The 56,709-nt window shown below is 57.3% G+C and carries 57 protein-coding genes and 1 pseudogene (1 of these 58 only partly in view); 15 read left to right on the top strand and 43 right to left on the bottom strand.

Annotation, left to right across the window (positions count from 1 at the left end; translation table 11 throughout):
- The 21 genes from V7680_RS05095 to V7680_RS04995 all read right to left on the bottom strand — a co-directional run.
- Positions 1-806, bottom strand: partial view of a deoxyguanosinetriphosphate triphosphohydrolase gene (locus V7680_RS05095; RefSeq protein WP_335652203.1) — the 5' portion only. It extends 355 nt beyond the left edge of the window; only the first 806 of its 1,161 coding nucleotides appear in the window; it begins with the start codon at positions 804-806; its stop codon lies off the left edge, out of view.
- Positions 803-2,668 (bottom strand): SPOR domain-containing protein, encoded by a 1,866-nt coding sequence (locus tag V7680_RS05090; protein ID WP_335652213.1) that lies wholly within the window; start codon positions 2,666-2,668, stop codon positions 803-805. Before V7680_RS05090 ends, V7680_RS05095 begins: the two co-directional genes overlap by 4 nt.
- A gap of 158 nt (positions 2,669-2,826) precedes the next feature.
- Complete coding sequence (gene ftsZ, locus V7680_RS05085) at positions 2,827-4,356, bottom strand: cell division protein FtsZ (protein ID WP_335652202.1); 1,530 nt, start codon at positions 4,354-4,356, stop codon at positions 2,827-2,829.
- Positions 4,357-4,460: 104 nt separating this feature from the next.
- A complete protein-coding gene (ftsA, locus tag V7680_RS05080; RefSeq protein WP_335652201.1) occupies positions 4,461-5,720 on the bottom strand; it encodes a cell division protein FtsA in 1,260 nt (419 codons plus the stop codon).
- Positions 5,721-5,777: 57 nt separating this feature from the next.
- The gene (locus V7680_RS05075; protein ID WP_335652200.1) at positions 5,778-6,674 is read right to left on the bottom strand and encodes a cell division protein FtsQ/DivIB; all 897 of its coding nucleotides are present in this window, start codon (positions 6,672-6,674) and stop codon (positions 5,778-5,780) included.
- Positions 6,671-7,603 carry a D-alanine--D-alanine ligase gene (locus V7680_RS05070; RefSeq protein WP_335652199.1) on the bottom strand — a complete coding sequence of 311 codons (933 nt, stop codon included), beginning with the start codon at positions 7,601-7,603 and terminating at the stop codon, positions 6,671-6,673. The genes V7680_RS05075 and V7680_RS05070 overlap by 4 nt, the downstream gene beginning before the upstream one ends.
- On the bottom strand, positions 7,600-8,496 hold the full coding sequence (gene murB / locus V7680_RS05065) for a UDP-N-acetylmuramate dehydrogenase (protein ID WP_335652198.1): 897 nt from the start codon (positions 8,494-8,496) through the stop codon (positions 7,600-7,602). The genes V7680_RS05070 and murB overlap by 4 nt, the downstream gene beginning before the upstream one ends.
- The gene (gene murC / locus V7680_RS05060) at positions 8,493-9,899 is read right to left on the bottom strand and encodes a UDP-N-acetylmuramate--L-alanine ligase (protein WP_335652197.1); all 1,407 of its coding nucleotides are present in this window, start codon (positions 9,897-9,899) and stop codon (positions 8,493-8,495) included. The genes murB and murC overlap by 4 nt, the downstream gene beginning before the upstream one ends.
- Positions 9,896-11,080 (bottom strand): undecaprenyldiphospho-muramoylpentapeptide beta-N-acetylglucosaminyltransferase, encoded by a 1,185-nt coding sequence (murG, locus tag V7680_RS05055; protein WP_335652196.1) that lies wholly within the window; start codon positions 11,078-11,080, stop codon positions 9,896-9,898. Before murG ends, murC begins: the two co-directional genes overlap by 4 nt.
- Positions 11,077-12,288: an FtsW/RodA/SpoVE family cell cycle protein gene (locus tag V7680_RS05050; RefSeq protein WP_335652212.1), complete on the bottom strand. Its 1,212-nt coding sequence runs from the start codon at positions 12,286-12,288 to the stop codon at positions 11,077-11,079. The genes murG and V7680_RS05050 overlap by 4 nt, the downstream gene beginning before the upstream one ends.
- 44 nt (positions 12,289-12,332) lie before the next feature.
- Positions 12,333-13,667, bottom strand: a complete 1,335-nt coding sequence (gene murD, locus V7680_RS05045) for a UDP-N-acetylmuramoyl-L-alanine--D-glutamate ligase (RefSeq protein WP_335652195.1) — start codon at positions 13,665-13,667, stop codon at positions 12,333-12,335.
- On the bottom strand, positions 13,664-14,734 hold the full coding sequence (gene mraY, locus V7680_RS05040; protein ID WP_176278180.1) for a phospho-N-acetylmuramoyl-pentapeptide-transferase: 1,071 nt from the start codon (positions 14,732-14,734) through the stop codon (positions 13,664-13,666). The genes murD and mraY overlap by 4 nt, the downstream gene beginning before the upstream one ends.
- Positions 14,734-16,131, bottom strand: coding sequence for a UDP-N-acetylmuramoyl-tripeptide--D-alanyl-D-alanine ligase (locus V7680_RS05035; RefSeq protein WP_335652194.1), 1,398 nt, complete (start codon positions 16,129-16,131; stop codon positions 14,734-14,736). Before V7680_RS05035 ends, mraY begins: the two co-directional genes overlap by 1 nt.
- A complete protein-coding gene (locus V7680_RS05030; protein WP_335652193.1) occupies positions 16,128-17,570 on the bottom strand; it encodes a UDP-N-acetylmuramoyl-L-alanyl-D-glutamate--2,6-diaminopimelate ligase in 1,443 nt (480 codons plus the stop codon). The genes V7680_RS05035 and V7680_RS05030 overlap by 4 nt, the downstream gene beginning before the upstream one ends.
- Entirely contained in the window at positions 17,557-19,275 is a 1,719-nt protein-coding gene (locus V7680_RS05025; protein WP_335652192.1) for a peptidoglycan D,D-transpeptidase FtsI family protein, read from the bottom strand. Before V7680_RS05025 ends, V7680_RS05030 begins: the two co-directional genes overlap by 14 nt.
- The gene (locus tag V7680_RS05020; RefSeq protein ID WP_335652191.1) at positions 19,272-19,874 is read right to left on the bottom strand and encodes a colicin transporter; all 603 of its coding nucleotides are present in this window, start codon (positions 19,872-19,874) and stop codon (positions 19,272-19,274) included. Before V7680_RS05020 ends, V7680_RS05025 begins: the two co-directional genes overlap by 4 nt.
- Positions 19,871-20,818 carry a 16S rRNA (cytosine(1402)-N(4))-methyltransferase RsmH gene (gene rsmH, locus V7680_RS05015; protein WP_335652190.1) on the bottom strand — a complete coding sequence of 316 codons (948 nt, stop codon included), beginning with the start codon at positions 20,816-20,818 and terminating at the stop codon, positions 19,871-19,873. Before rsmH ends, V7680_RS05020 begins: the two co-directional genes overlap by 4 nt.
- Positions 20,815-21,318 carry a division/cell wall cluster transcriptional repressor MraZ gene (locus V7680_RS05010; RefSeq protein WP_335652189.1) on the bottom strand — a complete coding sequence of 168 codons (504 nt, stop codon included), beginning with the start codon at positions 21,316-21,318 and terminating at the stop codon, positions 20,815-20,817. Before V7680_RS05010 ends, rsmH begins: the two co-directional genes overlap by 4 nt.
- A 272-nt stretch (positions 21,319-21,590) precedes the next feature.
- Positions 21,591-22,379, bottom strand: a complete 789-nt coding sequence (locus tag V7680_RS05005; RefSeq protein ID WP_335652188.1) for a Gldg family protein — start codon at positions 22,377-22,379, stop codon at positions 21,591-21,593.
- Complete coding sequence (locus V7680_RS05000; RefSeq protein ID WP_335652187.1) at positions 22,380-22,751, bottom strand: hypothetical protein; 372 nt, start codon at positions 22,749-22,751, stop codon at positions 22,380-22,382.
- Positions 22,741-23,736 carry a cysteine synthase A gene (locus V7680_RS04995; RefSeq protein ID WP_335652186.1) on the bottom strand — a complete coding sequence of 332 codons (996 nt, stop codon included), beginning with the start codon at positions 23,734-23,736 and terminating at the stop codon, positions 22,741-22,743. The genes V7680_RS05000 and V7680_RS04995 overlap by 11 nt, the downstream gene beginning before the upstream one ends.
- Before the next feature lie 178 nt (positions 23,737-23,914).
- Between V7680_RS04995 and V7680_RS04990 the strand changes: the two genes are divergently transcribed.
- Together V7680_RS04990 and V7680_RS04985 are read left to right on the top strand one after the other, a co-directional pair.
- Complete coding sequence (locus tag V7680_RS04990) at positions 23,915-24,766, top strand: crotonase/enoyl-CoA hydratase family protein (protein ID WP_335652185.1); 852 nt, start codon at positions 23,915-23,917, stop codon at positions 24,764-24,766.
- Between the two features lie 21 nt (positions 24,767-24,787).
- Positions 24,788-25,705 (top strand): AEC family transporter, encoded by a 918-nt coding sequence (locus V7680_RS04985; protein ID WP_335652184.1) that lies wholly within the window; start codon positions 24,788-24,790, stop codon positions 25,703-25,705.
- A 19-nt stretch (positions 25,706-25,724) separates the two neighbouring features.
- Here the strand turns inward: V7680_RS04985 and V7680_RS04980 are convergent, their stop codons facing one another.
- The 3 genes from V7680_RS04980 to V7680_RS04970 all read right to left on the bottom strand — a co-directional run bounded on the left by V7680_RS04980 (position 25,725) and on the right by V7680_RS04970 (position 28,370).
- Positions 25,725-26,423, bottom strand: a complete 699-nt coding sequence (locus tag V7680_RS04980; RefSeq protein WP_335652183.1) for a glutathione S-transferase family protein — start codon at positions 26,421-26,423, stop codon at positions 25,725-25,727.
- A gap of 122 nt (positions 26,424-26,545) precedes the next feature.
- Positions 26,546-27,736, bottom strand: coding sequence for a formate-dependent phosphoribosylglycinamide formyltransferase (gene purT / locus V7680_RS04975; RefSeq protein ID WP_335652211.1), 1,191 nt, complete (start codon positions 27,734-27,736; stop codon positions 26,546-26,548).
- 169 nt (positions 27,737-27,905) lie between these two features.
- Complete coding sequence (locus tag V7680_RS04970) at positions 27,906-28,370, bottom strand: VOC family protein (RefSeq protein WP_335652182.1); 465 nt, start codon at positions 28,368-28,370, stop codon at positions 27,906-27,908.
- Between the two features lie 152 nt (positions 28,371-28,522).
- On the opposite strand from V7680_RS04970, the gene V7680_RS04965 reads away from it, so the two are divergent.
- Together V7680_RS04965 and V7680_RS04960 are read left to right on the top strand one after the other, a co-directional pair.
- Positions 28,523-30,655 carry a TonB-dependent receptor gene (locus tag V7680_RS04965; RefSeq protein ID WP_335652181.1) on the top strand — a complete coding sequence of 711 codons (2,133 nt, stop codon included), beginning with the start codon at positions 28,523-28,525 and terminating at the stop codon, positions 30,653-30,655.
- Between the two features lie 47 nt (positions 30,656-30,702).
- On the top strand, positions 30,703-30,792 hold the full coding sequence (locus V7680_RS04960) for an entericidin A/B family lipoprotein (protein WP_323801731.1): 90 nt from the start codon (positions 30,703-30,705) through the stop codon (positions 30,790-30,792).
- Positions 30,793-30,863: 71 nt separating this feature from the next.
- On the opposite strand, the gene tatC is transcribed toward V7680_RS04960, so the two are convergent.
- From tatC to V7680_RS04915, 9 genes are all read right to left on the bottom strand, one after another.
- The gene (tatC, locus tag V7680_RS04955; RefSeq protein WP_335652179.1) at positions 30,864-31,640 is read right to left on the bottom strand and encodes a twin-arginine translocase subunit TatC; all 777 of its coding nucleotides are present in this window, start codon (positions 31,638-31,640) and stop codon (positions 30,864-30,866) included.
- Positions 31,637-32,005, bottom strand: coding sequence for a Sec-independent protein translocase protein TatB (gene tatB, locus V7680_RS04950; protein WP_335652178.1), 369 nt, complete (start codon positions 32,003-32,005; stop codon positions 31,637-31,639). The genes tatC and tatB overlap by 4 nt, the downstream gene beginning before the upstream one ends.
- 35 nt (positions 32,006-32,040) lie before the next feature.
- Positions 32,041-32,271, bottom strand: coding sequence for a twin-arginine translocase TatA/TatE family subunit (locus V7680_RS04945; protein WP_335652177.1), 231 nt, complete (start codon positions 32,269-32,271; stop codon positions 32,041-32,043).
- A gap of 25 nt (positions 32,272-32,296) precedes the next feature.
- On the bottom strand, positions 32,297-32,950 hold the full coding sequence (scpB, locus tag V7680_RS04940; RefSeq protein ID WP_335652210.1) for an SMC-Scp complex subunit ScpB: 654 nt from the start codon (positions 32,948-32,950) through the stop codon (positions 32,297-32,299).
- A gap of 46 nt (positions 32,951-32,996) precedes the next feature.
- A complete protein-coding gene (locus V7680_RS04935) occupies positions 32,997-33,782 on the bottom strand; it encodes a segregation and condensation protein A (protein ID WP_335652176.1) in 786 nt (261 codons plus the stop codon).
- Positions 33,779-34,798, bottom strand: coding sequence for a beta-N-acetylhexosaminidase (gene nagZ, locus V7680_RS04930; protein WP_335652209.1), 1,020 nt, complete (start codon positions 34,796-34,798; stop codon positions 33,779-33,781). Before nagZ ends, V7680_RS04935 begins: the two co-directional genes overlap by 4 nt.
- Before the next feature lie 111 nt (positions 34,799-34,909).
- Positions 34,910-35,548, bottom strand: a complete 639-nt coding sequence (locus V7680_RS04925) for an SPOR domain-containing protein (protein WP_335652175.1) — start codon at positions 35,546-35,548, stop codon at positions 34,910-34,912.
- A gap of 27 nt (positions 35,549-35,575) precedes the next feature.
- Positions 35,576-37,300, bottom strand: a complete 1,725-nt coding sequence (gene argS / locus V7680_RS04920; protein ID WP_442954973.1) for an arginine--tRNA ligase — start codon at positions 37,298-37,300, stop codon at positions 35,576-35,578.
- 69 nt (positions 37,301-37,369) lie between these two features.
- Positions 37,370-38,026: a hypothetical protein gene (locus V7680_RS04915; RefSeq protein WP_335652208.1), complete on the bottom strand. Its 657-nt coding sequence runs from the start codon at positions 38,024-38,026 to the stop codon at positions 37,370-37,372.
- Between the two features lie 161 nt (positions 38,027-38,187).
- Here V7680_RS04915 and ispH point away from each other — a divergent pair, with 161 nt between their 5' ends.
- The 3 genes from ispH to rnhA are packed head-to-tail and all read left to right on the top strand — an operon-like array spanning position 38,188 to position 40,564.
- The gene (ispH, locus tag V7680_RS04910) at positions 38,188-39,147 is read left to right on the top strand and encodes a 4-hydroxy-3-methylbut-2-enyl diphosphate reductase (RefSeq protein ID WP_335652173.1); all 960 of its coding nucleotides are present in this window, start codon (positions 38,188-38,190) and stop codon (positions 39,145-39,147) included.
- On the top strand, positions 39,147-40,106 hold the full coding sequence (gene thrB, locus V7680_RS04905; RefSeq protein WP_335652172.1) for a homoserine kinase: 960 nt from the start codon (positions 39,147-39,149) through the stop codon (positions 40,104-40,106). The genes ispH and thrB overlap by 1 nt, the downstream gene beginning before the upstream one ends.
- Positions 40,103-40,564: a ribonuclease HI gene (rnhA, locus tag V7680_RS04900; RefSeq protein WP_335652171.1), complete on the top strand. Its 462-nt coding sequence runs from the start codon at positions 40,103-40,105 to the stop codon at positions 40,562-40,564. The genes thrB and rnhA overlap by 4 nt, the downstream gene beginning before the upstream one ends.
- A 9-nt stretch (positions 40,565-40,573) precedes the next feature.
- Here the strand turns inward: rnhA and V7680_RS04895 are convergent, their stop codons facing one another.
- The 3 genes from V7680_RS04895 to V7680_RS04885 all read right to left on the bottom strand — a co-directional run bounded on the left by V7680_RS04895 (position 40,574) and on the right by V7680_RS04885 (position 42,903).
- Positions 40,574-40,750 (bottom strand): YegP family protein, encoded by a 177-nt coding sequence (locus tag V7680_RS04895; RefSeq protein ID WP_335652170.1) that lies wholly within the window; start codon positions 40,748-40,750, stop codon positions 40,574-40,576.
- An 84-nt stretch (positions 40,751-40,834) separates the two neighbouring features.
- On the bottom strand, positions 40,835-41,950 hold the full coding sequence (locus tag V7680_RS04890; RefSeq protein ID WP_335652169.1) for an NAD(P)/FAD-dependent oxidoreductase: 1,116 nt from the start codon (positions 41,948-41,950) through the stop codon (positions 40,835-40,837).
- The gene (locus V7680_RS04885) at positions 41,947-42,903 is read right to left on the bottom strand and encodes an alpha/beta hydrolase (protein WP_335652168.1); all 957 of its coding nucleotides are present in this window, start codon (positions 42,901-42,903) and stop codon (positions 41,947-41,949) included. Before V7680_RS04885 ends, V7680_RS04890 begins: the two co-directional genes overlap by 4 nt.
- A gap of 96 nt (positions 42,904-42,999) precedes the next feature.
- On the opposite strand from V7680_RS04885, the gene V7680_RS04880 reads away from it, so the two are divergent.
- From V7680_RS04880 to V7680_RS04850, 7 genes are all read left to right on the top strand, one after another.
- Entirely contained in the window at positions 43,000-43,482 is a 483-nt protein-coding gene (locus V7680_RS04880) for an A24 family peptidase (RefSeq protein ID WP_335652167.1), read from the top strand.
- A gap of 74 nt (positions 43,483-43,556) precedes the next feature.
- Entirely contained in the window at positions 43,557-44,516 is a 960-nt protein-coding gene (gene cpaB / locus V7680_RS04875; protein WP_335652166.1) for a Flp pilus assembly protein CpaB, read from the top strand.
- Positions 44,516-46,141, top strand: a complete 1,626-nt coding sequence (locus V7680_RS04870) for a type II and III secretion system protein family protein (RefSeq protein ID WP_335652165.1) — start codon at positions 44,516-44,518, stop codon at positions 46,139-46,141. Before cpaB ends, V7680_RS04870 begins: the two co-directional genes overlap by 1 nt.
- A gap of 21 nt (positions 46,142-46,162) precedes the next feature.
- Positions 46,163-46,762: a CpaD family pilus assembly protein gene (locus V7680_RS04865; RefSeq protein WP_335652164.1), complete on the top strand. Its 600-nt coding sequence runs from the start codon at positions 46,163-46,165 to the stop codon at positions 46,760-46,762.
- Positions 46,762-48,048 (top strand): AAA family ATPase, encoded by a 1,287-nt coding sequence (locus V7680_RS04860; RefSeq protein ID WP_335652163.1) that lies wholly within the window; start codon positions 46,762-46,764, stop codon positions 48,046-48,048. The genes V7680_RS04865 and V7680_RS04860 overlap by 1 nt, the downstream gene beginning before the upstream one ends.
- A 40-nt stretch (positions 48,049-48,088) precedes the next feature.
- On the top strand, positions 48,089-49,060 hold the full coding sequence (locus tag V7680_RS04855) for a type II secretion system F family protein (protein WP_335652162.1): 972 nt from the start codon (positions 48,089-48,091) through the stop codon (positions 49,058-49,060).
- Between the two features lie 18 nt (positions 49,061-49,078).
- Positions 49,079-50,068: a type II secretion system F family protein gene (locus V7680_RS04850; RefSeq protein WP_335652161.1), complete on the top strand. Its 990-nt coding sequence runs from the start codon at positions 49,079-49,081 to the stop codon at positions 50,066-50,068.
- A 52-nt stretch (positions 50,069-50,120) separates the two neighbouring features.
- On the opposite strand, the gene V7680_RS04845 is transcribed toward V7680_RS04850, so the two are convergent.
- The 7 genes from V7680_RS04845 to infA form a co-directional block, all read right to left on the bottom strand.
- Positions 50,121-50,564: a MarR family winged helix-turn-helix transcriptional regulator gene (locus V7680_RS04845; protein WP_335652160.1), complete on the bottom strand. Its 444-nt coding sequence runs from the start codon at positions 50,562-50,564 to the stop codon at positions 50,121-50,123.
- A 9-nt stretch (positions 50,565-50,573) separates the two neighbouring features.
- Entirely contained in the window at positions 50,574-52,688 is a 2,115-nt protein-coding gene (locus V7680_RS04840) for a TonB-dependent receptor (RefSeq protein WP_335652159.1), read from the bottom strand.
- A gap of 3 nt (positions 52,689-52,691) precedes the next feature.
- Entirely contained in the window at positions 52,692-53,102 is a 411-nt protein-coding gene (locus V7680_RS04835; RefSeq protein ID WP_335652158.1) for a GFA family protein, read from the bottom strand.
- Position 53,103: 1 nt separating this feature from the next.
- A complete protein-coding gene (gene maiA, locus V7680_RS04830) occupies positions 53,104-53,736 on the bottom strand; it encodes a maleylacetoacetate isomerase (RefSeq protein WP_335652157.1) in 633 nt (210 codons plus the stop codon).
- 67 nt (positions 53,737-53,803) lie between these two features.
- A complete protein-coding gene (locus V7680_RS04825) occupies positions 53,804-54,802 on the bottom strand; it encodes a ribonuclease E/G (RefSeq protein ID WP_335652156.1) in 999 nt (332 codons plus the stop codon).
- Positions 54,795-55,364 (bottom strand): Maf family protein, encoded by a 570-nt coding sequence (locus V7680_RS04820; RefSeq protein ID WP_335652155.1) that lies wholly within the window; start codon positions 55,362-55,364, stop codon positions 54,795-54,797. Before V7680_RS04820 ends, V7680_RS04825 begins: the two co-directional genes overlap by 8 nt.
- A gap of 111 nt (positions 55,365-55,475) precedes the next feature.
- Complete coding sequence (infA, locus tag V7680_RS04815) at positions 55,476-55,694, bottom strand: translation initiation factor IF-1 (protein WP_176278141.1); 219 nt, start codon at positions 55,692-55,694, stop codon at positions 55,476-55,478.
- Between the two features lie 231 nt (positions 55,695-55,925).
- Here infA and V7680_RS04810 point away from each other — a divergent pair.
- Positions 55,926-56,709 (top strand): annotated as a pseudogene (locus V7680_RS04810) (hypothetical protein); the annotation flags it as partial.

The following is a 56,709-nucleotide window of genomic DNA, read 5'->3' as shown; positions in this document are numbered from 1 at the left end:
ATCCGCTCCTGAGTGGTTTTCAACACATCATTGACCATCAGGCCAATCTGATCGCGGATAAGTTCGGGCAACAGTTTGGCTTGCGGGACATCGGCAAAACGGTCGCATATCACTTGCCAGCGTTCGGCAATGAACGGCAGTTCGAGCAGTTGATCGAGCGTCAGCAACCCTGCCCGCATTCCGTCGTCGATATCATGATTGTCATAGGCAATATCGTCGGCAATGGCCGCAATCTGCGCCTCCAGCGACGGCCAGTTCTTCAGTTCGAGATCCATCGCCTCATTGTCTTCTGCCAGCGCCCAGGTCGGTTTGTCGACCGGTCCATTATGCTTGGCCAGACCTTCAAGCGTTTCCCATGTCAGGTTCAACCCGTTCCAACGCGGATAAGGAGTTTCGAGCCTGGTCAGCGTCCGGATGGTTTGCGCGTTATGATCGAACCCGCCGCATTCGGCGAGGGCTTCCTGCAGCGCATCTTCCCCAGCATGGCCGAAAGGCGGGTGCCCGATATCATGCGCGAGACAGAGCGCTTCGGTCAGATCCTCGTTCAGGCCGAGTGCCCGCGCCATCGTCCGACCGATCTGAGCGACTTCGAGGCTATGGGTCAGCCGGACCCGATAATGATCACCATCGGGCGCGACAAAGACCTGGGTCTTGTGACGCAGGCGGCGGAAGGAAATGCTGTGGATGATCCGGTCGCGATCACGCTGAAAATCATCACGCGGCCCGCGGGTGACATCGCGCTTCTCATCGTGCAGCCGTCCCCGGCTGTGGGCCGGATCGCTGGCATAACTTTTCAACAGGATCATTTTCCTAGCTCGTTGACCTCGACACCATCAGCGCTTGCCCAGGCGAAACCGTCACCGCCATCTTTGCGGAAGTCGGCTTCAAAGGCCTTGGCTGCCTTGAAATCGTCGAACGGCCCGACCACCAGCCTCCGGGTATTACCCCATGGCGAGGTCCAGGTCTTGTTCCCCTTGAACAGATCGCTATGCTTTTTGGACATCCGGCGGGAATCATATTTTAGCGCGTTGAGATCCGATCCGGTCGCGATCTGCACCCAATAACGTTTGGGGTGCTCCGGTTCTTTCGGTTTGACCGGTGCTTTCACGACCGGCTTGGCGACAATTTTGGGCTTTGGCTTGGCCGGTTCGATTTCATCGAGGTCGACCGGAACCACTTCGGTTCTGGTTTCCCGCTCGGGGATATTGATACCACCCATGATTTCGGAGAGCGCTTTGGGAGCGGGGTCTGCCGCCGCCATCTCGATATTTCTCGGGGGCGAATTTGCGAGATCGAAATTGATAAGATTGACGGGCGTTCCGGCGCTCGCCTTGTCCACGGACGGTTCAGCCGGAGCGCGCTGGACTGGTGACTCCAGTTGCGGCTGCGTAACGGGCGGGCGACCGCCAATTTCAACCTTGCGCTCTATGGTCTGCGATCGCAGCTCAGGCGTCTGGCTGACGCCAAGAGCAGTTTGAAAGCCGGGCGCAGATGTCCTGACTTCGGGCTTGTCTATATCCGGCCTGATTTCGGCAGTCTTGATTGGTTCCGGCAGAATCTTCGCAGGCGCCGGTTCGGGCCGGGTATCAAACCCGGGTTTGGGTGCCGGTTCAGGCGCTACATTGGTGACAGGCTTCGCTTTCGCCGCGGCAAATACAGGCGCTCGACCGGAACCTGTGCTTGCTGGAGCGGGCAAATCAGTCCGAGCCAAGACCTGCACATCGTTCTGCTTTTTCTGCAGCCGGCTCAGTTTCCGATCAGAATATCCGCGCTCGGTCCCACCGGGACGCCGGCGCGGAGATTTGTCCGGCATAGCCAGCACGCGGGGACGCGCGGCAGTCGAGCCGAGGGCTTCGCCAACCGGGATCAGTCCCGCATCCGCGCCATCTCCGCCCCGGATCGCCATATTTGAAGCCATTTGAACGGCCGCCACATCTACACCGATATTTTCGCTGGCCGGGAAATGACCCAGATGAACTGCGGCAGCCTTCTGCGCTGCAGTCAGTTTGGGCATACGGTCAAAAAACGGTTTGATCGCTTTCGCCATCCGCCGCTCCATCGTCTGCTCGACGATATTATTGGCGTCTTTTTTCCTGCCATTCATCGCATAGATAAAGGCCCGGTTACGCCATGCGTCGCGATCGCTTTTTCGGAGCAAGGGATCGAGCTGTTCGTCGGCCAGCTCTACATCGCCGCTGATTCCCAGCGAAACAGCATAGCGCGAGACCAGTTGATCGTTGCTGTCATAACGCATGGCCAGCGCATAATCTTTCTGGGCTTCCCGGTTCCGCCCGATAAGGTCATAGGCAAGACCGCGATCCGCAGCAATTTCGCGAAGAGGAATGCCGTTGGCAACCGCCTGGTCAAAATAGCGGATTGCTCCAAAGGGATTTTCCTCCGCGAGCAGCGCTCTGCCGAGACCAACCTTCACCCTGCCGCTAGAAGAATAAATTTGGTCCGCCTTGGCAAGAAATCCGATCGCCGCACGCATATCGCCTAGTTCGAGCGCCGCCAGTCCGGCATCGGCCAGCGCGGAGGAATCGCCTGAATCTCTTGCAATCCGGCGCAGTGCGTCTTGCAGATCATCGGAGTTGGACTGGCTGCTGGATTGGGCAACAGCAGGCAGATGGGGAACACTTGTCCCAACCAGCGCCGCAGACACGACCATCAAAATTTTATATCTGTGTTTCACAAGACCTATAAAGGAATGATTGCGCATGAAATCAATCGTTCCCGCCATTCAGCGGGGCCAATGGTGGCACGGGAAAGACAAACTCCCTCGTGCCGCACCATCAGAGCCAAGATCCGCTTGAACCGGGCAGGAACTTACTGATTATTCTGCCGGTTCAAAAAGCGCGGGATGTCGAGAGGGTCAGAGGATTTATCTTCCTCACCATCGTCGGCCTCATCGGCTTTCGATCCGCCTCGAGTCAGATTGGACATCCGTTCGAACAATGTGCCACCGCCTGTCGCGACGCGCGGGGCCGGCGGCGGTTGACTGACCGAAGCGGCCTCTTCGCCTTCGTCCATTTGAATGGCATCATCACCGAGAACCAGTTCGTCTTCATCTTCATGCTCCGGCTTGACCGCAGCCATTCCGGGAGTGAGAGACGCGAAGGATGGCGTTGAGCCCGAATCTTCTTCTTCCTCGTCCTCGTCGTCGCCATAAGTTGCGACAGGAGCAGGTGTTGAATCGATTTCCGGCTCCGGCTCAGGTTGAGCTTCAAATTCCACTTCGGCTTCCGGCGCTAATTCCTGCTCGGCAGGCGCTTCTTCTTCATCGCTGGTGATCGACGATACGAAGCTAGGCGCCGACTGAGAATTTTCCTTTTTCTGTAAAGGACTGCCCATAGCGAAGGATGGTGGCGGCGCGGACGATGCCATACTGCCTTCGCTATCGATACCGGTGGCCACAACCGACACACGAATACGTCCGTCGAGATTTGAGTTAAACGCACTACCCCAGATGATGTTAGCGTCCGGATCGACCAGCTCGCGAATATGGTTGGCTGCTTCGTCGACTTCCATCAGACGCATATCTTCGCCGCCGGTAATCGATACGATAACGCCCTTAGCACCCTTCATCGAGACACCGTCGAGCAATGGATTGGCAATCGCCTTTTCCGCAGCTTCCAGAGCACGTCCGTCGCCTTCGGCTTCTCCAGTGCCCATCATCGCCTTGCCCATTTCGTGCATCACGCTGCGCACGTCGGCAAAGTCGAGATTGATCAGGCCAGGCATGACCATCAGATCGGTGATACCGCGAACGCCCTGCTGCAGGACTTCGTCAGCCAGCAAGAAGGCTTCTTTGAAAGTGGTGTTCGGATTTGCGACCAGGAATAGATTCTGGTTAGGAATGACGATCAATGTATCGACATTTTTCTGTAATTCTTCGATGCCTGCTTCAGCCGCTTTCATCCGGCGTGTGCCTTCGAAAGTGAATGGCTTGGTCACCACACCGACGGTGAGAATGCCGCGGTCGCGTGCCGCTTTGGCGATGACCGGAGCAGCGCCGGTACCAGTACCTCCACCCATGCCGGCAGCGATAAAGCACATGTGTGTGCCTTCCAGCGCCTGCTCGACTAGATCGATGGTTTCTTCAGCCGCTGCACGGCCAACTTCGGGGCGCGATCCTGCACCCAGACCCTGGGTGATATCGGGACCAAGCTGGATGCGCCGTTCGGCAGTCGCGCTGTTGAGCGATTGCGCATCGGTGTTGGTGACGATGAAATCGACGCCCTCAACCTGGGCTGCGATCATGTTGGCAATGGCGTTGCCGCCTGCTCCGCCAACTCCGATTACCGCGATTTTTGGCTTCAGTTCTTCGACTTCCGGTGGCCCAATATTGATACTCATCTCACTGTCTCCCGAGACATTTTGTCGTGCTGTCACATTTCGTTAACGCTTTGCACAAATTTGCTGTTGGAATCACCCGAAAAGTTAATTTTTTTAACAATTTTCTAAAAATTTCCCCGTATCGCCGACATCAGTCGCCCGATCACCGCAGATCCGCCATATTTGTAAACTTTTTGCTGGTCGCTGGACATCGATCGCAAATCCACTGGTTCCTGCGACGCATAGAGAGCCAGCCCTGCGAGACCAGCGAATGCAGGGCCGCTATGGGCTTCGGGAAGCGCGCTCAGGCCAGTCGGGCGACCGATGCGCACCGTCCGTCCCAAAGCAGACTGGGCGTAATCGGCAATGCCTTTGAGCTCGGCTCCGCCGCCGGTGAGTACTACCTGTCGGCCAACAGGTCCGGTAAAGCCCAGTTCTTTCAGCGCCCGGCCGATTTCTCCGATCAGATGATCGAGACGCTGGCGGATAACCGCAATCAGCTGCGCTCTGGTGATCCGTCCGTCTTCGTCACTATGTTCGGCGGTTTTTTCCAGGTCCAGATTGATGACATCATGATTGTCGCGCGGGCTGGTCGTGGCGGAACCATAGAAACATTTGATCCGTTCGGCTTGAGCCCGCCGCAAACCGAAGGAAGAGGCGATATCATCGGTGATATCGGCGGCTCCATAAGGCAATGTCGTCAGACCGACCAGCATCCCGCCGGCGAACAGCGAAACATTGGTCACTTCCGCGCCCATTTCGACCAGTGCTACGCCCAGCTCGCGTTCTTCCCGCGACAGGCAGGCGGTTCCGGCAGCAATTGGCGATGCGACAATCGATTTCACGTTCAGATGCGCGCCGCGCACGCTCATGTCGATATTGCGAACCGGCGAGCCTTCGGCAAGGATGACATGGATATCCACGCCAAGACGATCGGCGTGCAGCCCTTTCGGCTTCTTGACCCCGTTCAGACCATCAAGCGTGTAAAGAGCGGGCTGCGCATGCAGCACCATCTTTCCCTTGGGGTCGATACTATTGCGTCCGGCGTCGAGCAGCAGATCAATATCTTCCTGCTCGATCCGGTGGCCACCCAATTCGGTTTCGACCGAGGTCAGCATGCTCTGCAGACCGCCAGCGGAAAAGCTGACCCAGACATCGTCAATATTGGTCCCGGCAATCCGTTCGGCTTGCTCGACCGCGTCCCGGACATCCATTTCGGTTGTTTCGGTATCGGCAATATAGCCCCGTTTCACGCCCTTGCTGGCCCGCTGTCCGGTACCAAGGACAGTCAGTTCGCCATTGTCCATCCGCCCGGCAATCATCGCCGAGATTTTCGACGAGCCGATGTCCAATGCTGTGAAGATTTTTTCCACCCGTGCTGCCATTTGTCTAGTCCCCCACTTCGGTCATTGTCGTCAATATGCAATCCACTATATCGGCGATCAACTCTCCGGACCATCCGCAATCTGGTCGCCCGCTGCCGATTTCGGCGGCATTCGCAGATAGGCCCGTTCGGCGTCGCGCAAATCAAAATGGACGACTCCGCGCCCGAGCAACCGGTTGACACCGTCCATGCGTGCAAAATTCAGCAAGGCTGCCGAAGCGGTTTGCTCGCCTTCGGGCAGAGCGAGCGTCTCGCCGCTGTCAAATTCCAGATCCCAGCGCCGGTTGCCGACCCAGGTCGCACCGGTCACCATCGGACGGAGCGCAGGCGCTACATCGAGCAAGGAATTCAACTGGGCAAACTTCAGATTGGCTTTCTTGCCGACAATCACCGGCAGGTCGGGAATTTCTTCCTTGCTGATTTTTTCCAGTGGATAGCCGGTCTTGTCGATCAGCGAGAGCTGGCCCTGGTTCTGCCAGACCGCAACCGGCTCGCGCTCGACAATATCGACGACCAGCGTGTCTGGCAGTCGCCGCGAAATCCGGACGTCCTTGATCCAGCCATCGGCCAGCAAATCGTCCCGCACAGCATCGATATCGACCAGCATCATCGAACGATCTTTCTGCGCCAGGGTGATTTCATAGACTTTCAGCTCGTCGATCCGGTTGACGCCGCTGACCTCGACCCGCTTCACCTCGAAACCGGCTTTACCCACCGCTGCAGCGACCTCGGTCTTGATCCGTTCGTTGATGCCGGAATAATGGGCGACGCTATAGGCACCGAGAATGAACACCGCGACCAGCGCTATGGTCAGACCTTTTTGCACCTGCGCCTCGGTAACCGGCATAGCGCGCAACATCTTGTCAAAAATCGACACTTGCTTGACCGTGCGCCGTGCCTGCTTGCGCGGCTTACCCTTGGGCTTGCGGTTTGTGCGTCTCTGGGTGGCTGTCATAGCGCTTCTCTCACGATCAATTCGACCAGTTGCTCATAGCTGATCCCCATCTGCTTTGCTTGTTCGGGAACGAGGCTGAGCGGGGTCATGCCGGGCTGGGTGTTGGTTTCCAGTACGAACAGGCCGGCCGCGCCCTGTTCGTCGTCCCAGCGGAAATCGGTGCGCGAAGTGCCCTTGCATCCCAGAACCCGATGGGCGCGCAAGGCATAGTCGAGACATAATTTCTCGATATCTTCTGGGATTTCGGCGGGGCAGACATGCTGGGTCAGGCCCTCTGTATATTTCGCAGCATAGTCGTAGAATCCCTGCGCGGTTTTCAACTCGGTCACGCACAGCGCCTTGCCGCCGACAACCGCCGTGGTCAGTTCGCGCCCCTTGATGAAGGGCTCTGCGAGCAGTTCGTCAAATTCCTGCCACGGACCGGCTACATCGCGGCCGATCGGATTGCCGTAATTGCTGTCGTCGGTCACGATCGCGACACCGACGGAAGAGCCTTCGTTGACCGGTTTGAGAACATAAGGGCGAGGAAGCGGGTCGGCTTCGTAGAGGCTCTCACTGGAAACGATGGTACCTGCGGGCATCGGGATACCGGCGGGGACCAGCTGCTGTTTGGTCAGTTCCTTGTCGATCGCAATGACCGATGTTGCCAGCCCGCTATGGGTATAGGGAATTTGCATCAGATCGAGCATGCCCTGAACGCTGCCATCTTCACCCGGCACGCCGTGTAGCGCGTTGAACACGACATCGGGCCGTATTCCGTCAAGGATGAGGGCGATATTGCGATCCATGTCGACCCTTGAAACCTTGTGGCCGTTCTTCTCCAGCGCATCAGCCACACCGTTGCCGCTGCTCAGTGATACTTCGCGTTCTGCAGACCAACCACCCATCAGGACGGCGACGTGGAGCTTCTTGTTATCGTTGTCGCTCATGCTTCATCCCCCACCCGCTGAATTTCCCAATATAGTTCAACGCCCGAATGGGCTTTGACCCGCTTGCGCACTTCGTTGCCGAGCGCCTCGATATCGGCCGAGGTTGCGCCACCGAGGTTGAGCAGGAAATTGCAATGTTTCTCCGAGACTTGTGCCTGTCCGATTTGCAGCCCGCGGCAGCCTGCTTCGTCGACCAGTTGCCAGGCCTTGTGACCTTCAGGATTTTTGAACGTGGAACCACCGGTCTTGGAGCGCAGCGGCTGCGAAGCCTCGCGCTCGTCGCCAATGCGTTTCATTTCCGCCCCGATGACCACAGGATCGCCGTTTTCGCCGACCATGGTAGCGCTGACCACAATCGCCCCTTCGGGCAGAGCAGAATGGCGATAGGTATAGCCCATTTCGGCCAGCGGGATCGTCACCAGATCACCGTTGCGCAGGATCACGTCGGCGCTCACCAATATGTCACAGACTTCGCGGCCATAAGCGCCGGCGTTCATCCGAACCGCACCACCAATGGTGCCGGGGATGCCGCGCAAAAATTCCATTCCCGCAATACCATTGTCGCGGGCTTTGCTTGCTGCCGAAATGCCCGGCGCACCTGCGCCGCAGCGCAACGTCAGGCCGTCCGCTTCAATGCCGGCGAAAGCCTTGCCCAGCCTGATCACAATGCCGCGGATGCCGCCATCGCGAATGATCAGATTTGATCCAAGCCCGAGCGGCCAGACCGCTATCGCCGGATCAAGGTCGCGGAGAAACTGTTGCAGATCTTCAATATCTTTCGGCTCGAACAACCACTCGGCCGCGCCGCCGCTCTTGAACCAGACGAGCGGAGCCAATGCCGCGCCTTCGGTCAGCTTGCCGCGAGTGACAGGCATGGTGGCAACCGCGTTCATTTCCGTGCCTCGGCGATACCATCCGCAAGTCCTGCGGCCCATTTCGTGATGTCCCCTGCCCCGAGGCAGATGATCATATCTTGCGGCTGCATTACTTCGGCCAATCGTTTGGCCAGCGCCTTCTCGTCCGCAACGGTTTCGGCAAGCCGATGGCCGCGGACCTTCAGCCCGTTGACCAGAGCATCGCTGTCGATTCCTTCGATCGGGTCTTCACCGGCGACATAGACCGGCGTTACGAACACCATATCGGCATCGTTAAAGGCACCCTGAAACTCTTCCATATGGTCGCGCAAGCGGGTGAAACGGTGCGGCTGGACCACGGCGATCACGCGGCCTTGCGCGCCTTCGCGCGCTGCCGACAGCACCGCCTGAATTTCCACCGGATGATGGCCATAGTCATCGATGATGGCCACGCCGTCGACTTCACCGACCTTGGTAAAGCGCCGTTTAACGCCGCCGAAATGATCAAAGCCCTTGGCGATCTGCTCGTCGGTCATGCCCATTTCGAGGCCAACGGCGACGGCCGCTATGGCGTTCTGGACATTGTGACGGCCGGGCATCGGCAGGGTGATCGCTTCGATGGTTCTGGTCTCGCCATCGCGGTCGCGCACGACCACGTCGAAGCGGTTGCCACCGGCGATCGGGGTGACATTGATACCCTTGACGTCGGCCTGAGCGGAGAAACCATAAGTGATGATCCGCCGGTCGCGGATGCGGGTCAGCACCGCCTGCACTTCGGGATGGTCGACGCACAGGATCGCGGCACCATAAAAAGGTACATTCTCGATAAATTCGACGAAACTGTCCTTGATCTTGTCGAAGCTGCCGTAATGATCGAGATGTTCGGCGTCGATATTGGTGACGACCGCGATCGTGCCGTCGAGCCGCAGGAAACTGCCGTCGCTTTCGTCGGCCTCGATCACCATCCACTCGCCGGCGCCGAGCCGCGCGTTCGAACCATATTGATTGATGATCCCGCCGTTGATTACAGTCGGATCGATGCCGCCCGCATCCAGCATCGCTGCGACCATCGAAGTGGTCGTGGTCTTGCCGTGGGTTCCGGCAATCGCGATGGTCGATTTTAGCCGCATCAACTCGGCGAGCATTTCTGCCCGGCGCACCAATGGTATCCGGTTGGCCAGCGCCGCTTCCACTTCCGGATTGCCGCGCTTGACCGCCGTTGAAGTCACAACGACTGCTGTGCCTTCGACATTCTCTGCATTCTGGCCGATTTTGACATCAATGCCCTTGGCGCGCAGGCCATCAATAACATAGCCTTCGGCGATGTCGCTGCCCTGCACCTGATAGCCCATATTGTGCATCACTTCGGCGATGCCCGACATGCCGATGCCGCCGATGCCGACAAAATGGATCGTCCCGATATCCGTACCTACGCCCTTCACTGGACACTATCCTTGGCCAGAGCTTCCTTGCGGGACGTTATCATTTGCTGCTTTTCCTTCTTCACCTTCATGGTGTTACCCAGAGGCGAGGTGCCGATGCTTTCGACCAGATCGGCAAGATCGTTGACCGCTTCCGGCCGACCGCATTTCGCCGCAAAGCGTGCGGCATTTTCCAACGCGCCCGGCTGCAGCGCCATCTTCTGCATCTGCTTGGCCAGCTCCTTGGCGGTAAACCGGGATTGCGGGATCGAGCGCGCGCCCCCGGATGCAACCATTTCTTTGACATTATACGTTTGATGATCATCCATAGCGCTTGGCAGAGGGACAAGGATCGCCGGCCGACCGGCGGTGGTCAACTCGGCAATTGTCGAGGCCCCTGCCCGACCGATCACCAGATGCGCCCAGCCCAGTCTCTGTGGTAGATCCGGCAGATAAGTCGCCAGCTCCGCCGGGATATCATGTTCGGCATATTTCGCACGCACGCTCTCGATATCATCCTCGCGGCATTGCTGGGTGATCTGCAGACGGCGGCGCAAGTGCATCGGCAGCATAGCCATCGCGTCCGGGACAACGTCGGAAAGAATCGAGGCACCCTGGCTTCCGCCGGTCACCAGCACCCGGAAAATACCCTCTTCGGACAGTGGCGGATAGGGTTCTTCGCGCAGCGCCACCACTTCCTCGCGAACCGGATTTCCGACCAGGTGGACCTTGTTCTGATATTTCGGCTTGATCCGCAGGACATCGGGATAAGCGGTTGCGATAGCGTTGACCGAACGCGCCGCGAGCCGGTTGACCCGGCCCAATACTGCATTTTGCTCGTGCACGATGGTCGGAATATTGCGACTGTTGGCGGCGAGCAGCGCGGGATAGGCCGGGTAACCACCGAATCCGATAATCGCCGAGGGCTGGAATGTTTCGTACAACTGCATCGCCATCCGGCGACCCTTGAGAATGGCGCGAGTTCCCCCGATCCAGCTGCGCGGGTCCTTGGTGATCCGGCCCGCGGGCAGGACATGGACCTGACCCTCGTCGACCATGCCGGGAATTTTCTCTCCACGAGCATCGGTGATCAGCGCCACTCGATGACCACGCAAGACCAGCTCTTTGGCCAGCGCATAGGCCGGGATCATGTGACCTCCGGTGCCGCCAGCCGCCAGAACATAATGTTTCGAAAAACTCATACCGCTATCCGTCCTCGCTCGGGCCAGGCCGAGACATAGTGTGAACGGTCAAGATACGGGTTCCGACGGGTAAATGCGAGCAAAAGTCCGACGCCGATGCACAAAGCCAACACCGATGAGCCGCCGTAGCTGATCAGCGGTAGAGTCATGCCCTTGGATGGGAAGAGCTGGAGGTTTACCGCCATGTTAATCAATGCCTGTCCACCGAACTGGGCGGTGAGGCCGGACACGGCGAGGATGATGAAATTATCTTCTTCGTCGAGAAGCCGCAAAAAAACACGAACGATGATTGCGAGATAGACAAGCGCGATGGCCATGCAGGCAAGCAGGCCGAATTCTTCGCCGATGACGGAGAAAATATAGTCAGTATGCGCCTCTGGCAGCTTGAATTTTGCTGTACCCAGGCCCGGGCCGGTGCCGAGCAGGCCGCCACCGGTCAACGCCTTATGCGCGAACATCACCTGATCAAATTCACCGCCGCCGAATAGCCATGCGTTGATCCGCTGGGTTGCCACGGGATAGAAGAAATAGGCTCCGACCAGACCGCCGACACCCCCGACACCCACCGCAGCGATCAGGCGCGCGGACAGGCCGGAGACCGTCATCACCGCGAACCAGATGCCGCAGAACACAATCGTTTCGCCAAGATTGGGCTGCATCATCAACAGGATCGCGATGACCCCGGTCAATATGATGGAAAGCGAGATTACCGGCAGGCCCGGGTCCTTGACCCTGAGCGACAGCAGCCAGGCAAGAGACACCGCATAAAGCGGCTTTAAAAACTCACCCGGTTGAATCGTCGCAAAACCATAGCCAATCCAGCGCTGCGCGCCGTTAACGGTTTTCCCGAGAACCGGCACGAGAAATAGCAATATCAAGGCGGCAATAGCGCCCAGAATTGCGAAGCGTCGCGCCTGTTCCTTTGGCAGCATGGAAACCACCAGCATCAGTGGAATGCCAACGATAACCCAGCCAAGCTGGCGATAGAAATAATATAGGGGATCGATCGAAACGGCTTCCGTGCTTTGCTTCAGCGCGGTGACTGGCGACGCAGCCGCAACCGCGATCAAACCAATTGCGAGCAACGTAAGGATCAAACCAAGTAGAACCCGGTCCAGTTCCCAGAACCAGACCGCTAGCGGGGAGCGATCGCTCCGTCCGAGCCGTGATTGCAACTGGAAACGCTTCTTTTTCAGGCCCCCGGCCATCTCGGGTTGGGAGTTTTTGGGTTCAGCGGCTTGGTCAGATGCGCTCATTGGCTTGCCTCCTGAATCGCGGTGCCGATCAAATTCTTTTCGATCACCGATTTGACCGCTGTTCGGAAACATTCACCGCGCGCTTCAAAATCACGAAACTGGTCGAACGAGGCGCAAGCCGGTGACAGCAGAACCACCTCGCCAGGCTTGGCGTTGGCGGCTGCCCGCTGCACTGCAGTCAGTATCATTTCACAGGATTCGACAGGCATTTTGTCCGCCAGCAATTTGCCAAACAACGGACCGGCTTCCCCAATCGTATAGGCCTTGACGACATTATCGTAAAATGGTTCGCACTCGGTCAGCGTGTCGCTCTTGGGTAGGCCACCTAGGATCCAGTGGATTTTCGGATAGGCTCCCAGCGCGGGGCCGGTCGACGCGGGATTGGTTGCCTTGCTGTCGTTGACGAATAGCACGCCGCCGGCTTCGGCAACCCGCTCCATCCGGTGAGGGAGGCCATCGAAGGAAGCCAGAGCCGGGCGCCATTGCTCTTCCGAAATGCCCAAAGCTTCGACCGTTGCAACGGCGGCGATAGCATTTTGCAGATTGTGCGGCCCTTGCAACGACGGCCAATCCGCCTGGCCGGTCAGCTCAGAAGCACTGGTATCGATTATATTCTGGACCCGGCCCAGATCACGCAAGCAATGCAGAGCCAATTGGGTCTTTTCATCGTTGCTGGCGAAGATCGCCGTGTGGTCGTCTCCCAGCATGTCAAACAGGCGGGCTTTCGAAGCGGCATAGGCGTCGAACCCGTCATAGCGGTCGAGATGATCGGGGCTGACATTGAGTAACAGCGCGACATCGCAATCGAGACTTTGAGTTAGATCAATCTGGTAGCTCGACAATTCGAGGACGTAGACGCCTCCCTCCGGCAGTGGCTGCTGCGACAGGACCGGCAGGCCGATATTCCCCCCCATGACCGTCGGTACGCCGGCACTGGCCAATATATGATGGACCAGAGCGGTCGTCGTCGACTTGCCGTTGGTGCCGGTGATGCCGACCACCCGGTGCGATGGAAGCGATGGACGGGCCTGTGCGAACAGTTCGATATCGCCGATGATCGGTACATCATCGGTAGCAGCCTTGCGCGCAATCGGCTGACCGTTGAGCGGGACGCCCGGAGACACGACAATCGCATCATAGCCGCTCAGGTCCGATGCCAGAGGGTCGGCAATGATCGCCTTATCGGCGACGCTTTCACGCAATTCTTCACGATTGTCCCAGGCGAGCAATTCAGCACCGCTGGCGTAAAGGCATTCGAGCGCGGCCATGCCGGATCGGGCCAATCCGAGGATGGCATATCGTTTGCCGGTAAAGGCGGACGAGATGATCATCTGAGTTTCAACGTCGCCAATCCGGCCAGTGCGAGCACCAGACTGATGATCCAGAAGCGGATCACAATGGTGGATTCGGACCAGCCAAGCTGTTCAAAATGGTGGTGGATCGGGGCCATGCGGAACACCCGGCGACCGGTGCGCTTGAAGAAGAACACCTGGACAATCACCGACACGGCTTCGAGCACGAACAGCCCGCCAACCAGCGCGAGCACGATTTCATGATGGATCGAAACGGCAATCGCGCCGAGCGCGCCGCCGAGGGCCAGGCTGCCGGTGTCGCCCATGAAAACCGCAGCGGGCGGTGCGTTAAACCACAGAAACGCGAGACAGGCACCGATCACGCAGGCGCAGAAAATCGCCAGTTCGCCGGCGCCGCGAACAAAGGGGATGCCGAGATATTCGGAAAATACAGCATTGCCCGACAGATAGACCAGCACCAGAAAAGTCGCGCTGGCAATCACCACCGGCATGGTGGCCAGGCCATCGAGCCCGTCGGTCAGATTGACCGCATTGCCTGCACCGACAATCACGAACATCGCGAAGGGAATATAGAAATAGCCGAGATCGATCTGCACGTCGTTGAAGAAGGGCACGTAAAGGCTGGTGCCGATTTGCTGCACGATCAGCCATGTCGCAAAACCGGCGATGATGAATTCCAGCAACAGCCGGACGCGCCCGGGAATACCCTTGTGGCTGGCTTTGCGGACTTTGTCATAATCATCCATGAAACCAATCGCGCCAAATCCGAGCGTCACGAAAATACAGGCCCAGACGAACATGTTGCTGAGGTCCATCCACAGGATCAGCGATGTAACCACCGAAATCAGGATCATCAGGCCGCCCATCGTAGGCGTTCCCGCTTTTTTGAGATGGGTCACCGGGCCATCCTCGCGGATCGGCTGCCCCTTGCCCTGCCGCATACGCAGCATGTTGATGAATTTGGGACCGATCAACAGGCCGATGAACAATGATGTCGACACAGCAGCACCCGAGCGAAAGCTCAGGTAGCGAAAGACATTGAATATGCCTTCGAATTCAAGCCATTGGGCTAGCAAATAAAACATTAATACTCCCCGTTCACCAGCGCGGAAACCGCCGATGACAGCCCCAGATAATTTGACCCCTTGATCAAAATCACGTCCCCGTCGCCGATCAATTTTGCGACCTCGGACAGCGCCTCCGAAGCGCTTTCGGCATGTGACATTTTTACGCCCTGATCAAGGCCCTGTTCCAGTTTCGCGGCAGTATGTGCCATATCTTCGCCGACCAAAATCACTGCATCCATTCCGCAGAGCAGAATATCGTCGGCAAGCGCCGCGTGATATTGCCCTGATTGCTCGCCCAGTTCGCCCATAGCGCCCAGAATCGCGATTTTGCGGCCGCTACACGGCTCGACGGTAAAATGTTGCAACGTCGCCTTCATCGAAGCCGGATTGGCGTTGTAGCTTTCATCGATGATGACAGCCTTGCCACCGGATTTGAGCGTTACGAGGTGACGCCGGCCCCGGCCATCAATGCCATTCATCTCGGCGAGCGACAGACCGGCGGACGCCAGGTCACCGCCGACAGCGCGTACCGCAGCGAGAATTGCCAGTGAATTGGAAACCCAATGCCGCCCGGCTTCTGCTATCGTAAAGCACAGACTTTGCTCGCCGAGCCTGGCCGTGACCAGCGAACCACCGCGGGGAGCCGGAACCACATCAACCGCGCGAACATCGGCGCCGTCTTCAAAGCCGAAGGATATGACATGGGCGGCGTGGCGTTCAGCTTTCTTGCGCAGCCGTTGATAATGGGCACTGTCATAAGGGATGATCGCAGTTCCGTCCGGCATCAGACCTTCAAATATCTCGGCCTTGGCGTCGACAATGCCTTGTTCGCCGGTCGGGAAGTTGCCGATATGGGCCGGAGCGATAGCGGTAATAATCGCGGCATGCGGCCGCACCAAGCGAGTGAGCGCCGAGAGTTCGTGAGCATGGTTCATGCCCATTTCAAAAATGCCGAATTTCGTGTCTTCCGGCATCCGCGAGAGGCTGAGCGGGACCCCGACGTGGTTATTATAACTTTTGACCGACCGGTGCGCCTTCCCGAAAGAACAACGATCAAGCGCCGCGTGCAACGCTTCTTTGGTGCCGGTCTTGCCAACCGATCCGGTCACTCCGATGATCTTGGCAGAGGTCCGGTCTCGCGATGCTTTTGCGAGCGCGTCGAGCGCGGCAGCGGTGTCAGATACCAATATATGGGGACCATCGACCGGTTGGCTGACAATCGCGCCCGAAGCGCCGGATGCAAAAGCTTGTTCTACATGAAGATGGCCATCGCTATGCTCGCCCTTGAGCGCAACGAACAGATCACCCGGACCTATTTCGCGAGAGTCAAATGCGACGCCATCCACTTCGAACTTGGCGCTCGCCTTACCGGAACTAGCCGCCGCTATCGCGGCCGATGTCCACAATGAAGTCATAGCGCCTGCGCTCCTGCACATTCTCTCGCCACTTCGACATCGTCAAAAGGAATGATTCTGTCGCCAACAATCTGGCCTTGTTCGTGGCCTTTGCCTGCTAGCAGGATGATATCCTCCGCACCGGCCAGTTCGATAGCCTTGGCAATCGCCGTGCGCCGGTCGGCGACATCGTCTGCGCCGGTCGCTCCGGCCATGATTTCAGCCCGGATGGTAGCCGGATCTTCGCTACGCGGATTGTCATCGGTGACAATCACATGATCGGACATTTCCACGGCAATCTTGCCCATTTCTGGACGCTTGCCCTTGTCGCGGTCACCGCCAGCGCCGAAGACCGTGATCAGCTTGCCTGTCACATGGGGCCGCAATGCTTCGATCGCGGCGCACAAGGCGTCGGGCGTATGCGCATAGTCGACATATACCGGTGCGCCAGCACGGGTGATGACCGCTCGCTCCATCCGGCCGCGCACCGGTTGCACCCGCTGCATGTGATCCAGAACATTCGACAATTGCCCGCCGGTCGCCAGCACAATGCCCGCCGACAGCAGGATATTGGCGGCCTGATAGGCACCGATCAAAGGCAGCGAAATCCGGTGTGTATTGCCGTGGGCCTCGACCATCAGAACCTGGCCCAAATGGGTCGGGGTTTGCGACACCAGTCGAAGTGTCGATCCATTTTTGCCGACGGTTAAAATTTCAAGCCCGCGATCCATCGCGCGCTTGATCACTTTGTCCGACCAAAGTTCGTCATCGGCCCAGATAACCGCGGTTCCGTCGCTCGCCACAACTTCGTCGAACAAGCGCATCTTGGCTTCAAAATAACTATCCATATCGCCATGATAGTCGAGATGGTCGCGGCTCAGATTGGTAAACGCGCCGATCCGAACCGGGAGGCCTTCGGTGCGATATTGCGACAGACCGTGGCTTGACGCTTCAAAAATCGCGTGACTGACCCCTTCGCGCGCAAGGCCGGACATGTTCGAGAGAAAGGTGACAATGTCTGGGGTGGTCAAACCGGTTTTTACCTGATCATCCGCCGTGGTGACGCCGAGTGTCCCGATCGATGCGCTATTATGCCCATCCATCCGCCACAGCTGACGGGTGAGCTCTGCTGTCGATGTTTTGCCATTGGTTCCGGTCACGGCGGCAACATGGCCGGGCGTCGGCGTGAAATAGCGGGCCGCCATCTGGGCGAACAAGCGCCTAGGCTCCTCGTCAGCAATATGGACTATGCCTTCAACCTGGGCATCCGGAAGCGCCACCACCGCGATAGCACCGGCGGCAACCGCCGCTTCGATATAATCTTCGCCGTTGAACTTCGCGCCCCGAAAAGCGCCAAAAATATTACCGGGCGCTATCTTGCGGTGATCAATGGCAAAGCCGGTGACCGACTGCTCACCGGCTTCTACGCTCAATCCTGGTACCAGACTATTCAATCTCATGATCTTGCTCATTGGACGTGGCTTTCGGCTTCCAGAGCAGCGGCGTCAATTCGGACACATCGACGTCGCGATGTTCATCAGGAATGACACCCAGCATCGGACCGACGCGCGGAACAAGTTTGCGCACCACTGGTGCTGCGGTCCAGCCGGCCGTGCGCTGGAATGATGTTTCGGCCGTTCCCTTCGGCTCATCAAGCATGGCAATGACGACATAGCGAGGGTTGTCCATCGGGAAGGCAGCGGCGAAGGTCGAAACCAGCGATGTCTTGTTATAGCCACCTTCGGAAGGCTTTTCTGCAGATCCAGTCTTTCCACCGATCCGGTAACCCGGAGCATCAGCCTTGCGGCCGGTACCATCAGAGACAATCATCCGGAGCAACTGACGCATCCGCGCGCTGGTCGCTGCCTTGAATACACGTCGCCCCTTCGCTTCCTGACCGGGCTCCACTTTCAGCAATGTCGCAGGACGCCAGATGCCGCCATTGACCATAGCCGCATAAGCGCTGGCCAGATGGAGCGGGGTGACGGCGATACCATGACCATAAGCCACAGTCATATTGGTGACCCGACCCCAATTGCGCGGCCAGAGCGGAAATCCCCTTTCAAACAGTTCGATATGGGGCCGCTCGTCAAAACCGAGCCGCCTGAACATATTTTCCATGGCCTCCTGACCCAGATTATCGGCAATCCGGGCGGTGACGATATTGGAACTATGCACCAAGGTTTCCGGCACGTTCAGATAGCGCCCCTGACTATGATCATCCTTGATGGTGAAGCCGCCGACCTTGATCGGTTCCATCGCATTGTAGCGCACGGCCAGATCAGTGACTGTTCCGGCGTCGAGAGCCGCTGCAATGGTCAAGGGCTTGAAGGTCGACCCCAATTCGAACACGCTCTGGGTAACTTCATTATTCTGGTGCTTCATCGTAGCCCGGCGAATCTTGTTCGGATCGAACATCGGCAGAGAGGCAAGCGCCATCACTTCACCGGTCTGGACATCGAGGATAATGCCCGCCGCGCCACGCGACTGGGTAGTGATCATCGCATTTTGAAGTTCGCTTTCCAGCGCGGACTGCACCCGGCTGTCAATCGACAGCGTCGTGGGCGTACCCCTTAGATTCTTGTCAACAAGACGGTCATTGAGCGCCCGCTCCATGCCCATCACGCCGTCGCCGTCGGCATTGACATAGCCGAGAACATGCGCGGCTAGCTCGCGCTGCGGATAGAGACGTTCATCTTCACGGGGGAATTCGATTCCGATTTCACCCAGAGCATGGACTTGCTTGACCTGCTCCGGCAGTGCCCGGCGCCGGAGATAGGTCGGGCGAGGACCGCTGAGCCGTTCCAGAAAGTAGGATGCGCTCGTATCAGGAAAAATCCCGGCAAGCTGTCGCGCCAATGTCTTTTTGTCGCCGAGCACCCGGGCCGGAACAACGCGAACGGCATAGCCGCTCATTGTCCGCGCCAGCGCGACCCCGTTGCGGTCGACGATATCGCCGCGCGGAGGGATGAAGGCGTTACTTGAAGCCCGATAGGGGGTGACGTCTTCCAAAATTGTAAAGCTGATCAAGCGACCGATGATGACTGTAAACACCGCCAAAAACACCAGCAGCAATATCATCAATCGAAAATGCGCACTGGCGGTTATTTCCTTGGCTTTTCCCGAAAACTGCACCTTCTTGCTATTGGCGAGAAGTGTCGTCATTCGGACATGCTTTCGATTTTCTCGGCAATCGCCTTTCGGCCAAGATCGCGAACCAGGCCATCGTCCAGAAGCTTTTCTTCCAGATGCGCCACCCGGGTGGTCCGGTTCTGGGCAGCTCCAGCCCCCTGGCGCGGTCCGTTATCCGTTGCTGTGCTCGCGGCCCTTGCATTGCCACCGATCGCACTGCCGTCGGCATTCCGGTCATGCGCCTTGGCGGTACCGAAAACCGAACCGATAATTCCTGCCGGCTGAATGCCATCCATTGTGCTGAGCACCGCAACCTGGACCGGCTTGCGTAAGTCCCTGCCGCCGAGATTGGCGAGCGCTCTTTCGCCATCGAGATATTGCGCAGCAACTGGCGAAGCATAACCGAATTCGAGCTTGTTCCAGTCTTCCAGCTGCCGCAAATTAGCGCGCGCGCTAAATTCTGTTTCGAGATAGCGAATGTCTTTTTTCACCGCGACAATCTTGGCGTCGGTCCGCGCAAGATCGCTGCGCAATGTCGCGACGCTGAGCGAGAGTGGGTAAAGCAGGATCGCGACCAGAAATACCAGCGCGAGCCATCCCATTCCTTCGAGGCGTTTGACTGCTAGCTTCACGTCTCTCCACCATTGTCGCAAGGCGCGTCTGTCCGCACCGCTGATCTAAGGGTGGCGGAGCGGGCTCGGGGATTGAGGGCCTGCTCCGCCCCGGCCGGACGCACCGCTTTGGCTGGTTTATGAAAGGTGGGTGCCGGTCGTATCTCGTTAACTTGGGGAAGGTGGCGAGAACCGGCGGACTTCTGCCCGCTGCGATCCCGCAGAAAATTCTTGACGATGCGGTCTTCGAGACTGTGGAATGTCACAACCGCCAGACGGCCACCGGGCTGCAGCAGCTTCTCTGCAGCGACGAGACCATCTTCGAGTTCGCCCAGTTCGCGATTGATATGGATGCGGATCGCCTGAAATGTCCGGGTTGCCGGATCTTTCTTGTCACCCGCGCGATATCCCAATGCTTTTCTGACCACCCGCGCGAGTTCAGCTGTCCGGGTCAGCGGACGCGCTTCGACGATCGACTTGGCGATCCGCCGCGACCGGCGTTCTTCGCCATAGCGATAGATCACATCGGCAATCGCTTCTTCGTCCGCTTCGTTGAGGAAATCGGCAGCGCTTTCGCCATCGCGGGCCATGCGCATGTCGAGCGGCCCGTCTTTCTGGAATGAGAAACCGCGCTCAGCCTGATCCAGCTGCATCGACGACACGCCGATATCGAGTGTAATGCCGTCAATATCTTCGTCGACCAGAACATCGGCCATTTCGGAATAGAGCGCGTGATGCAGGTGCAGCTTGCCATCGGAGCCATCAACCATCGCCTGCCCTGCAGCGATCGCATCGGGATCCTGGTCAAAGGCGTGCACCGTCGCACCTGCCTCGAGCATTGCGGTGGTGTAGCCGCCCGCGCCGAATGTGCCGTCAACATGCGTCTCGCCGGGGGTAATGGCGAGAGCAACGATCACTTCATCGAGCAAGACGGGGACGTGGCGGGCGGATGCAGCAAGCGTCATTTCTGTTTGCCTCCGCTCTTCTGGCCGGCTTCTTTCAGGTGATGCTCGACCAGACGCCGGTCGACCGGAACGTCGTCGGTCGTGTCGAGCAATGTCTGCGGGTTCCAGAGACAGAAGGTTGTACCGATACCGTGGAACAGGACGTGGCTGTCCAATTGGCCGATGTCGCGCAGCTGCGGTGGCAGGATGAACCGGCCGCTGGCATCAAAGCTGAGATCTTGGAGGGACGAGAATTTGCGGGCGCCGGCCGCATCTTTGTCGAAACTATCGCCGCGCGCGATCGCCGCTTCCCATTGCTTGTCAATTTCGGTGAGCATGTCCGCTTTGCGGCTGAGACCGAAGCCGACAAGGCAGTCCCATTTTTCATGGGTGCCGAGGCAGAGAGTGCGACCGTCGCTGCTTTCAACCAGGTTTTTGCGCAGAAATGCAGGCACCGACAGCCGACCTTTGTCGTCTATCGCCGATATGGCAGAGCCTGAATATGCGTATGCACCTGACAAAGCGGACGTCCCTCACCCGAACCAGAGGCAATAGTCTCCCCGCTTCAGAAGCGCGCTTTCCAGCGCCCTTCCGGAAACAACATCCCGGACAGGAAGAATACCCCGATAACAAAACAGGGTTATCAGGGGATGGTCGGGGATGGAAGGGGATTTTACGGGATTTTATGGGTTACGATGATTATCATATTGAAATGGTTAACTTTTAATTTTCCACACCTTGATTTAGCGGTCGAAGCATCGCTGCTTAGTGCTTGTAAACGCCTGCAACATCCTCATTTTTCGATTCCCGCAGCTTTAAAATGCTCCTGCACCAGAGAATCGACAAACCGCCCAGCCCCGCTTTTCTGCGGCGTACGCTGTGCCGACTCCGGCCAGAGTGCCGCGTTCAGAAAATCTGCATCTGCGACGATCGAAGCCTGTCCGAGACCGACCGAACATCGCATGATGAAATCAGCGGCGCTCGCCTTGCAGCGCACGTCTGAGGCCGTGCTTCCCGGCAATGGCTTCAGCTTGCCGACCCCGCGGGTTGCGAAGGAATAGCCAGCAAAGCGCAGGTCAACGGCATCTCTGTTCTTTTCAGCAGCAACCAGCTCCAGACCCCAGTGACCGAGCAAAGGAGAGAGCAAGCCGCTGACCAGCGGCCGACGCGGATCAGCGAGCGGCAATTCGGATGACCAGACCAGATCGGGGTCGGTCAAGATGATGACAGTACCACCCAGTCGGACCCAGGCGTCGAGCGTGGTCAAGTCGGCAGGGTCCATGGCCCTAGGCTGGGCAAGGATGATGATATCCGGATCGTCATGAGCCAGATTTTCCAAGCTGTCGACCGCTGCGATATCATAGCGTGACTGCCAGTAGCGATAGATAGGCGCCGGCTCCGAATCGCCGGACAGGATCGCTTCCATCGAAGCATCATCGCCCCAGACCAGCGGTAGGCTGGTCATCAGCTGGATACGCGGCTGAACCTCCGGGCTTTCAGACGGGGATTCGGCGGCTGTACATTGGGTCAATACCAATAGCGCCACGATGGCCGACGGGACCGTCTGCCAAAAACCGGCCAACTATCTTCTCTCCCGGTCCATCGGCGCATCCAGATTTGGATCGGGCTTGAGGTCGGGCACTGTTTGCCCGGGGAGATTAGCGGACGGATTCTGCAACTGGGGCTGGCCGGCTCCCGGCACCGGCGCCGGGGTGATGCCCAATTCGGCTAATGGTTCAGCCGGTTTTTCTTCCACTTTGCCGGCAATCGGAGCGCTTCTGTCCACCCCCTCGGCCTGCATTTCCTGGAGCACCGTCTGTTCGTCGCTTGCCCGCTGGATCACGAAATTGGCCACGCTGGCAAGCAACAGCACAGCGGCGAGGCCAACCACGCCTACTTGAATGCGCTGCATCGTGTCTTGTCTGCCACGGTCCTGTTCTTGCTTATCCATCATTGTCCAGCCACGGGAAAACCGGCAGCCCCTTTTCTTTCAGCCATGCGGCATTGTAGAGCGAGGAGAGGTAGCGGAAACCGGTATCGCACAAGATCGTCGCGACCCGGCTGCCCGGCCCGAGCTCCTTGCCCAATGCTATCGCACCGGCAACATTAATCCCCGATGACATGCCCAGGCACAGCCCTTCTTCCATCAGCAGCCGTTCGACCCAGACCAGCGCTTCCTCGTCGGAAATGCGATATTGCTTGTCGATCGGCGCATCTTCCAGATTGCCGGTAATCCGGCCCTGACCAATGCCTTCTGCAACACTGTTGCCTTCAGACTTGAGCTCGCCATTGGCGTAAAATTCATAAAGCGCGGCGCCATGCGGGTCCGACAAGGCGATCGTTACCTTTTCGTCTTTTGCCTTCAGTCCCATGCCGACGCCGGCCAGCGTACCGCCGGTTCCGACCGCACAGGTAAAACCGTCGATATTACCGTCCATCTGATCCCAGATTTCTTCTGCGGTGGTCTCGATATGGGCGCGGCGGTTGGCAACATTGTCAAACTGGTTGGCCCAGACAGCACCTTCGGTTTCTTCCGCAATCCGGCGCGATTGATGGACGAAATGGCACTGGCTCGAATAAGGCGCAGCCGGCACTGTGATCAACTCCGCACCAAGCGCGCGCAGCGTATCCATTTTTTCCCGGCTCTGGGTTTCGGGCATGACGATGGTCGATTTATAGCCCTTGGCATTGGCGACCAGCGCGATACCGATACCGGTATTACCCGCGGTACCCTCGACAATCCGTCCGCCGGGCTTGAGCAAACCGCGCTCCTCGGCATCCTGAATGATATAGAGGGCTGCACGATCTTTCACCGATGCACCGGGATTGGCGAACTCGCATTTGCCATAGATGTCGCATCCCGCCGCTTCGCTGGGGCCAGCGAGGCGAACGAGGGGTGTGTTGCCAATCAGGCCGAGGCTGTTTTGAATAATGGTCATGTACCAATACATAGTGCGCACGATTTCGCGCGGCAAGCTTGAAGCATTTTTATGGCCAATAGCATTGCTTTAGTCACCCGCCGCAGACCACGATTCCCGAAAATTGCCAGTACGCAGCGGCAGATTATCATGCTAGGCCAACGGAAACTTCTGGCTTGAAATAAGGAATATCAACAACATGCTCGAGAAAAAATATGAATGTTTCGATGTCGAAATAGAAAATAACATCGCTCATATCCGGATGAACCGTCCGGAAAAGCTCAACAGCATGAACAAGTCATTCTGGAATGATCTGCCGGAAATCGTCGAAGACATCGATATCAATGCCCGCGCGCGGGTCATCGTGATCAGCTCCACCGGCAAGCATTTCTCCGCCGGTATGGACCTGTCGGTTTTCGCGCCACAACCGAACAACAAAATCGACGGAGCGGACAAGCATGTGATTGCGGAAATGTTCCGTTCCAACGTCAAACGGATCCAGCATAGTTTCAATGCACTGGAAGAAGCCCGCATACCGGTGTTGTTCGCGCTGCACGGCGGCGTCATCGGCGGCGCCATCGACATGATCAGCGCGGGTGATATCCGCTGGTGCACGAAGGATGCGATATTCTGCATCCAGGAAACCAATATCGGCATGACCGCCGATGTGGGCACCTTCCCGCGCCTGCAGCGCTACATCCCCGAAGGCTGGGTCAAGGAAATGGCTTACACCGGTCGCCGGATAGACGCCGCCAAGGCGAAGGAAATCGGCCTGGTCAATGATGTGTTCGAAACGCAGGAAGAATGTCTGGCCCATGTCATGGCAACCGCCAAGGAAATCGCTTCGAAATCGCCGCTTGCGGTGACCGGCTGCAAGGTGCTGATCAACTACGGCCGCGACCATAATACGGCGGATACGCTGGACTATATCGGAGTCTGGAATGCCGGGATGTTCCCACCTTCGCATATTCAGGAAGCGGTCGCGGCGATGGGCGAAAAACGCGAACCGGATTTCCCCGATCTGTTGCCGCTCAAAACCACAGCGATGTAATTTCGCGCGCGCGATCCATCCATGATAAATTTTGTCTATGCCCTGATCCCGGTGGTCCTTATCACCGCATTGGGCTGGCTGTTGGCGCACAGGAATTTCCTGGCCGCCGACGGCTGGCGCGCGATCGAAAGACTGGTCTATTTCATTTTTTTCCCGGCATTGATCATCAATGTTCTGGCCAGCGCTTCTTTTGAGATTGTCCCATGGGCCATGGTGCTGGTGTTGATCGGTTCGCAATTTGCGCTCGCAGCAATGGGGTTGCTCGCAAAGCGCGCCGATGACGGGCCGCGAAAGGGCTCGATCATCCAGTCCAACGTCCGCTGGAACACCTTTGTCGGCCTATCGATTGCCAGCGCTCTGTTCGGCGAGCCCGGCCTTGCCCTGATGGCGATTGCGGTCGCGGTGCTGACGCCAACGGCTAATGTGATCTCGGTGCTGGCCCTGACCCATTTCGCTGAGGACAATGGGAAGAAAAAGCCGCATGTCATGATGGACATGATCCGCAACCCGCTGATCATCGGTTGCGTGATCGGCATCGCGCTCAATCTGTTGGGCATTGCCCCGACCGGCATTGCCGAGAAGACTCTCGACATATTGGGCCAGGCGACACTTGCGCTCGGACTCCTCGTGGTCGGAGCAGCGGTTGATCTGGAGGCTTTCAAGCGGGCCGGTCCCACCACATTGACATGGGCAGCCGTGCGCTTGCTCGGCTTGCCGCTGGTGGCTCTGGCGGGCGGATTGATGCTCAACCTCTCCGCAGAAAGCCTGGCGATTGTCCTGATCGCCGCTGCCACACCAACAGCGAGCAGCGGCTATATTTTGGCGCGCCAACTCGGCGGCGATGCGACGTTATCCGCCAATCTGATCGCAGTTCAGACGGTGTTTTCGGTGCTGACCATGCCCGCCATATATGCGCTCTATTTGCTGACCCAGGCTTGAAAAGCCCGGTTCACCGCATCTAGTTCAGGTCGAATTTCTCCGGCACCATCTTCGCCAGCATCTTCTGGCAAGCGCCGAGATTGCGCTGGAATATTTCATGCGCGTTCATCGCGTTGAGAAACGCGCTTAGCGCAGGCCATTTGGCGGCATCAAACGGCGCTACGATGAGATCGGTCTGCATCAATTGCGCGGCGATCGAAATATCGGCGATTGAAAGCGTGTCGCCAAGAAAATAGGAGCCGCCGTCAAGCTGCGCTTCGAGATAGTCCCACAGTGGCGGCAATTTCTCGTTCCAGGTCTGGCGAGCGGTTGCGAGATCGGGTTCCTTGCCGCTCATGGCGGCAAATATTATCGGCCGGAACACCCCTCCCCCACCAGCCATCGCCATCGCACTGTCGGCATATTCCTCCAGCCAAAGAGCACGGCCGTGAAGATAGGGATCTTCGGGACAGATGGCAGGCTGAGGGCATTTCTTTTCCAGAAACCCGCAGATCGCGGAACTGTCGGCGATGGTCCCATCGGGCCCCTCTGTGGCAATCGACGTGTCGCGCATCGCCGGAATCCGGGCCAGCGGGCTGATTTCCAGATACCAGTCCGGCATCGCCATGATGTTGATAGCTTCGCAATCATAATCGAGCCCCTTGAGCGCGAGCACGGCTTCGGCCTTGCGCTGGAAGGGGGACAAAGGTGAGCCGTAGAGGATGTAAGGGGCGGTCATGGGGGTGGTTTCTCCTAATGTTTGGAAGGTCTTTGGCGGATTGGGGAGTGATTGGGAAGCCTTCACCTTTTCCCGCTACCTTAAGGGAGCAGGCGAATGGCGGAGCCACTTCACGGTTTGCTTCACTTATAAACAATCCCGACCGCATCCGCTGCGCGCTTGGCCAAAGACCGTGCAGCATCAGTATCCGCGCCAGTCGCCAAGGCCACCGCCATCCGCCGATAAGGCCGCGTCACCGGCTTGCCGAATATCCGGACATCCACTTCCGCGCCTGCGCTGCCCAGCGCCAGGGCCTCCGCCACGCCGGTAAATTCGAAATGCTCGCTGTCCCGGTCCGCCAAGATCACCGCGCTGGCGCTGGCCGGTTCAGTCAGCGCGATATGGGGGATGGGCAGGCCCATGATGGCGCGGGCGTGGAGGTCGAATTCGCTTAGATTCTGGCCGATCGAGGTGACCATGCCAGTGTCATGGGGCCGCGGGCTGAGTTCGGAGAAGATCACTTCGCCGGATTTGGTGACGAAAAACTCGACCCCGAACAGGCCCCAGCCCTTGCCGCCGCCGCCAAGATTTTCGACGACCTTGCGTGCCATATCCTGTGCCGAGGCGAGCGCCGCGTCGGTCATTGCCGCCGGTTGCCAGCTCTCCTGATAATCGCCGCGTTCCTGCCTATGGCCGATTGGCGGGCAGAAGAGCACGCCATCGCGGGTACGAACGGTCAGCAGGGTGATCTCGTAATCAAAATCGATGAACTGCTCGACAATCACTCGCGCCCGGTCGCCGCGCATGTTGGCGACGGCATAGGTCCAGGCCTCTTCGAGCTTCTCGGCGCTGTCGACCTTGCTCTGCCCTTTGCCGGAGGAGGACATCACCGGCTTGATCACTAGCGGAAAGCCGATATCCGTCGCAGCGCTGGCGACCTCGTCGAATCTCTCGGCATAATGATAGCGCGACGTGGTCAGGCCCAGTTCCTGCGCCGCGACATCGCGGATCGCGTCACGGTTCATCGTCAGCTGGGTGGCGCGAGCCGACGGGACGACGTGGAAACCTTCGGCTTCCATATCGGCAAGGATTTCTGTGCGGATGGCCTCGACCTCGGGGACGATCAGGTCGGGCTGGTGCTTTTCGATAGCGGCGCGCAATTTCTCGCCGTCGAGCATCGAGAAGATTTCGCGGGCGTCTGCTACCTGCATGGCGGGAGCATCGTCATAGGAGTCGCAGGCTATCACATAAGCGCCGAGCCGCTTGGCCGAGATGGTGAATTCGCGGCCCAGTTCACCGGAGCCGAGCAGGAGGATTTTCTTGGTGTAGGTCATCGGCTGACTATGTTGGGATTGGTGGAACGGCGCAAGCCACAATCTTTCCTCCCCGTTGCGCAGCAATGGGGAGGTGGCAGCCGGAACGGCTGACGGAGGGGCAGCCCCTCCACCACGCTACGCGCGGTCCCCCTCCCCAAAGCTTCGCTTCGGGGAGGAAAAATAATGGCTAAGCCCCCTCGCCGGCCATCATCTCTTCCATCCGGCGGCCCATCTCCTCTTCCGAGACATCCTCGACATGGGTCGACAAGGTCCATTCGTGCCCGAAGGGATCTTTCACCCAGCCGGAACGGTCGCCGTAGAACTGGTCCTCCACCGGGCGCACGATTTCCGCGCCCGCAGCAACCGCCTTGGCAAAGGCCGCATCGACATCGGGGACATAGACCATCAAGCTGGCAGTCGCGCCGCCACGCTTGTTCGGGCCGAGCTTGTCCATGTCCGGAAATTCGTCCGACAGCATCACATGGCTGTCACCGATAATGAGGTCGGCATGGCCGATCTTGTCGCCCATCGGCAGGCGCATATGCTCGGTCGCAGCAAAGGCCTTTGTGTAAAATTCGATCGCCGCCTCGGCATCATCCACCGTCAAATAGGGCGTTACGCTATGAAAACCGTCTTCTTTCCAGTCTGCCATCGGCCTCTCCTCTCGCTCTGAAGGCATTTCATAGCAAATTTTTGTCGCTTTGACGATTCCGCGCTCATCACCATTGATATATTATATCATAACTCCTATCTGCCACCTATCCGATCGTCGATTCCACTCCCCCAAGCATGAATGAGATTAATGTGTCACACAGAAAATTCCTGATTTCCGCTGCAATTCTGGCCTTGCCCGCGACGCCTGCTCTCGCCCAGACAGAGAACAGTGCACCCGCACAGCGCTCCGCCGGACTCTCCGATGATTTCCACGATGACGATATGATCATTGTCACCGCGCCTTATGTCGATCAGCTTGATCTGCTTGCCGGGACCTCTGCCTTGTCCGGAGACCAGTTGGCCGAAGACCTCCGCGGACAGATTGGCGACAGCCTGACCGGCCTGCCCGGCGTGTCTTCCACGTCCTTTTCGCCCGGATCATCGCGACCGGTTCTACGCGGCTTCCAGGGACCACGGGTCCGGGTTTTGACCGACGGTATCGGCTCGCTCGACGCGTCCAACACCTCGGTCGATCACGCGGTCACCATTGACCCCCTGACCGCTCAGCGAGTCGAAATATTGCGCGGCCCTGCGGTATTGCTATTCGGTGGCGATGCGATTGGCGGGGCAGTCAATGTCATCGACAAGCGTATTCCCCGCGATATTCCGGACGATGCCGTGCATCTCGATGCGATTGGCGGCTATGGCAGCGCTGCTAACGACTGGAGTATCGCCGGATCGATTGATGTTCCGCTGACCCCCAAATTGGTAATCCACGCCGATGGCAGCTTTCGCGACACCAGCGATGTGCGCGTGCCAGGCTATGTGCTTGCGCCGGCTTTGCGCGCAGAGGTGCTGGCAGATGCGGCAGAGGAGCTTGACGAAGGCCATCTCGAGGAAGCTGCAGAACTCACCGACGCCGCCAACCAGTCCGGCCGCGTCCCCAATACCGGCAGTCGTACCCAAACGGCGGGCGCAGGCATTGCCTATATCGACGACGGCGGCAATCTAGGCTTTTCGGTGAGCTATTATGATACCGACTACGGTGTTCCGGCGCGTCCCGGAGCCGGCCACGCGCATGGTGATCCGGGAGCCGTAGAAGAGGAAGAGGGCCCGGTAACTATCGGTCTCGAACAGATCCGCGCAGATCTGCGCGGCGGAGTGAATATCGGCGGGTTTTTCGAAGCGCTGAACTTCCGCGCCGGCTATTCGGATTATGAGCATACCGAATTTGAGGGCGACGAGATTGGCACGGTCTTTTCCGTCTCCGGCATAGAGGCGCGCGCCGAACTGGTGCAAGCCGACCACGACGGCTGGCGCGGTGTGATAGGCACCCAAATTCTCGCCCGCGATTTCAATGCCATTGGCGCAGAAGCGTTTGTCCCCAAGAACAGCATCGAAAGCTGGGCTTTTTTCACTGTGCAAGAAGTCGATCTTGGCGATATCGAGCTGGAGGGCGCGCTGCGTTTTGACCAGACCACGCTGTCCGCGAACAGCATCAATTTCGATTCTACCTTCAATACCGTCTCCGGTGCTTTCGGTCTGGCCTATGCGCCCGACGACACACCGTTCAAGATCGGTGCGAATATCTCGCGATCGGAACGCGCACCTTCGGCTGAGGAACTGCTGTCCAACGGGCCCCATATCGCCACCCAGGCCTTTGAAATCGGCGACCCCGACTTTACCAGTGAGAAAAGCTGGGGCGGCGAGCTTTATGCACGCTGGGACAGCGATGACGTCCAGCTTAGCGCGACGGCCTACACCAATTTTTTCAACGATTATATTTTCGAAGCAGAAACCGGCGCGGAGGAAGACGGCTTGCCGGTGTTCCAATATTTCCAGCGCGACGCGACTTATTATGGCTTTGAGGCCTCCGCGTCAGCAGTTGTTGCACGGTTTGGCAGCTTTGACCTGATCGCCGACGGCGTGGCCGACTATGTCCGCGCACAAATCGACAATGGCGGCGGAGCGGTTCCGCGCATCCCGCCGCTCCGACTGCTAGGCGGCCTGAAGGCACATAGCGACAATCTCGACCTCCGCGCCGAAGTGGAATGGTCCGGCAGCCAGAAAAAAGTCGCAGCATTCGAAACCCCGACCGAAGGCTTTACCATGGTAAATGCCACCGCAGCGTGGCGCCCCTTCGGCAAGGATGGCGGCATTACGTTGCTCGCGTCTGCAAACAATATTTTTGATGTAAACGCCCGCCGTCATGCGTCGTTCACGAAAGACTATGTACCGCTGTCCGGTCGTGATATTCGCATCAGTGCGAAGTTCAGTTTTTAGGATATTTTGAAATGCAGAAAATTACCGCAGTGATCTTGATTTCTACAATGGTTTTGCTCAGCGCCTGTGCCACCGTCAAAGGTGTCGGCCGGGACATTGAATCGGTCGGCCAGGCTGGCCAAGAAGCGATTGACTGAGAATAATTAGTTCCGGGCTTGTCGGACCAATCGTTTAATTGCGTGGTTCGGCAAGCTCATCTCAATCCCGATCAGGGTGCGATCTCTTTGCTCTTCTTGCGCTCGGTGAACCACATGATAGCGAGCGAGACCTCGTAGAGCAGGATCAGCGGAATTCCTAGCATCAGCTGCGACACGACATCCGGCGGGGTCAGAATCGCAGCCACAGCGAAGGCTCCGACGATCATATAGCGGCGCACGCCCTTCAACTGCTGCCTGCTTACAATGCCCGCGCGGTTGAGCAACAGAAGCAGCACCGGCAGCTGAAAGCACACTCCGAACGCCAGAATGAACTGCATCACCAGCGACAGATAATCGCCCATTGCCGGCAAGGCTTCCTGTTGCAAGCCGCCGACCGGCCCTTCAAATCCCAGAAAAAACTTGAATGCGGTCGGCATGACGATGAAATAGGCGAGCGAGGCTCCCGCTATGAACAGCAGCGGTGTTGCCACCAGAAAGGGCAGAAACGCTTTTTTCTCTTTGGCGTAAAGCCCCGGCGCCACAAACGCCCACAGCTGGTTTGAAATGATCGGGAAAGCGATGAAGAAGGCCGCGAACATCGCGACCTTGATCTCGACGAAAAAGGCTTCGTAAAGCTTGGTATAGATCAGTTTGCCTTCGCCGGCCGGGAAGGCATCGGTCAGCGGCTGCACCAATATGCCGAAAATCTGGTCGGCGAAAAATATGCTGATCAGAAATGCGCCGGTCAGCGCCGCCACCGACCATAATAATCTCTGCCGAAGCTCGATCAGATGCTCGATCAGCGGCGCCTTGCTTTCATCAATATCTGGCTTGCTTTGATCGTTCACGGCTTGGGATCGCCTGCGGGGGGTAGATCGGGTCGGTCATCCAGAGGATCGGACGGTTCGGATATATCGGCGGGCGGGCCGTCCAGCGGCTCCATCTTGGGTTCTTCCACCAAACCATCTTCAGGAAGTGCCGGATATTCCTTCATGATCCGGTCATTCTCGGATGCCCATTTCTTCTCCATTTCCTGAAGCTCGGCTTCGCGGACCATGGCATCAAGCCCGGTGCGGAAATTGGCCATTATACCGCGCCCCTTGGCCATCCATTTGCCCGCCGTCGCCAGCGCGCGCGGCAGCTCCTTGGGTCCGATGACGACAACGGCGATAATCACGATAATCGCGATCTCTGATATGGAAAGGTCAAACATGTTCTATGCGGCCCTGGGTCTGAAGGCCTGCCTGATCAACCAGCGGTTTTGTCGGCGGTCTTGCTGGTCTCGGTCGACGCATCGCCGGCCTTGCTGTCGATCTTGGGGGTAGGATTGGCTGCGCTCGCTTCTTCCTCGGTAATACCCTTTTTGAAAGAGCGAATGCCTTTGCCAACATCGCCCATCATTTCGGAAATACGGCCTCGGCCAAACAAAACCAGAACCAGCGCCGCTACAATTAAAATCTGCCAAACACTCGGTTGCATGCGATATTCTCCTTAAGCGTTCTATTTAAGCGCTTTCGCTTTGGTTTTCCAGCAAAACACCATCATCATCTGCAAACTCTTTTGTTTCGGCTTCATCGCTATCCGGTTCTGCTCCGGTTTCATCCTCGTCGTCCAGTTCCATCTGATCGAGCACGAGATCGACAGGATCAAGCAATCCCGCCGCTTTCAAGTCATCCAGGCCAGGAAGATCCTTACGGCTCTGCAATCCGAAATGGGTCAGAAATTCTGCGGTCGTCGCGTAAATCAGCGGCCTGCCCGGCACTTCACGGCGACCGGCGGGACGCACCCATCCCGCTTCCATCAGAACATCCAGCGTGCCTTTTGCAACCTGCACGCCGCGGATCGCTTCGATCTCTGCCCGGCTGACCGGCTCATGATAGGCGATGATCGCCAGCGTTTCCATCCCGGCGCGGCTGAGCTTGCGCAGTTCCGCCCGTTCGCGACGCAACAGGTGGGAGAGATCATGGGCGGTCTGAAAATGCCAGCGGTCGCCGGTCTTGATCAGAACGATGCCGCGATGCTGGAAATCCTCCTGCAGCGCCGTCAATATTTCGCGAATGTCGAGTTCTTCGCCGACATAGGCTTTGATATCGGCGATCGTCATTGGCTTTTCCGATGCAAAAAGCGTCGCCTCGACCGCCCGCTTGCCGATATCCATTGCCTCTGTGTCGAGCTCGATCAGGCTGGTGTCTTCCATGTCATGTTCATCCATTTGTCGTCGCCTTGATTCTGAGCGGAGCAAAACTGCCTTCCTGCTGCAATATCAGCTTTCCTTGCCGGGCCAGTTCCAATGTCGCCAGAAAACTGGATGCAAGCGCCGATTTCCGCAACTCCGCCGGCGCACCGGGGGGCAGGAAATGACGGATGTCCATCCAGTCGATCGCTTCGCCGAGCATCAGCGAAACCCGCGCCAGCGCATCTTCCAGGGTCATGACCATCCGCTTCCGGACAATGTGAATTGCGGGGGCACTGCGGACCTTCACTCGCGAATAGGCAGCAATCAGGTCGTAATATTCCGCTTGCCACTGCCGGTCTTTCACCACCCGCAACCCTTCCGGTGCCCCGCGCACGAATACGTCCCGCCCGATCCGGTCTCTGGCCAGCAAGCGAGCCCCCGACTCGCGCATCGCGTTCAACCGTTCCAGCCGCATCTGCAACCGCAGAGCCAATTCTTCAGGAGAGGGATCGATTGTCGGGTCTTTAGGCAACAACAGCCCCGATTTCAGATAGGTCAGCCACGCCGCCATCACCAGGTAATCAGCCGCCAGTTCCAGGCGCAGCGTCTGGGCGCTGGCGATATATTTGAGATATTCCTGGACCAGTTCCAGAATCGAAATCTCGCGCAAATCCACCTTCTGGTTGCGAGCCAGGGCGAGCAGCAAATCAAGCGGGCCTTCCCAGCCGTCGATGTTCAGCGTTAGCGCGCCTTCATCCGGAGCGACCGATTCAGGCGGAAAAAAGAAGCTTTCGTTTTCCCGTTCCTCGCTCATGCCGTTGCCGCTATCAGTTCATCGCGCTTAGCCAAGAGTGCGACCAGTTCGTCAGCGCCATCGACGTCCTTTGTGTCGGCAATTGTTGCCATCGCCACGTCCAGCCGCTCTTGGGTTTTATCCGACATCGGCGTCAGTCGTTCGGCAATCCCGGTCATATCATCCATCTTGGCCCAGCAATTGAGCGCAATATCGCACCCCGCGATCTGGGCGCGTTCTGCCCGCTCGGGAACGGTTCCGGACAGTGCCTCCATGTCGAGGTCATCGGTGAACAACAAACCGTCAAAGCCGATGCGGCCGCGGATGATGTCCTGAATGACGGTCTTCGAGAGGGTCGACGGGGTATCGGCATCCCAGGCGGTGAACAGCAAATGGCCGGTCATGCCCATCACAGCCTTGTTCAGGGTCTTGAACGGTGCGAGATCGAGCTCGAGCTCTTCGTCGCTGGCGGTAACCGTCGGCAAAGCCTTGTGCGTGTCAACGCTTGTGCGACCGTGGCCCGGCAGATGTTTGACCACGCCAACCACGCCGCCGCGCTGCAGACCGTCGAGGATCGCTCGTCCGAGCGCAGCAACCCGCATCGGTTCGCTACCAAGAGCGCGGTCGCCGATGACATTGTTGGCGTCCGGCTGGCGGACGTCGAGTAGCGGCAGACAGTCGACAGTGATCCCCACTTCCCGCATGCTGACGGCAATTGCCTGCGCATTGAGCCGCGCCGCCTCAATCGCGGTCGCAGGAGCAATATCGTAAATCTTATCGAAAACTTCGCCGGATGGGAATTTGGGCCAGATCGGCTCCTGCATCCGCGCTACACGACCGCCTTCCTGATCGATCAGGATCGCCAGATCGTCGCGACCATGGATCGAGCGCAGTTCGTCGGTCAGCGCCCGCAACTGGACCTTGCTTTCGATATTACGGCCGAAAATGATATAGCCGGCAGGATCGCTATTGCGAAAAAATGCCTTCTCTGCGGCGGTCAGGCTCAGGCCCGCCACTCCGAAAACCGCTGGTGTCATAGCCATGGGAATTTTTTCTCACGCAACATATCTTATACTTGCGCCGTTTGAGAGCCGGGTAAAGGCGAAAGCGCCGTTATCCACAGCGCTTCAACCATCTATTGCTCAAAATTAGCGGACGACGAGGCAGCTTTCGCCGGCAGCCTTGAGATTATTGCACAATTGCTGTGCCGCCTCATAGCTTGGTGCGACCGCGTTCAGCCGGTAAATCGTTCCGCCATCAACGGTACCCCGAAGAATTTTCTTCGGCAGCGAACCGATCGCTTCAAAACGCCGCGCATATCCAGACCAGCTGCCATCCGCGAGGCTCGCCGAGCTATAGGCACCCAACTGGACCATCGCGGTTCCTGCGCTTGCTGCGGCCGGCCCAGTATCGGATTTGCGGATCGGCGCTTCTGTTTTCACTGCATCGCCTAGTTGGGCTGGCGTTTCCTTGCCCTCGCTTGCTGCAAAGCTGGCATCGCCCTCGCCTTCAAATTTCCGTGCCTGCGGGTCATCGGGTCGAACCTTATAGTCGCCTTCCTGAGCCGCGATCAATTCGCCGTCGCCATCAAGCCCGCCGCCGTCGCGGTTCTGCATCCAGTAGATGCCGCCAACGATGGCCGCCAGCAGCAGCAATCCAGCGCCGATGAACAGCGCCACCCGAACGGGAGAATATTCTCCGTCATCATCATAATCCTCGGCTGATTCCAGCCATGGCAGACGGTCTTCGTCGTCCAGATCAAGATTGTCGCGGGTGGTGTCAGACATTATTCACTCCTCAAGCCAAAGGGCTGATCACATCGATTCCGAGGCCTCGACGCCCATCAGCGCCAGACCGTTCTTGATAGTCTGCCCGATATTCTTGGCTAAGAAAAGCCTTGCTGAAGTAGTTTCAGGATCGTTAACCATTATGATCCGCTTCTCAGGCCGGTCATTGCCCAAATTATAAAACGCATGAAATGCGGCCGCCAGGTCATTCAGATAGAATGCGGCTCGGTGCGGTTCACGCGAAGCCGCCGCTGATTCGACGATACGCGGGAATTGCGCCGCCATTTTGATCAGGTCCAATTCTTCTTCGCCAAGCCCTTCCAGACCGCCGGGCGAAGGAAGGACGCCCTCGTCCGCTGCCTTGCGCAAGATCGACTGGATACGGGCATGGGCATATTGGACATAGAAGACAGGATTGTCGCGAGAGGCTTCCATGACCTTGGCAAAATCAAAATCCATCTGGGCATCGGCCTTGCGCATCAACATGGTGAAACGCACGGCATTCTTGCCAACTTCCTCGACCATATCGGCGATGGTAACAAAATTGCCCGACCGTTTGGACATTTTCTCCGGTTCGCCATTGCGCAGCAAGCGCACCATCTGCACCAGCTTTACGTCGAATTTGGTCTTGCCTTCGGTCAGCGCCGCGACCGCAGCCTTGATCCGCTTGACCGTCCCGCTGTGATCCGCGCCCCAGATGTCGATCAGCTCGTCTGCGGCTTGTGCTTTCTGGAAATGATAGGCCAGATCGCCGCCAAAATAGGTCCAGCTTCCGTCGGACTTCTTGATCGGGCGATCCTGATCGTCGCCAAATTGGGTGGACCGGAACAATGGCAATTCAACCGCTTCCCAATCTTCGATCACCTTGCCCTTGGGCTGCTCCAGCACGCCGTCATAGACGAGATCGCGCGACCGCAGCTCTGCCTCGGCGATATCCGCCTTGCCCGCTTCGTGCAGTTCGGCTTCGGACGAAAACACATCATGCTTGATGCCGAGCAGGGCCAGATCCGATCGGATCATGTCCATCATTTTCCCGACCGCTGCCTTGCGGAAAATAAGCAACCATTCGGATTCATCGGAATCCTTGTATTTATCACCGAATTCGGCGGCCAGAGCTTCGCCGACCGGCTTCAGATAGTCGCCGGGATAGAGACCTTCGGGTATCGTTCCAATATCGTCGCCTAGCGCTTCACGGTAGCGCAAATGGGCTGAACGGGCGAGCGTCGCGACCTGCGAGCCGGCATCATTGACATAATATTCGCGGATCACCTTGTGGCCGACAGCCTCCAGCAAATCGGCCAGCGCATCGCCGACCACCGCGCCACGGCAATGGCCCATGTGCATCGGACCGGTCGGGTTGGCGGAGACATATTCGATATTGACGGTGACGCCCTTGCCCTTGTCCGACCGGCCATATTCGGAGCCAAGCTCTGCTATTTCGAGCAATTCTCTCAGCAAAACCGGTTCGGCAACCCTTAGGTTGATGAATCCGGGACCGGCAATGTCGACCGACTGGACATCGTCGAGCGTGCCAAGCTTTTCCGTAATCTTCTCCGCCAGATCCCGCGGTTTCATGCCCGCCGCTTTCGACAGTACCATGGCGGCATTGGTCGAGAGGTCGCCGTGCGAAGGATCGCGGGGCGGCTCGAGGGTGACATTGGACCGGTCCATCCCGGCGGGCAAAACCCCTGCTTCGGTCAGCTCATCCAAAATGGCATCAACATGTTTCTGAAAAATCTGGAACAGCATGATTGGCTCAATTCATCATAGGAAAAGGGGCCCGACTGGATCAGGCGCGAACATTCGTCATTTCAGGCAACCCTATCGGGTAGCGTTATATTGCAATTGTGCCTGGGTAAGCTGAAAACCGACCAGCAGCTCGAACGAGGAGCGTGCGACAGCCGCCCGGACAGCCGGATCGGCCAGCGGGTCAAGCGCGGCATCGGGGTCTCCGGCCTTGCGTTTGCGGGTCAGTCGTTCGATTACGTCTTCGGGCAAACGAGCAGCCGATGCATCAACATAAGAGCCGGCCTTGGCCGAAGCCGACGCACGATAGTCACCATCGGCAAATTGCAGCGTAACATTATTGATCCGCTTGGCCACCACCGCGGTGCCGCCCTGGATGACGGTAGAGAAATAGGGCACGGTGATCGTGCGGGCACCGGTCGGACGGCTTCGTATGGCACGAACGTCGAACGTTGCTTCTGTATATATCCGCTCGCCTTCGCTGTTGCAGGTCGACCGCAAATTGGTGATATTTGCGACAACATCGATCGCACTGCTGTCGGTGCTGTTCACCGGATTGAAGATGGTCACGTCGCCAGTATGGTCTGGAACCGCAACAGCAGGACAGCCTGTGCGAGTGACCGAAACGCCAACACCCGAACTAACGTCGAGCGCGCCGTCTTTTGCACATCCGCTAACAGCCAAAATCGAGACCGTTACCAAAACTAATTTCTTCAACCGGCCATTCGCCATCATTCTCAATCCTTGCCTTTGATCACGGGCAACACACATAGGCTTCATGCGCATCGATAAAAATCTCGCAACCCTTATCTGTGCCTTTAATGCGGTGCAACCGTCCATAAGATGAACAGACGGGCTTTTCGCCGCAGCAGTTATTCCCTAAGGACTTGATTATGATTCATTCGGATAAGCAAAAACGGCAGATTGACTTGCTTGTGGCAGCGCCTCGCGGCTTTTGTGCAGGGGTCGACCGGGCCATAAAAATCGTCGAACTGGCGATTAAAAAATATGGCGCACCAGTCTATGTGCGGCATGAAATCGTCCACAACCGCTATGTTGTCGACGAATTGAAGAAAATGGGAGCGATCTTCGTCGAAGAACTGGACGAGGTGCCCGATGGCGTCCCGGTGGTCTTTTCGGCTCACGGCGTTCCCAAGGCTGTGCCCCACAAAGCCGAAGAGCGCGGTCTGGAATATCTCGATGCGACCTGCCCGCTGGTGTCCAAAGTACATCGTCAAGCGGAACGGCAAACCGAAGCTGGCCGACATATCATTTTCGTTGGCCACGCCTATCACCCCGAGGTGATAGGTACGTTCGGCCAGGTCGAAGAAGGCCAGATGACTCTGGTGGAGACGCTCGATGATGTCGCCGCGCTAAATCCGGCCGATCCGGAAGGACTTGCCTTTCTGACCCAGACGACTTTGTCGGTTGATGACACGCATGCCATTGTCGCGGCGCTGCAGGCTCGCTTTCCCTCAATCGTGGGGCCGAAAGGCGAGGATATTTGCTACGCCACTTCCAATCGTCAGGATGCGGTGAAGGAAATGACAAAATCCTGTGAGCTGGTGCTGGTCATCGGCGCACCCAATAGCTCGAACAGCCTCCGTCTGGTAGAAGTCGCCGAACGCGGCGGTGCCAGGGCAAAATTGATCCAGCGTGCATCGGAAATCGACCTTTCGTGGCTGGATGGCATCAACAGACTGGGACTGACCGCCGGTGCCTCCGCTCCGGAAGTTCTGGTTCGCGAAGTCATCGAATATCTCGAAGAACATTTCGAAATCAAACAGGAAAAGGTAACAACCGCTGACGAGGATATGGTCTTCAAGCTGCCCCGCGGTCTCGAAGCGGCCTGATGGCGGTCTATACGAAGGTCAGCGCAGAGGAAATCGACCAGTTCCTCACCCGTTTCGACGTCGGCACGCTGGTATCCGCCAAGGGCATTGCCGAGGGCGTGGAAAATAGCAATTACCTGCTCGAAACGACGCAGGACCGGTTCATTCTGACCCTTTACGAAAAACGGGTCGACCCGACCGATCTGCCATTTTTTATCGCAATGCTTGATCATCTGGCTGGCTATGACTGCCTGGTGCCGCCGATGATTGCCGACCGCGAAGGCACAAAAATCCACAAGCTTTGCGGACGCAGCGCCTGCCTGATAAAATTCCTGCCCGGAGTTTCCGTCAGCCACCCGACGAAAGCGCAAGCCCGGGCGACGGGCGAAGCGCTGGGAAACATGCACCGCGCGCTTGCGGACTTCGAGCCCGAACGCCGCAACAGCCTTGATCATGATGGCTGGCGCTCGCTGGCGGAGCAATGCGGTCCTGCCGAGCTCGACAAAATCGCTCCGGGCCTGGCGGAGGCGGTTGTACGCGAGCTTGATTATCTCGACGAATATTGGCCGCATGATTTGCCGCGGTCGGTCATTCACGCCGACCTGTTCCCCGACAATGTGCTGATGCTCGGCGATCGGGTCACAGGTCTGATCGACTTTTATTTCTCCTGCACCGATATCCGCGCCTATGATCTGGCCGTAACCCACGCAGCCTGGTGCTTTTCCGATGATGGCACGGATTTCCACGCACCGATATCGCAGTCTCTGATCGCAGGGTATATGTCAGCCTTCCCGCTCAGCGATGCGGAACGCAAAGCGCTTCCCTTGCTTGCCCGCGGCGCGGCGCTGCGGTTTCTACTGACCCGCGCCTTTGACTGGATCAACACACCGGCCGATGCGCTGGTAACCCGCAAGCCCCCGCAAGCCTTTCTCCATCGGCTGCAATATTATCAAACCCATCCGGATATTTTCAAACCATGAACGAAACGCAAACCGTAGAAATCGCGACCGATGGCGCGTGCAAGGGCAATCCCGGGCCCGGCGGCTGGGGCGCATTGATTCGCTTGGGCGACAAGGAAAAGGAAATATCGGGCGGAGAACCGGACACAACCAACAACCGCATGGAATTGCGCGCCGCAATCGAAGCGCTCAACACGCTGAAGCGTCCCTGCAAGGTCAAGCTGTCGATCGATAGCAAATATGTAAAAGACGGCATTACCCAGTGGATTTTTGGCTGGCAGAAAAATGGCTGGCGGACGGCCGCCAGAAAGCCGGTCAAGAATGCCGATCTCTGGCAGGACCTGTTAAAGGCGGTCGAGCCGCATCAAATCGAGTGGCAATGGGTCAAGGGCCACGCCGGTGACGCTGACAATGAACGTGCCGATCAACTGGCGAGCGACGCTGCCATGAACATCGCCGCCAATCGCCGCCAATTCTAGGGTCAGTCCCTAACTATTGTCTTCAATCTCGGCATTCGGCCCGTTTTTCAGGATCGAGCTGATCGCGTTCTTGGCGCTGGCTTTGCTGGAATAGCCTTCGGTCGAGAAGATGATTTCGCTATTATATTTGAAGCGAACGCGAAACTCGCCCTTCTTGTCTTTCCAGATTTCGAATTTATGCGCCATGTCGATGCTCTCCTTCTGTTGAGTGGCAAGAAACATAGACCTTCAACCGGCTAGCGCAACGACCCGCTTGTAAAACATTGTTTCCTAGGAAAAGCGAGATGCCGCGTAGAGCTCGGCATCGACAGCGTTCAGGCTTTCATCCGGAGCCTGCCCGAGCAGGACCGACCGGGCCAGCTTCGCGGCGGCCGGGGCGGTCTGGATACCGAAACCACCCTGCCCGGCAAACCAGAAAAAATCGCTGGCTGCAGAATCAAATCCGATCACCGGCAGACGGTCAGGCGCAAAGCTGCGAAGGCCGGCCCATTTTCGACTCACCCGTTTAACCCGCACATCCAGCGCCTTCTCAAACCGGTCGATGGCGGTCGCAACGCTGAGTTCGTCCGGCGCGACATCGCCAGGCTCGGATGGAATTTCGTCATGCGGGCTGAGCCAATAGCTGCCGCCCGATTCCGGTTTGAAATAGAAACTGCCATCCAGTCCGACAACCAGCGGCATGTCTGGTGATGACGGAGGATCGGTCTCGATCTGGACCATGTTACGGATCAGCGGCTGGATACCGATTGCCTGAACGCCGGCAAGGCGGGCGATCGAATCCGCCCAGGCACCGGCTGCGTTGACCAGCACAGTCGCCTGATAGCTTTCGTCCCTGGCGATCAACTCCCAACCCCGGTCATTCTTCGTAATCTGGCTCACCGGAGCCCGGCATATCAATACCACTGACTTGCGCTTGGCATCTCTCAGATAGGCGGCATGCAGTGCAGCGACATCAATATCGCGGCAATCCGGTTCGTAAACTGCATGTTTCCAGATCGGCTTCAAATCGGGAACTAGGGCAATTGCTTCCTCCCACGACCAGCGGTCCATAGTCAGTCCGCTGCCATCAAAATCCGCGAGAAACTGATCGGCAAGATCGCGCTGTTCGTCCTGGGCAATGTTGATCGCGCCGCGCGGACGAAGGAAACCGGTGGGTGCGAAATCTGCCGGCGGATTGTCGAGAAATGCACGTGAAGCCGATGTCAGCGGCTGAACCCGGGGGCCGCCATAGGTTTCGGTCCAGAAAGCTGCCGAGCGACCGGTCGAATGATAGCCAGGATGATCTTCGGCCTCAAGCAGGAGAACCGAGCGATCCGCGCCTATTTCCGAGGCGATACTGGCTCCGGCAATGCCGGCGCCGATTATAACGACATCAAATTGTTTCATTTTTTGGGGGCTACTCGGTCAAGAAAGGAAAAACAGGCGCTGAGCGCCAAATCGCGGACATCGTCAACTTCGCGAAAAATCTCGTGGGCGGATTCTGGTCCGAACAGTTTCATCTCGGCTTTTGGCATCAGATGCATCGCGCGCTCAATCGTTGAATGATCCACGAGTTCGTCGGTCGAGGTTGCCAATATCAGGATCGGGACATCCATTCGAATCAACCTTTTCCGGTTCCGCAACCTTCTGGTCGAGGCATAAGCCCGTTCGACCCAGCGCCAGCTTGCCGGTCCCAGACGTACGAAGGGACGCTCCCGAAACCAGAAAAACTCGTCCGAATATCGGGCGGCATCGTGAGTCAACAAGCCCTGGCGCAGCACTTGCGGTTCCAGCGGATTATCAGCCGCCTTCCAGGCACGCCGTTCCGAACGACCAAATATACACATGAACTTGGCGATCAATTGCGCGGTCCATTCCGGCATGCCGCCGCCAGCGGGGGCCAGCATCGGCGCGCTCAATATCGCAGCATCGGGCTGAATGAGCTTCTCGGTCAGCGCCCGCAAAACCAAATGTCCGCCCATGCTGTGACCAAGCACAACATGCGGCCCTGGATGGCTGGCCTGCCATTGATCAAATAATGCCGCCAGATCGCCTGTCCATGTGGAAAAATCATCGATATGACCGACATGGGGATGGGCACCGCAACGCCCAGATCCGCCTTGCCCGCGCCAGTCCACCGTGGTGATATTCCAGCCGCGCACGTGGAAGTCATGAAATGTCTCGAGATATTTTTCGTAGAAGTCGGCTCGCCCGGTCATGAACAAGACCGATCCTCTCGGGTCGTCCTGCCGCCATTCCAATTGCCTGAACTCCCAGCCATCCGGCCCGGTCCAGGTCTGTTCTTCAGCATCTTCGGGAATCGCCCGGCGATCAAAACGCTCAGCTTGCAAGTCTGTCATATCACGCTTTGTCATTGTCACAGTGTCGGAAGATAAAAACCGCTCCGGGAATCGTGGTTACTATTTGGTAAGGCAAATTAACTAGACGGTCTGTCTATGGATAACGAAACATTCATCTACTTGCTCTGGGGCGGATTGGCAATTGCACTGATTGTCGCAGCGATAACCGACCTCAAAAGCCGGCATATCTCGAACTGGCTGAATCTCGGCATTGCGGTGGTCGCTCCGGTCTTCTGGATTGCCAGCGGCATGACATTCTGGCCGGACATCGTCGGGCAAATCGGTTTGGCTGCTGTAACATTTACCATATTCGCCGGAATGTTCGCGATCGGCGCGATGGGTGGCGGTGACGTCAAACTGCTGACCGCCCTAGCCTTCTGGATAGATTGGCTGACATTTCTGGAGCTGCTGCTGATCATGTCAATCGCTGGCGGCGTGCTGACGCTGTTAATGATGATCAGCAAGAGAATCAAAAAGACCGAGGGTCCAATAAAGGTTCCCTATGGTGTTGCCATCGCCTTTTCGGGGCTTTGGACCATCTGGGGCATTGTGGGGCAAAGTTCACAAACGATATTTTAACCATTTTACTCGAAAGAGGAAATGACCGCCAATGGAACCATTCGGGCGGGGGCATTCAGGAGGCGTGAAACGTCATGGACAAGAAGAAGATCATTTTGCTGGTAGGCGCACTGATCGTGGCTGCGGTCACGGCAATGCTTGCCAAGAACATGTTTGATGGTGCCTCCGCGCCACAGGCGGAAGCAAGAAAGACCGAAGTGCTCGGTGAGGAAATCCTTGTCGCAACCCGCGCGCTTCCAGTCGGCACAATTATCACGCCCGACAGCTTCCGTTTCCAGCCTTGGCCGAAAAACCTGGTCGAGGACGTCTATTTCAAGAAAACGGGCACCGACTTGGAAACGCTGACCGGCACCGTTGTGCGCAATGCGATTACGGCGGGTCAGCCGATGACCAAAGGTTCGCTTGTTGCTCCGGGTGATCGCGGCTTCCTTGCTGCTGCACTCGGCCCCGGAATGCGCGCAGTTACAATTCCTGTGTCCGGCCTGACCGGTGTCGCGGGCTTTGTTTTCCCGGGTGACCGGGTTGACTTGATGCTGACCCAGTCCGTGAAGGGTGAGGGTCCGGAACTCAAGGTTTCAGAAACCGTGATCCGCAATCTGCGGGTTTTGGCTACCGACAACCGGATTACAGCCACAACGGATGAAGCAGGACAGCAGGTCGCCCAGAAAGCCAAGCTGGTCACTCTGGAAGCTACTCCCAAAATTGCCGAGCAGATCTCGGTCGCCCAGACCCTGGGCACTTTGAGCCTATCTCTCCGTTCCCTGGCAGACAGTGCTGCCGAACTGGAAGAAGCCATTGCTTCTGGCGCAATCAAGCTGCCGAAAACGGATGATCCGGTACTTGAAGCCGACATGCTCCGTTCGCTGGCCGCGCGACCAAGCAGCAAAAAATCAACCTTCTCGACCGGTGGCGACGTATCGCGCTTTGAAACGCGCTCACCACCGGCCCTGACTAAGGAAGAGAAACCTAGAGGTCCGGTGGTCCGCGTCGCACGCGGCAACACGGTCGCTGATATCGAGTTTGGAGACAAGTAATGGCCGTAGAATATGCACAGCATAGCCGTTCGGTGAAAAAAGCAATGGGCGTTGCCGTCGTGGCTGCCCTCGCATTGGCCCTGGCTGCCAACAATGCAACACCTCTGAACGCTCAGTCGGTCAGCGTGTCGCAGCCGAATTCCAACATCTCTATCGCGGTTGGCCGCGGTAAGCTGATCACCCTGCCATCGTCCATTGAAGATATCTTCATTGCCGATAACAACATTGCCGATGTTCAGGTACGCTCACCGCGTCAGATCTACATTTTCGGTAAAAAAGGTGGCCAGACCAGCTTCTACGCAACCAGCTCTACCGGAAAGGTCGTCTACTCAGCTGAAATCGCCGTAGGCGCGGAAATCTCTTCTATCGACCAAATGCTCAGCCTAGCGATGCCGGAAGCGAATATTGCCGTCAGTACGACCAATAATTTCGTACTCTTGACCGGCACCATCGCCAATCCGAGTGATGCCGAAGAAGCAGAAAATCTTGTGCAGGCTTTTGTCGGCGACGGCACGCGTGTCGTCAGCCGTTTGAAAACGGCGACGCCGATGCAGGTCAATCTGAAAGTTCGTTTTGCTGAAGTCAGCCGGTCGTTAGCCAAGGAAATTAACGGTAACCTGCTGACCCGGGATACAACCGGTGGCTTCCAATTCGGAGTGTCACGCGGGCGCAATTTCGGTACGATCACCGATTTCAACACTGCAGGCTTTCCTAATCTGGATGCATCGCAACTGTTTGGCTTGCCTGCAGGTTCAATTTCGCTTCCGTTCAATCCATCTACGGGTCAGTTCGTGACTCCGGGCGGGACACAATTCAATCCAGCCCTCGGAGCTGGTCTGAACACCATCCAGGCGGCGGGCCGCCTGTTCGGCGTCGACATAGCGACGGCATTGGATGTGTCGGAACGGGCCGGACTGGTGAGCACTCTCGCTTCACCAAATCTGACCACGATATCCGGAGAAACCGCGACTTTCCTCGCTGGCGGCGAGTTCCCTATTCCACTTTCAACCGGACTGGGTGAAATTTCCGTCGAGTATAAAAATTACGGTGTCAGCCTGTCTTACACCCCTACCGTTCTCTCCAACGGCCGGATTTCGATCCGCGTTGCGCCTGAAGTATCGGAAATTACCTCAAACGGCGCGGTTGTCATCAATGGCTTCAGCATTCCCGCTGTATCAACCCGACGGGCGGAAACCACCGTCGAACTCGGTTCGGGGGAAAGCTTCATGATCGCTGGCCTGATGCAGAATAGCTATAATTCTGCGATCGATAAAACCCCGGGTCTGGCAGATGTTCCGATCCTCGGCTCCTTGTTCAAGTCCGACGGCTATCGTCGGAATGAAACCGAACTGATGATCGTCGTCACGCCTTATCTTGTGAAACCGGTCAACGACAGCGAGATCGTTCTGCCCACCGACGGCTTCAAGGCCGCCAATGATGCGGAACGGTTCCTGATGAACCGTAATCATTCCGGTTCCGGTGGCGATCGTCCAAAACCGACACTCGCTCCGGCTGCACCGGAAGGGCAGACTTTTGGTAGCCTGGACACTCAAGGTCCTGCCAAATCAGCTCAAAAATCCAAGAAGTCCGGCAGCGCTGCTCCCGGTTTCAGCTTCGACAAATAAGCCCGATCAGGAGAACAGATCATGCGCATCGTTTCAATGGCACTCATTACCGCCCTCGGTCTCTCGGTTGCGGCTTGTGGCAGCACCACCGCCAACCGCAGCGTCAATAGCGAACGCCAGCCAGTTGTTTCCAAAACAAACTATGTGCTGGACCTGAGCGCTGGGAACGGCGGATTGTCTACCTCAGAGCAAGACCGCCTTTCGGGTTGGTTTGACGCTCTGGAACTCGGCTATGGTGATCGCGTTGCGATTGATGATCCCGGCTATTCTGCGAGTACCTTGGCCAAGAATGCGGTCGAGTCCATCGTGGCCCGCTATGGTCTGCTGGTTAGCGAAAAAGCGCCAATTACCGAAGGCCATGTCCCGTCCGGCTTGATGCGGGTCGTTGTGTCGCGCACTTCGGCTTCGGTACCGGGATGCCCCGATTTCAGCCATCGCAGCCACACCGATTTTCAGGCGCGGACTAGCGCCAACTATGGTTGTGGAACCAACAGCACCATGGCGGCAATGATTGCCGATCCAGAGGATCTGATCCGCGGCAAGAATGCCACTAGCGAAGATCAGGCGCAGGCTTCCAAGGCCATTCGTGCCTATCGTGACAAGAAAGTTGGAGGACAATAATGAACGCTCCCTGGAAACCAGGCTCGATTAGCGGACGTGATCCATTTGCCGCATTTGTTTGCGATGACGACACGCTGGACTTACTTCGTCCGGTTGTCGAAGAAATGGGTTGGTCAGCCGACAAATGCAACATGGGCGGGCTACGCAACGCCGTTCAAAACCTCTCGATTTCTGCCAGTCCCAACATCTTGCTGGTCGACTTGTCGGAATCAGGCGATCCATTGAATGACATCAATTCGCTGGCTGAGGTCTGTGAACCCGGCACGGTTGTGATTGCCATGGGTCAGGTCAATGACGTGCGCCTCTATCGCGATCTGATTGTCAGCGGCTTGCAGGATTATCTGCTGAAGCCGTTTACACCGGACCAGTTGCGTGAAGTCTTGGGCCAGGCCCAAGCCGTACTCAACGCCCCGAAAAATGATGATGGGCAAGCCGAAAAACCGCATGTTTCGACAGCAGTAATCGGCACGCGCGGCGGCGTCGGAGCTTCGACCATTGCCACTTCGCTGGCCTGGTTGCTCAGCCAGGAGAAGGAACGTCTGACAGCATTGCTGGATCTTGACGTCCATTTCGGAACCGGCGCGCTGTCGCTGGATCTGGAGCCCGGTCGCGGCCTTACCGATGCGATTGACAATCCGAGCCGGATCGATGGCCTGTTCATTGAACGCGCTATGATCAAGGCAAATGACAAATTGTCGCTGCTTTCGGCGGAAGCACCGATCAACTCACCGATGATGACCGATGGCACTGCCTTCTTCCAGCTACAGGAAGAATTCCGGGCGGCCTTCGATTGCACCGTGATCGATTTGCCACGCGACATGCTGATAAATTATCCGCATCTCCTCGGCGATGTGAATGCGACGATCATCGCCACTGAACTGACCCTGGCGTCGGCCCGAGACTGCATCCGTTTGCTGTCATGGCTGAAATCCCATGCAGCGCAGAGCAAGGTCTATGTCGTTGCCAACAAGGTACAAACCAGCAATCTGGAAATCAGCCGTCAGGATTTTGAAAGCTCGATCGAGCGCAAAATCGACATCCTGATTCCCTATGACGCAAAAACTGCGGCGCAATCTGCAAAATTGGGTCAAGCGCTGGTCGAAGCCGGCAAGTCCAGCAAAGCCTCTGCGAAAATCGTCGAACTGACCAACCTCGTGCTTGGTTCGGTAGACGGTAGTGATGACGAAGCAGGGTCTGGCGACAAACAGTCGTTCATGGGTAAACTGGGAGATTTCAAGTCATTTCTCCCGTCGAAAAAAGTCAAAGAGGCGGCTCCTAAAGTCTGAAGCGGGTGCAAACTTTCTTCAGCTTAAAAGGAATTAGACTATGGGTATGATGCAAATTGCGATGGTGAGTGCTGGTGTTCTGGTGGTGTTGCTGCTGGTCATGTTCGCATTTGTCGGGCCATCTGTAGGGAAGGCGAAGACTCGGCGGCTCGACAAGGTCAAATATCGTCATTCCGATAGTGCCAATGTGCAGGTTGAAGCACAAATGAAGAAAGCGCTCTCGGCGCGTCGCAAAACGACGCGCCCCAAGGGCGAAACCATGACCAAGATGGAAACCCTGGCTATCCGGCTGGAGAAAACCGGAAAGCGCTGGCCGCTGTCCTATTTTTTCTACGCGGTGGGCGGGATTTTCACGATCGTGTTCGGACTGCTGCTGCTGCAAGGCGCACCGCTCATGCTATGTTTGTCCATCGGTCTGCTTACCGGTGCCGGACTGCCCCATTTCGTTGTCGGATTTCTGATAAAACGAAGGGTCGGCAAGTTTACCGCATCGTTCCCTGACGCCATTGAGCTGCTCGTTCGCGGTCTGCGTTCAGGCCTGCCGGTTACCGAAACGATCGGCGTGGTTGCCAAAGAGATTGGCGGGCCGGTTGGCGAGGAATTCCAGAAGGTTGTCGATCGGATCAAGATCGGCCAGACGATGGAAGATGCGCTGCAGGAAAGCGCAAAGCGCATGGAAACACCGGAATTCAAATTCTTCTGTATCACTTTGGCCATTCAGCGCGAGACCGGTGGTAACCTCGCAGAAACGCTGTCCAACCTGGCTGAAGTGCTCCGCAAGCGTGGGCAGATGAAGCTCAAGATCAAAGCCATGTCCTCAGAATCCAAGGCATCAGCCTATATCGTGGGGTCACTGCCGTTCATTGTGTTCGGATTGGTTTGGAGCGTGAACCCAGTCTATCTGTCGGGATTTTTCTCCGAAGAACGTCTGATTATCGCAGGCTTGGGCGGCCTGACATGGATGAGCATTGGCGTGTTCATCATGGCCAAAATGGTCAATTTTGAGATTTAAGGTGAAGGTGCAAGTCAAATGACAACCGGCGGCGGACCAACATTGATGGGCGTAGACGTCCTGTGGGTGGCGACATTATTGTCGGCCGTCGCAGCGGCGGCAGTATTTTTTGCGATGTATGCCGCTGTCACGGTGAGAGACCCTATGGCCAAACGGGTCAAGGCGTTGAACGAACGCCGTGAACAGCTAAAGGCCGGCATCACTGCTTCCACCACCAAAAAACGCGCAAAGCTGGTACAGCAAAACGATACCACGGATCGCATGCGCAACTTCTTGTCGTCGATGCAGATATTGCAGGATACTCAAGTCAAGGAAGCGCAGCAGAAACTGGCACAAGCGGGTATCCGTTCGAAGGATCTGGCCTTTGTCATCATATTCAGTCGGCTGGTTATGCCGATCCTTCTTGGAGGTGGCGCGGCGCTGGCAATATACGGCTTCGACTATCTTGCTGACTGGTCCGACATAAAACGCTTTGCGGTGTTCGCCGGAGCAACCCTAGGCGGATATAAGGCAGCTGATGTCTACCTTAATAACCTGATCTCCAAACGGACCGATCTGATCCGCAAAGGCCTGCCCGACGCTATTGATCTGCTCGTGATTTGTGCGGAAGCCGGACTAACGGTCGATACCGCCTTTGCACGGGTTTCAAAAGAACTGGGTAGCGCTTATCCGGAACTGGCCGATGAATTCTCGCTGACGTCCATCGAGTTGGGCTTCCTCACCGAACGGCGCCAAGCATTCGAAAATCTTGCTTATCGTGTCGCGCTTGAACATGTCAAAGGCGTGGTGACGACGATGATCCAGACCGAGAAATATGGTACGCCCCTGGCTTCCTCGCTCCGCGTTCTCTCGGCAGAATTCCGTAACGATCGGATGATGCGCGCAGAGGAAAAAGCGGCACGTTTGCCAGCTATCATGACGATACCGCTGATCATGTTCATTCTGCCGGTCCTGTTTATCGTTATCCTTGGCCCTGCAGCCTGCTCGATCTCCGATACGATGCTATAGCGGGATATAAATCCAACAGATCAAGAGAGCGGCAGGTGACTGCCGCTCTTTTTCATTCTGCCGCGATGGTATCGGCCGATTTTTTTATCCTCGCCAGCATGGCAGATAATTCGGCTTTCTCCGTCGCGCTGAGCACCGACATGATTTTCTTGTCCATCGCTTGGGCGGCTGGCAGAATTTTACCATATAGATCGCGTCCCGTGCTGCTCAGCAACAGATGATGGGAACGACCATCGGCAGTATTCGGGCTGCGTTCGAGCAAGGTGCGGTCGACCAGATTTTTGACCGCCCGATTGACGGTCACCTTGTCCATCAACGTTGCCTCCACCAAATGGCGCTGGGTCGAGGCGCCGCGCGTCCCAAGCACCGACATTACCCGCCATTCCGGAATCTTGAGGCCAAAGAGGCTCTTATACTCGCCCGCGATCACGTCGCTGACGACGTTGGAGGTCGTCGAGAGCTGGTAGGGCAGATAATCATCAAGCTTAAAGGTCATAAGTAATATTTATTCAATTCTGGCGCGAAGTCCAATCCAAAATGTCCGAGGGAAGGCACGTTCTATAATTCCATTACTGCTGATGGCTGCCTCTACCCGCGTGTCGAGGAGGTTTTCAACCCGGGTTTCGACCAGCAGCCGATCATTGACGGCGAGCGCCAACCGGCCGTCTATCGTGAACGCATCAGCAAGACTGAGAATATTCACATCATCTTCGAACTGTTGTCCGGCATAGCGTGCCGACAGGCTCGCGCCGGTGCCGTTATCATCTTCCCAGCGGATGGAGCCCGATGCATTATGCCGTGGTATCTGCGCTGGCCGCAAACCATCGATCGCGGCAGCAGCGCCGACGCTATCAACCTCTGCATCGACATAAGAATAGGCAGCGCGGAATGTCAGACCGTCCGCCAGTTCGCCTAGATCGAACTCTGCGTCGATTTCAATGCCCCTGGATTTTATCGCCTCGAGATTCTGTCGCTGGCTGTAAGTTCCGTCGGCCCCGACAAAGCCCACACCCGGAAATAATCCCGGACCGTTCGCGAGGGTCACATTTGCTACCGCGTTATCCAGCTGATTATAAAATGCGGTGAAGCCCAGCTTTACAGATCCATTGTTCCAGTCGAGCCCGAGCTCCGCTCCCCTCACCCGTTCCGGTTCCAGCAGTTCGTTGGCAGCGGTGGCATCCGAGCCGACCCGGAAGGGCCGGAAGAGTTCGTTCAACGTCGGCAAACGCCAACCGAGATAGGCGGCACCACGCAGGGTGAGCATATCGGTCGCGTCGAAAGCGAAACCGCCACGTCCGGTAAATTCATTGCCGCTGCGTTTGGCAAATTGCTCGTCCGTCCGCACCGCACCCGGGAAGGGACTGATCAGCTCGATCTCTTTACGAAAACCGTCATTGATCGACCAGAAATCCATGCGACCACCACCAGTCAGGACCAGTGCATCGCTCGCCTGCAGGCTGGCTTCGACAAAGCCGCCATAGGTTGCGGTGCTGCCGCCTGCCCTGCGGCTGCGGCGTGGTGTGTCGTTATCGGCAAAGAAGAAATTCTCGTTGGTGACCCCTTCGGTCCGTCGCCAGTCGCCGCCGATACGCAATTCGACATTGTCTCCGACCGGAGGCCGCACTTCAAAACGCGCGCCAAGGCCGGTGGACGGAACGTTAAACTGTTCGAAGACACGGCTGACCCCGTTGCGGTCATCATCGACGCCGCCAAAGCTGACGTCGAAATTGCGGATCTGGAGATAGGCGAGAGCCGACCATTGCCAGTCGGACGCGCGGTCGACCAGCCGGATGCTGGCATCCGCTCCATCATTATGATTTTCGCTAAAGGCAAAGCCACGCTCACGGTCATCGGTGAAGGCACGGACATTGGTCTGCAATTCGATAGCGTCGGAAAGCGGCGCAACAAAGCGGATGGCAAGGCCGGCCTGCTCATATTCTGCCGGGCGATCGACCGATCCGCGCTGCCCCTCGATGACTGGAATGAAACCGTCGCCACGCGCATAATTGGCGGAAATGGTGAGCTGCCCCTGGCCCAGTTCGCGGCCAAATAGCAGATCGGCATCGACGCTGTTGCGGCTGCCATAAGCAGCGCCCAGTTCGATCCGGTCGCCGACATTGTCGCTGAACAATTCGATGGTTCCGGAGACCGCGCCCTGTCCGTCTGCGCCACTACCACCGCCGCGGGTTATCCGCGCACTATTCAAGGCAAGCGCATCATAGCCGGGCCAAGCTACCCAGCCGCCGAACGGATCGGCCTGCGGGACACCATCCAGTATCAGGAGAGCGCGAGACGATGCGTTACCACCAAGCCCGCGCAGGGTGACGCCTTGGCTAGTCGGGTTGGCAGAACGTGCGTCTGACCGGCGAAATTGCTGAAGCCCCGGTACATCCCGCAATGAATTTTCTACCGTTTCCAGAGAATTGATCTGGATATCGGTCACATTATACGCGCTGTCACCCCGAGAAACGGGCAGTCCGGTCACGACAATCTCTGGCAAACGCATATCGGCGATGACAATTTGGTCGTCGCGATTGCCAGCCTGATCTTGCCCCCACGCAGGGACACTCGCCAAGCACAGCGGAGCCAGCAACGGCAGCGCAAAATAATATTGTTTCATGGTTTAGCTGTTCATCCATTTCTGATGGACCGGCATATCTTCTGGCAGCCGGTGATAGTCTTGCGCGTCGCAAGCAAAATGGGCGCTATCCGCTTTTCCGAAAACGCTCGGATCATCAAGCGTCCCGACTTTCACGATCACGGCCACTTCAAAGCCCGGTGCGCGGGTAGCCAGATGGGTACCGCAATCGGCGCAGAATTCCCGGGTCACACCCTTTTCAAGATCATCGCGCTTATAGCCCTTCACCGCACCTTTTGTGATTTCAAAGCCATCCGCCGGCATCGCCATCAGAAGCAGGCTGTTTCCGCCCGTCGTATATTGGCATTCGCGGCAGAAACATTCCGCCTTCAGCATCGGCTCGCCTTCGGCCTTGTAGCGCACCGCGCCGCAATAACATCCGCCTTCGATTGTCATGTCAATCTTCCTTCACTGCTTCGGGAGCGGCTTTCTGGAAAGCCTCCAATTTGTTGCATTCGCCATCAATCCGTACGAGCTTGGGGAACGCCGACAGGTCGAGATTAAAACGCCGCGCGTTATACATTTGCGGCACAAGGCAGACGTCAGCCAGATTGGGCTTTTCGCCGCCGAACAGGCCTGTGTCCGGTGCCATAGCTTCCAGCGCGACAAAACCTTCTTCCATCCATTGACGATACCAGTTGTCAGTAACCTCCTGATCATGCCCCAGTTCATTCTTGAGATATTTCAAAATCCGCAGATTGTTCACCGGGTGAATATCCGCCGCGATGACCAAAGCTTGCGCCAAGGTTTTGGACCGCTCTGCCGGGTTACTGGAAACCATCGGCGGGTCGTCATATTTCGCATCGAGATAGTCGATAATTGCCAGCGACTGGGTCAGATCATGTCCGTCAATCGACAGCATCGGCACGAAGCCTTGCGGATTGCGCGCAACATAGGCCGGAGCCTTCTGGTCGCCATCGAGCAGGTTGGTGTTGATTGCGGTGTAAGAGACGCCCTTGAGGTTGAGCGCGATGCGCACCCGGTAGCTCGCCGAGCTGCGCCAATAGTCGTAAAGGATGATATCTGTCATGCACTGGCTTTGACGATTGCCCCGCTGAAATGCAAGCCTTGCGATCCTCTCGCTCAAGCGATGATGATCATCCGATCATCGCGCCATCGATCGACATTTCGCCGCGCGATTCAACCGATATCGAACGTCCTGTCCGCTTTGCCAGTTCATCCAGCAAAGACGCTGACATTTGATTCGCAACAGCAGGATGCGCCACCAGTTGCATGGCGCCGGTTCCGCGATCACGCTCCGCCTGGCGCAACAATTTTAGCGCAGCATTGACCGATCGATTGGCCTGCACGATTTCCAGTACCGATGGCCGGACCTTGCGGCTGACGATCTGCATGAAGCCGAAGCCGTTGATCGCCGTGCGCTCGCAATTGGCGGTCATATAGTCATCAAAGATAGCAGTAACCGCGGCGCGCTCGGCCTTCGCCTGCAACGTAGGAAAATCAACGCCGATATTGCCGGAGATATCTAACCGCACCATCGCCAGAGCGACTTCCTTCGCTGCCCGCTTTGCCAGTTCAAAAGACGCCAGCGGACCATCGACGTCAATCAATGTCATCGCCGGTGTCAGCGAAACCAGCAGGCTCCCGCCCTCGAAATCGATCCGGCCGGTTTCCGCCTGTTCAATCGCTTCGTGCCAGCCGTGCTGGGCAAAATGATCCGCCTCGTGGGCGTAAACCTGTTTGACCGGTAGGCCCGATGCTTCAATCTCCGCCAGCAGGTCGGGACCATCGCTCAAAGGACTGTCCATGTCAGCTGGCCGCGCCTTGGCCCGCTTAGCCTGCCCGCCGCGCTCGACAATTGCAGCACGGACAATCTCTACCCTGACCATCGATCCTTCGGTCAGTCCTCTCGGCAGCGGCTGCAACAAAGCCTCTTGCCCGTCAGTAAGAGTCACAATACCCGATCTTCCGGCCACCCATTGCTGCGTGAATTTCGTGTCGACCACTGCGCCCGCTCTGGCACTTCCGTCGGCCCGCTCGACCCGTATCTGTATCAGTTCGCCATTTTCCAGCCGCAACGCGCGGCTCTCGCCGATCCCGGCTTCGTAAAGCCAGCCTTGGGCGAAATCAGCCAAGAGGGTAACCCGCGCTGATCAGCAAATTGCGTGTTTCATATAATGGCAGGCCCATGATCCCGCTGTAGCTGCCCGACATCCAGGTCACGAAAGCCTCAGCAGTGCCCTGTATCGCATAGCCGCCCGCTTTGCCCTGCCCTTCGCCGGTGGCGATATAGGCCTCGATCTCGTGCGCCTCGAAACGCTTGAACTTGACGACGCTGTCCGACAATTTGGTTCGCGCGGTGCCGTCGGCTGCGATCACGCAGACCGCCGACATCACATGATGCCGCCGCCCGCTGATCAGTTCGAGAAATTTGCGTTGCTCCGCCACATCGCTGGCCTGACCCAATATCCGGCGCCCGACCGCAACCGTGGTATCGCCGGCGACCAGGATTTCCAGATCTTCGCGCTCGACAGCCGCAGCCTTTTCCTGCGCCATGCGCAAGACATAGTCGCGCGGCAGTTCATCCTTGCGCGGAGCCTCGTCAATGTCGGGAGAGATAATCCGGTCCGGCGTAACGCCGAGACGGCCGAGCAGTTCCAGCCGGCGCGGGCTGGAAGAAGCGAGGACCAGTTTCATGTCAGTAAACATCCTCTAAGCCGTTCGGGCTGTGCTTGTCGAAGCCAGATATTCAAACGCAACGCTAGCCGATCGCCGTCCTTCATCAGGCCCGGAACGAACGGCATTACATTACTTGAAACGATAGGTTATACGACCTTTGGTCAGGTCATAAGGGGTAAGCTCTACGAGCACTTCATCACCGACCAGCACGCGAATACGATTCTTGCGCATTTTGCCAGCGGTATGTCCCAGAATCTCGTGGCCGTTTTCCAGCTCGACCCGGAACATGGCGTTGGGGAGCAGTTCGCGAACCAGTCCCTTCATTTCCAACAGTTCTTCTTTTGCCATATTGCGGTGCATTTTCCCTAATATCGCGGCTATCCCGCGTGTTGCAGTGCGCCATAACGGCAAAAGTGCAAAAAGGGAAGGATTAGCTGCATCTGCCAAAAGGATAAATATATCCGCAGTGCTGAGATCACCCTGCGACAATTTAATACAAAGATATTATACCACTAGCGCAATTTACATGGCACTTCGGACATCTTCTATCCCCCCTTATTAAAGCTAATGAACAAAATCATGATATCTTCTCCCCGATCCCTATTCGCCTCGTCTCCCGTCATTCTGGCAGGGATGCTGCTCGCGACTCCCGCCGCCGCTCAAATTACCGACGCAGAGTCGGATTATGCGGATGATGAAATCGTCGTCACGGCGCAATTTACCCGCGGTTCCGTTGTCACCGAAATCGCACCGGTCGTCGAACTGAGCGAGCGAGATATCGCCAGTTTCGGTGCTTCATCGGTCCAGGATTTGCTTGAGGCTATATCGTCCCAGACCACTTCCAGCCGTGGCCGGGGCAGCGGGCGACCGATTGTCCTGATCAATGGCCAGCGGACCTCGGGTTTTCGGGAAATTCGCGACCTTCCTCCCGAAGCTATCCGCACCGTGCAGGTATTTCCTGAAGAGCTCGCGCTGCGTTATGGCTATCGTCCGGATCAACGGGTGATCAACTTCATTCTCAAGGATAATTATACCGGGGTCAGCGCGTCAGCCGAATATGGCGTGCCGACACGCGGCGCGCAGGGTCGGTCCGAGGTCGAGACCACCATCACACGCATTGGCAAGAACAGCCGGTTGAATATCAATCTGGAATGGCAGAATAACACCGCGATTACCGAAAGCGAACGTGACATCATTCAGGATGCACCTGGCACACTGGTTAGCCTTGGCGAGTTTCGAACGCTGGTCGCGCCCTCGGACAATGTCGAGCTCAATGCCAATTACAGCCGGAATTTCGACAATGGTATCTCGCTCTCGCTCAACGGCGGCTATGTCTATGACAAGTCACGCGGCCTCCAGGGCC

The sequence above is a fragment of the Parasphingorhabdus sp. genome (assembly GCF_036963705.1).
Classification (GTDB): Bacteria; Pseudomonadota; Alphaproteobacteria; order Sphingomonadales; family Sphingomonadaceae; genus Parasphingorhabdus.
Note: the sequence above shows the minus strand (reverse complement) of the source record. Positions and strands in the feature narration are given on the sequence as shown.

Excerpts from the sequence above, each read along its gene's own strand:
- V7680_RS05090 (WP_335652213.1), bottom strand. The coding sequence starts at position 2,668 with ATGGTCGTGTCTGCGGCGCTGGTTGGGACAAGTGTTCCCCATCTGCCT.
- ftsZ (WP_335652202.1), bottom strand. The coding sequence starts at position 4,356 with ATGAGTATCAATATTGGGCCACCGGAAGTCGAAGAACTGAAGCCAAAA.
- ftsA (WP_335652201.1), bottom strand. The coding sequence starts at position 5,720 with ATGGCAGCACGGGTGGAAAAAATCTTCACAGCATTGGACATCGGCTCG.
- V7680_RS05075 (WP_335652200.1), bottom strand. The coding sequence starts at position 6,674 with ATGACAGCCACCCAGAGACGCACAAACCGCAAGCCCAAGGGTAAGCCG.
- V7680_RS05070 (WP_335652199.1), bottom strand. The coding sequence starts at position 7,603 with ATGAGCGACAACGATAACAAGAAGCTCCACGTCGCCGTCCTGATGGGT.
- murB (WP_335652198.1), bottom strand. The coding sequence starts at position 8,496 with ATGAACGCGGTTGCCACCATGCCTGTCACTCGCGGCAAGCTGACCGAA.
- murG (WP_335652196.1), bottom strand. The coding sequence starts at position 11,080 with ATGAGTTTTTCGAAACATTATGTTCTGGCGGCTGGCGGCACCGGAGGT.
- V7680_RS05050 (WP_335652212.1), bottom strand. The coding sequence starts at position 12,288 with ATGGCCGGGGGCCTGAAAAAGAAGCGTTTCCAGTTGCAATCACGGCTC.
- murD (WP_335652195.1), bottom strand. The coding sequence starts at position 13,667 with ATGATCATCTCGTCCGCCTTTACCGGCAAACGATATGCCATCCTCGGA.
- mraY (WP_176278180.1), bottom strand. The coding sequence starts at position 14,734 with ATGTTTTATTTGCTAGCCCAATGGCTTGAATTCGAAGGCATATTCAAT.
- V7680_RS05035 (WP_335652194.1), bottom strand. The coding sequence starts at position 16,131 with ATGACTTCATTGTGGACATCGGCCGCGATAGCGGCGGCTAGTTCCGGT.
- V7680_RS05030 (WP_335652193.1), bottom strand. The coding sequence starts at position 17,570 with ATGAGATTGAATAGTCTGGTACCAGGATTGAGCGTAGAAGCCGGTGAG.
- V7680_RS05025 (WP_335652192.1), bottom strand. The coding sequence starts at position 19,275 with ATGACGACACTTCTCGCCAATAGCAAGAAGGTGCAGTTTTCGGGAAAA.
- rsmH (WP_335652190.1), bottom strand. The coding sequence starts at position 20,818 with ATGACGCTTGCTGCATCCGCCCGCCACGTCCCCGTCTTGCTCGATGAA.
- V7680_RS05000 (WP_335652187.1), bottom strand. The coding sequence starts at position 22,751 with ATGATGGATAAGCAAGAACAGGACCGTGGCAGACAAGACACGATGCAG.
- V7680_RS04995 (WP_335652186.1), bottom strand. The coding sequence starts at position 23,736 with ATGACCATTATTCAAAACAGCCTCGGCCTGATTGGCAACACACCCCTC.
- V7680_RS04990 (WP_335652185.1), top strand. The coding sequence starts at position 23,915 with ATGCTCGAGAAAAAATATGAATGTTTCGATGTCGAAATAGAAAATAAC.
- V7680_RS04985 (WP_335652184.1), top strand. The coding sequence starts at position 24,788 with ATGATAAATTTTGTCTATGCCCTGATCCCGGTGGTCCTTATCACCGCA.
- V7680_RS04980 (WP_335652183.1), bottom strand. The coding sequence starts at position 26,423 with ATGACCGCCCCTTACATCCTCTACGGCTCACCTTTGTCCCCCTTCCAG.
- purT (WP_335652211.1), bottom strand. The coding sequence starts at position 27,736 with ATGACCTACACCAAGAAAATCCTCCTGCTCGGCTCCGGTGAACTGGGC.
- V7680_RS04970 (WP_335652182.1), bottom strand. The coding sequence starts at position 28,370 with ATGGCAGACTGGAAAGAAGACGGTTTTCATAGCGTAACGCCCTATTTG.
- V7680_RS04960 (WP_323801731.1), top strand. The coding sequence starts at position 30,703 with ATGGTTTTGCTCAGCGCCTGTGCCACCGTCAAAGGTGTCGGCCGGGAC.
- tatB (WP_335652178.1), bottom strand. The coding sequence starts at position 32,005 with ATGTTTGACCTTTCCATATCAGAGATCGCGATTATCGTGATTATCGCC.
- V7680_RS04945 (WP_335652177.1), bottom strand. The coding sequence starts at position 32,271 with ATGCAACCGAGTGTTTGGCAGATTTTAATTGTAGCGGCGCTGGTTCTG.
- scpB (WP_335652210.1), bottom strand. The coding sequence starts at position 32,950 with ATGGATATCGGCAAGCGGGCGGTCGAGGCGACGCTTTTTGCATCGGAA.
- V7680_RS04935 (WP_335652176.1), bottom strand. The coding sequence starts at position 33,782 with ATGAGCGAGGAACGGGAAAACGAAAGCTTCTTTTTTCCGCCTGAATCG.
- nagZ (WP_335652209.1), bottom strand. The coding sequence starts at position 34,798 with ATGACACCAGCGGTTTTCGGAGTGGCGGGCCTGAGCCTGACCGCCGCA.
- V7680_RS04925 (WP_335652175.1), bottom strand. The coding sequence starts at position 35,548 with ATGTCTGACACCACCCGCGACAATCTTGATCTGGACGACGAAGACCGT.
- V7680_RS04915 (WP_335652208.1), bottom strand. The coding sequence starts at position 38,026 with ATGGCGAATGGCCGGTTGAAGAAATTAGTTTTGGTAACGGTCTCGATT.
- ispH (WP_335652173.1), top strand. The coding sequence starts at position 38,188 with ATGATTCATTCGGATAAGCAAAAACGGCAGATTGACTTGCTTGTGGCA.
- thrB (WP_335652172.1), top strand. The coding sequence starts at position 39,147 with ATGGCGGTCTATACGAAGGTCAGCGCAGAGGAAATCGACCAGTTCCTC.
- rnhA (WP_335652171.1), top strand. The coding sequence starts at position 40,103 with ATGAACGAAACGCAAACCGTAGAAATCGCGACCGATGGCGCGTGCAAG.
- V7680_RS04895 (WP_335652170.1), bottom strand. The coding sequence starts at position 40,750 with ATGGCGCATAAATTCGAAATCTGGAAAGACAAGAAGGGCGAGTTTCGC.
- V7680_RS04890 (WP_335652169.1), bottom strand. The coding sequence starts at position 41,950 with ATGAAACAATTTGATGTCGTTATAATCGGCGCCGGCATTGCCGGAGCC.
- V7680_RS04885 (WP_335652168.1), bottom strand. The coding sequence starts at position 42,903 with ATGACAGACTTGCAAGCTGAGCGTTTTGATCGCCGGGCGATTCCCGAA.
- V7680_RS04880 (WP_335652167.1), top strand. The coding sequence starts at position 43,000 with ATGGATAACGAAACATTCATCTACTTGCTCTGGGGCGGATTGGCAATT.
- cpaB (WP_335652166.1), top strand. The coding sequence starts at position 43,557 with ATGGACAAGAAGAAGATCATTTTGCTGGTAGGCGCACTGATCGTGGCT.
- V7680_RS04870 (WP_335652165.1), top strand. The coding sequence starts at position 44,516 with ATGGCCGTAGAATATGCACAGCATAGCCGTTCGGTGAAAAAAGCAATG.
- V7680_RS04865 (WP_335652164.1), top strand. The coding sequence starts at position 46,163 with ATGCGCATCGTTTCAATGGCACTCATTACCGCCCTCGGTCTCTCGGTT.
- V7680_RS04860 (WP_335652163.1), top strand. The coding sequence starts at position 46,762 with ATGAACGCTCCCTGGAAACCAGGCTCGATTAGCGGACGTGATCCATTT.
- V7680_RS04855 (WP_335652162.1), top strand. The coding sequence starts at position 48,089 with ATGGGTATGATGCAAATTGCGATGGTGAGTGCTGGTGTTCTGGTGGTG.
- V7680_RS04850 (WP_335652161.1), top strand. The coding sequence starts at position 49,079 with ATGACAACCGGCGGCGGACCAACATTGATGGGCGTAGACGTCCTGTGG.
- V7680_RS04845 (WP_335652160.1), bottom strand. The coding sequence starts at position 50,564 with ATGACCTTTAAGCTTGATGATTATCTGCCCTACCAGCTCTCGACGACC.
- V7680_RS04840 (WP_335652159.1), bottom strand. The coding sequence starts at position 52,688 with ATGAAACAATATTATTTTGCGCTGCCGTTGCTGGCTCCGCTGTGCTTG.
- V7680_RS04835 (WP_335652158.1), bottom strand. The coding sequence starts at position 53,102 with ATGACAATCGAAGGCGGATGTTATTGCGGCGCGGTGCGCTACAAGGCC.
- maiA (WP_335652157.1), bottom strand. The coding sequence starts at position 53,736 with ATGACAGATATCATCCTTTACGACTATTGGCGCAGCTCGGCGAGCTAC.
- V7680_RS04820 (WP_335652155.1), bottom strand. The coding sequence starts at position 55,364 with ATGAAACTGGTCCTCGCTTCTTCCAGCCCGCGCCGGCTGGAACTGCTC.
- infA (WP_176278141.1), bottom strand. The coding sequence starts at position 55,694 with ATGGCAAAAGAAGAACTGTTGGAAATGAAGGGACTGGTTCGCGAACTG.